We start from the raw sequence: 57671 nt of genomic DNA, 5'->3' as shown, positions 1-57671 counted from the left end.
GCACCTGGCTGGGCGGGATGCTGACGCGCAAGCCGCCGATGCTGGTGCGCGTGGCACTGGCGAACAAGATGGCGCGTATCGTCTGGGCGCTGATGGCCCGGGGCGGCATCTACCAGTCTCCGACCGCGGCGGCATAAGCCGACCGTCGGTCGAGAGGACGTCGGAGCGAAAGAGGACAACGAGCGGCTTGGCGCAACGGTCATGAGACGGGATCAGAGGAACCAGTCTGCAACAAAGTGCCATTGAGCACGCGGCGTTGATTTGGGACCTGATCCGCGAACTCCGTGCGGACCCGCGGCATGACGATGGCCGCATCTGAGGCCGGATACATGTCAGCACCCGACAGCGCGCCAAAACAGCTCAAAATCCCTCTTGCGCATGGGGCGGTTATACATGTTGCAGAACCCAACCGTTGAAGGATTCACATCGGGAAACCATGCGGTTAGAGGAGCTGGATGAGCAAGACCAAGCCCGCCCGCTCCCGCACGACGAACTGGTCCACCTACAACGATGCGCTCAGGAAGCGCGGGTCGCTGCTGATCTGGGGCGACAAAGAGATGGCCTGGCTCGCGCCGCGTGCCGGGCGGCCTGGACGGCCAGCGGTGTTTTCCGATGTCGCCATTCAATTCTGCCTGTCGATCAAGGCCTTGTTCAAGCTCCTCTCACGTCAGGCCGCCGGGATGGTGGCCCGCCTGCTCAAGATGGCGAACCTTCGGCTGGGCGGTGCCTGGCTACACCACCTTGTGCCGACGACAGAAGACGCTGGCCGTCCAGATCCCTTGTCGGCGCGCTGATGGCCCTCTGACTCTGCTGGTCGACATCGAGCCGGTAAGCGCCACCGGTTCGAGCGAACCGGCGAGGGACATCAAGTTTATCGGCGATGGCGAATGGCAGGCGCGCAAGCACGGCGCGCAACGACGACGCCAATGGCGCAAGGTCCATCTGGCCATGGACCCGGCCACCTCCGATATCCGAGCGGTGGAGTTCACCTCCAGCAGTGACGGCGACAGCCCCATTCTGCCGGACCTGCTCGACCAGATCCCAGAAGGCGAAGACATCGGCACGGTGACTGCCGACGGGGCCTATGACACCTGCCGCTGCCATACTGCCATCCTCGACCGCCCTGCTGCTCCGATCATCCCCATCCGCAAAAACGGGCGCCCCTGGAAAGAAGACTGCCCGGCAGCGATTGCCCGGGGCATTGTCGCAGAAAGGCGGCTTGAGGCGCGACAGCCCCTTTCCCCTACATGTTCAGGCGACGCGGACGATCTTGGCGGTGCCGAGGCGTTGAAGCGGTTCATTAGGGCGATGCGGATGTGGATCTCAGCGGTCTGGCGGTCGGGGGCTCTTGTGGCGATGCCTTCGCCGAAGGACTTCAGGCAGCGCATCTTCGCCTCAATCCGGCTGCGGGCGCGGTATCCGGTCCGGCGTTTCCAGAACACCCTACCGTAGCGCCTGGTGGCGGACAAAGTTTCGTTCCGGGCGATTGCAGCTGGGCAATCTTCTGTATCGACCCAGCGGAATCTGCTCAGGTTAAAGGCCGAAGGTGAAGGGGGATGGAATGCCCGCAAGCACGGCGGTGCGAAACGACGTATCTGGCCCAAGGTACACTTCGGGATCGACGAGGAAACGCTGGAGGTCCGGGCGGCCGAGATCACGGGCAGCAACATTGGTGCTGCGCCCGTGTTGCCAGAACTTCTGGACCAGATCCCGCCTGATCAGGAGATCGGTAGGGTCACCGCCGACGGCGCCTATGACACCCGAAAGGGCCACGAAGCAATTGCCACTCGAAACGCCGCCGCTGCCATCCCGCCCCGCAAAAACACCAAGCCATGGAAGCCGACGAGCCCGCGCGCCGTAGCACGCAACGAAGCTATGCGGACGCAAAGTACCTGGGCTGCGCTATCTGGCGACGATGGAGTGATTATCACCGCCGGAGCCGTGTCGAGTCCAAGATGAACTGCATCAAGCTGCTTGGTCGGTCATTGATGGCTCGAGAATTCGATCGCAAGGTCGCGGCGATGCAGGTTCGCACCGCCGTGTTGAACGGCTACACCGCGCTTGGCATACCCGTCACAGTGGCCGTAGGTTAAATCCGTCCGGGGGAAGGGGAAGCCCGGATCTTAGCCGATTTGTGCAACAAGGTCCGCTGGCGACGCTGCTTGCGCTCGCGCTCAATATCATCCTCAAAGCAGGGGTGGCCAACCACGCCTCCACTGGGCTCAAGATCGACGAGACGCTGAACGAATACGTGACGCGCTGCGTCTCCCGCCAAGGGGCGAGCTGGGGGGCGCGCGGCGATCGACCGGGCCGCGCGCAATAGTTCGCGGCGCTACGGCTGCAACGTCAAGCTGAACACGGTGCGGGAAATCGTCTTCGACTTCGAACACTGAGGTGAAGTCTCTGCGGGATGGGGAGTACCTGCCCGCGGCGACGGAAACATCCAGGAAGAGGATTTGCTCACGGGCAGGTACTTCGTGATCTCGTCCGGAGGCGGAAATGCCTTCGGGTCCGACCGCCGCGTCCGGCACGCAACCCAGCCGGCCGCGCCATCATCGACCGTTCCCGTCTAAGTGGTGATTCTAGCAGAATTGTTGTAAGCGGCCAAAACGCCCAGGCTCAGCGTTGCACCAGCAGCGCCATCAGGTCAGGACAGGCGCGGGCAACCTCGTCGGGGACGATCCCGGCGCCGAACCGCCGTATCAGCAGCTTGAGCAGTGAGTGCATCAGCCTGTCGCGGTGAACCGGGTTGCTGAACTGCCGTGCCGAAAGATAGTAGGTATACATCAATAGCCCCCGGGCCCGCGCCCGCGTCAGCGCCAACGTCGCGGCCTTCGCGCGAAAGGAGAGGTTCTCGGGGTCAGCGAGCACTGGTTCGAAGAACAGCGCGATAAGCGGCGACAGCGCGTAAAGTTCCTGCTTGGTGCTTTTCAGCCGGTCGTAATCCCCCGCCGCAACCAGGGCTTGGCATTTGATCGCCAGCTTGTAGCGGTGCGCGGCCGAACCGGGCTTGACGAGGTTGAGCGCCTGATCAAAGCAGGCCACGGCGGAGTCGAACTCTCCTCCAAAGGCGCGAAGCTGGCCGATCACTGTCAGCGACCCGGCGACGGACATGCATCTGCGATAGGCATCCTCCGCGATCTCGCGGGCAAGGCTCGAATAGCCCCGGCCCAGGAAATGCAGGAGCTTGGCCGCGGTGATCAAGTATTCCGGTTGATCGTAAATAGCCGGAAGCGCTTCGAGAACCAGAGCCTCGATCGCATCTTCGTCCTCCGCCCGCTCGTCCACGCCATCCGTGAAAAGCTGGTAGCTTGTAAGCACATATTTCGTATGGAGGTGGGTCGCGTACAAGAGCTTGAGCGTTGGGTCGTCCGGGTTCGCCGCGCGCAGGGCTTTCAGGTGCCCTTTGGTTTGCTTCCAGTAGGCAATGTTCCGGGCCTCCTGTATCGAGACGCTTCTTTGCAGCTTGTGATTGCTGTCGGTAGCCTGGCCAGGATCGACATCCCGGAACGAGGTCGCGTTGTACATCGCCAGGGCCAGCGGACCTTCCGCCTCAGGACGGATGGCCAGTGCGTGCCAGGATTCGCGCGCCAGAAAGGTTGCGAGGGCGGATGCGGCCGCCATGTTCGGGTCGCAGACCGTCTCGCTGTCCAGGGTGACGCGGCGCACGGCCAGAACCCGGCCCGTGCGAAACTCCCGCGAGGTGGCGACGCAGTTGATGGTCTGCGCCTCCAGAAAGAATGTAAGCTCGAGCGAACGCGAGGTCACGCGCCCGGAAAGGTTGGACGTAGCCGGGCAGTCGGGCGCGAAGACGGCAACCTGTTCGGGCAGCAGATCCGACTTGACCGCCCTGTAGAGGGCGTTCGCAAACTGTTCGGCCAGGCCACGAAACTGGCCGATCTGGTCGAGGCCGCGGAGCGGCCCGATAATGAAATCGGCATCCACGAGGTCGACCGCCGGCGCATCCGCCGGGGCGATCCAGACATAGCCCTCACCGTAGCGGGTCGCGATGTACTTGGGATCGCGGGCGTCGTCGCAAAGCTTGCGCCGCAACCGGTTGATCAGGAAATCGATCGCCCGGTCGTTGCTTTCAGATCCTTCGCCCGCCACCGCATCGAGCAGCCGGGCCCGCGTCAGAAGGCGATTGCCGTTCTGGGTAAGAATCTCAAGCGCGCGCGCCTCAGATCGGGTGAAGCTCACGACCTCGCCCTGGGCCAAGACGGCTGAGGAATAATCGGGCGCGAATGTGATTTTGCCGGATCTTGGAATGTCGTCTATCTTCATGTCCCCCCCGGGGGAATCGTCTGGTTCTATCCGCTGAGCTTACCGCCGCTTGGGGAACGGTCAAACGGAGGTGACACCTGTCCGGGAAGAACCGAACCGCGATGCGCGCATCCGCGCATCCGCGCTGCGAACGGCGGTGGGGCTGCCCGCTTCATCACCCGCCGACCGAACGGGCCATATGCGCCTCAGACATTCTCCGAGGTATAGATCTCGAGCCCCAGGGCGACGCGTTGGGCGCCGCTTTCGGGTCCGCCGCGCTTAGCGCGGCATCGACGTCAGCCACGAGGCGGTCAGTTTGTGGCGGCATCGGTTCGGTCCGATGCTTGCCGGCGATATCGGCGTCAGAAAAGTCCGGTTGACGCCGATATCGCGATGGATCGGGTGCCAGACTTGGACTAATAGAAAAATCAGGGCGCTCGGTGGCGGCGCTTCGTTGGATTAGCAACTCGGGATCATCCTACCGTGCGTCTCTTCTTCATTGTTATAGCGTTTTTTTCTCAGGTGAATGTCGCGATTGCAGCCGACACCTATGGTGAAATCAGGGCCACGCTGAACGGCGAGGACCGGGTCTGGTACATTCTGGGCAGCGAGGGCAGCAGCAACAGCGACTGGACCCAGCTGGTGCGCACGATGTTCGATGTCTCCCTCTGGGGATCCGCCGAAGAGGCCGATCCATATTACGTGCCCGGGGCCCTGCTTATTGATTTCAGCGCCCTCGGGTCCGAAGACGATTGGGACGCATCCGAAATCGAAGTTCAGTACCTCGAGAATGGCTACGTCAGCATGTATCTGGCGAATGACGACGAGGACTCGGCAGTCACGATCGACGACTTGCGTGTCGAAGACGGGACCATGTTCCTGAGCGGATCGTTCTATTCCAATGTCTATTACCGAGCGAACGCGATGTCCTTGGAGACCGATCGCTCTAAATCCATCGTGATCAAGGGGACTTTCCGGGTGGAGTTACCTGAACAGGAGTGAAGGTCTGCCGAGGTGCCCGGCATCCGCCGGATCTTTCGAGGCTCTGCCCGGGCGAAAAGCACCCAGCCACGAGTCCCCCCGCAGTCAGGTAAGGATCGGTCATGTTGAGAAAAGCTGCTGTCATTGAGGCGACTACGCCGGTCAGGGGATCTGCACAAGCGAACGCAAGACTGGACGCCAGAACCTCCGCGCGGCGTGGGTGGGGCTTGTGGATGGCTGTCTGCGCTGTTCTTTGCACGGCGCCATCCTTGCCGGTATCGGCGGGCACGGAAGAGGTCTGCGCCGATCTTGGGGCTCTTGTAACTTTGGCTGACAAGGTTCTGACCAAGGCCGACAGCGGGGCCGAAGTCGGCTCGGTCGATCTCGGGCGGGTGAGGGTGGCCGCGCTCAAGGCAGGAAAAATGCTGGGACTCGCGGCGGCCGACTTTGCCGATCCCGATATCTCCGAACCGCTCGCCGAGCTCGACCGTGTCTACGGGGAGCACGATGGTGTGCGGCTTTCGCCCACCGAGGCCACCGACCTTCTGCGCAAACAAGCGCCAGTGATTGCCGCCAGCCTTTCCGCCAACTGTCCGGGTGCGGTGATTCCTGCCCGGTTCGCAACGCTTCAATAGGATATGTGCATGACTTCCGTCGATCTGATCGATCCTCGCATCAGGGCACATCTCACGCCGGACGAGCGCGTCCTCTGGCAGGGGGCGCCGCGCCCCGACACCTTCTTTTCTCCGGCACAGACCGCTCCGGCGATTTTTCTCGCCTTCGGTGGCATCGCGCTCGGGCTCGGTCTTCTCGATGGCTTCATTCCGATGCTGGCAACGGTCACCGGCGCAGCGAAGGTCGTGCCGGCGCTGGCGGCAGTGGCGGCCGGCGGACTGAACCTCTGGACGAACTGGCAACGGCGCGGGGCGCTTTGGTCCTACGCGATCACTGATCGCAGGATCCTGTCGGTACTGGGCCACAAGCTGATCCGCTCGGTCCCCGCCGGCGCTTTCGCGCCCGAGGATGTGAAGGTGGATGGCACGGTCGTCTTTTGGGGCGAGATGCCGTGGGACAAGGACATGCAGCATTCGGTGCCCGAATGGATGCGGCGCGGTCCCGACCGTCCCAAGATCGGGTTCTACGGACAGAGCGATCCGCAGGCGGTCCGGCAGCGCATCCTGGACTGGTTGTCGGGCATGACGGATGCGGCGGTTGCGTCGGGCCAGGCCTATCTCGCGAAGGATGATGCCCCGGCAGCCGATGCGGTCGCGCCAGCGGGCGTCGCGGACGGTATGGCCGAGCGGGGAAGTCACGTTCACCGGGAAAGCGGCATTTCGGTGGACCTTCCCGAAGGCTGGGACGTTTCCGCCTGGACGAAGAATGACGGACCGCTGAAGGTGTTCGGTATCACCCTGCTACCCAGGTTCATCCGTGAGACGGAGCGCAAACCCTACTCCGTCGGAGCTTCGTGGAACGCGCTGCTGGCATCCGGCGCGCATGATGCTGGCTTCGCCCTGACGATCCAGCCAGGACCGCTGACCCTGACGCTCGACACGGTGCGGAACGACCCGTGGTCTGCCGCGGCCAATCTGGAACTGCTCGAAACCGTCCCGAACGACGCGCGCCCGGGCGGCTATCGCGGGTTTTCGATCCGTCGGCTGGTCAAGGGCGGCGGATCGCTCATGGATTTCGGAACGGTCATGGGCGATGTGGAGCTGCACCAGATATGGCTCTCGAACGGGAAGTACCGGATCGAGGCCACGGCCCTGTCGCCTCACGGGAACGCGACGCTTGCGGCCGTCGGCGACAGTATCGCGGCCTCGCTGCGCGGCTGATGCGGGCCGTCGGCCGGGTGGTCGCTATGGCTTTTCGGCCGTAAGGCCGCCGCAGCCCATGTAGGTCGGGTCGATGATCCCGCCCGGGCCGACCACGTCGTTCGGGTCTATGTCCTTCTCCATGGGATTGATGCGGCAGTTGTAGTGCTCTTCCTTCCGCTCCGGCTCGAAGAGCGCCTTCTTGGCGTCCCGCACAAGTTCGATTGACCCGCACATCCGGGCCGTTGCCCCCCCGAAAGCGCCGCCGACAATGCCGCCCATGGCCAGGCCACCGACGTTGTTCAGGTGCGCTTCGACCAGGCAGCAGGCCTTTTCCTCCGTGCTGCCCCATTGTTCGCAATCGGCGTATTGCTTGAGGGACTTCACGAGGCTGTAGGCGGTCAGGATCAGGTCGGTGACATACTCGGTCACCTCCGATCCGCGGCCGTCCGACAGCATCCCAAGGGTATTTCCGGTCTGTGGATCGACGCGCCACCACGCGGAATACTCCAGCCCCTCGGGCCGGGCGACTGGGAGCAAAGCCACGAAGCCCGCTTCCAGGTCTTGCGCGAGCGCGGCCTTGGCGGAGGGGTCAAGCGGTGCTGCCTCGGTCTCTTTGGCGGCCCGCAACCAGTCAAACCCGATCCCCTGCTGCTTCGCGGCGGCGAATACGGACATCGTGCCGGTGCCGGAGGCGGGATCGCCGGCAATGGGATCGACGAGGCGCTCCGCCATAGTGTCCCAAACGCCGGCCCGCAGCACGGCGGCGGGATTTGGCACAGGGACAGCCCCGGACAGGTCGAGAGCCATCCGGGGATTGGTCACCACATCGACCGAGTGGAACACCGTCGCGTCCCGGCTCAGACCGTTGCGGATGACGATGAGTGCGGGCGCGTTCCGATAGACGAGGTCCGCGCCGAGAGATCCCGTCGCCCGGTCGAAAAGCCGGAAAAGCTCGATATGCGCAAGGTCGGGCGCGCCCGGCCAGTCACGGGGCGAGATCGCGACCTGCCTGTCCTCGAAAGAGGCAAGAAAGACGTCCCAGAGCGGTTCGGTCTCGATCAGGCGGTCATAGGCCCGCAGCGCGGCGTAGTCGCCGGAGAAACGTCCCGTTGCGACCATGGCGCTGTGGTGTACCGTCAACTGCGCGATCAGCGCATTGCGGCGGGCGTCCGCATCCAGATCCTCGGGCAAGGGGTCCAGCAGGGATCGCCGCCAGATCTGGCGCTGGCCGCCGGGTGCGGTGAACGTATAGGCAATCCAAACTCCGGTCAGCTCTCGTAAGTCGCCATCGCCGGCGTCCGCCTTGCCGAAGCTGAGGTCGCTCAGCGCGTTTGCGGCCCTTTCGGTCGCATCGCCGATCGTCTTGAAGAACGCGCTGGCACCGAAAGCATCCATGCTGAGCGCGCCAGTGTCCACCGTGTTCCCCGTGAGGTCAAAGGACCTGACGCCGGGCACGCCGGCAAGCACCGGCGTGAAGATCGAGGCGCTTTCCAGCGCCGTAGCCATCGCGTCCGAAGAGCGGTCGAGCGTTACAGTATTCGGCGCGTTGTAGATCTCGATCAGCACGCCGTCGAGGTTCGCCGCGGGGCGCGTGTAGGGTCCGGCCACGGTCGTGACCGTGCGCTTTTCGCCGACACGTTGCTCGATCTGCATCTCGATCGTGACGGTGTGAACCTTGTCCTCGGGGACCGCGCCGCTGGAAAAGCCTTCCGACGCGACCGCGGGAGGGGTTTCGAAGAACGGATAGAAGGCCTGCCACTCGTCGTTCGGGGCCGTCCGGTATTCCACCCAGGCGTAGGCCGCAGCGTCCGCTTTCAGCGAAGCCACGGCATCGGGTCCTCCAATCTTGATGCCCGCCGCGTCCAGTTCGCCGACAAGCCAGCGGGCCTGTTCGGCCGCGTAGGCGAAGGGTGCGCTGTCGGCCACCGGCGGGGTGTCATCCTGGGGTAGCGCTGCGCGCGGGCGGGCCTGTGCCAGCAGCGCCTCCGCATCTGCGGCGGTGAGGCTGCCGTAGTGGATGCGCGTCTGGAAACCGGAATCACCCAGCAGCCGGGCCAGCAGAACCGCCGTGTCGAGCGCATTGCCCGCCCGCGACCTGAGCGTGCCGTCCGCCCCGCGCAGTGCGCCGGCATAGGGCTCGTAGGCGATCTCGCGCGAGACGAAGCCAATGATCTCATCGGCGTCCCAGACCGCCGCTTCGAGCACGGCGTCGAGGTCGAAGGCGATGCGGTCCAAAGCGTTGCGGTCTTCGCGGACGTCGTCGATCAATGCCCGAACCCGCGCCTCAAGGTCGGCAGCCGCGCTTTGCGCAAATGTTGCGCTGCCGGGCGACAGCACCGCCATGGCCGAGGCCAGCAGTCCGATTGCCAGTTTCTTGCCGACAGTTGATGTGCTCATGGGGCCTTCCTGTTTCAGCGGGTCGGCGGGACAAGCCCGCTTCCGTTTTGGTAAGTCAGATCGAGGACCTCGGCCGGTGCCAGCTTGACCGTTATCGGAGCGCCGCTGGCGACGGCACGGGGGATGATTTCCAGCTGTCCCGCGGGCACGATCACGTCTTCGCCCGGTGATATCCGGCCGACCAGTTCCTGCGTGCCGTCAATGTGGTGGCGCACGATGTCGAACCGGGGCGTGAGTGCACCCGAGATCGCCTCGGCCAGGGCTTCCGCGCTGCCGGCGTCGAAATAGCTCCCGCCACCGGCCTGCGCCCAGCCTGCGAAGGTCTGGGCCAATACGGCATCGTCGATGGCAAAGCCGACGATGTTCACCCGGATGTCGAGCCCCGAGGCGCGAAGCGCCTCGACGGCCGCAGCTGGGTCACCGTCGCAGGTCTCCTCCCCGTCGGTCACAAGCACGATGACGCGCGGTTCGCTGGCGTCCCGCAGGTCCTCGGCCGCCGACAGAAGGCTCGCTGCGATGGCCGTTTTCGCCAGGTTGATGGCTGGCACATTGCCGATGCTGCGCGCCGCCTTGGCGGGGTCGAGCGGCGCCAGCGGCAGTCGAAGTTCGTTGAGGCAGGCGTCTTCCTTCAGGCCGAAGGCGCGGAAGGCGAAGGGAATACCCGGCGGCAGGACGTCCGTCACCAGATGCTTCAGCGCATCATGGGCGACCTCGATCCTGCGCCTGCCGTCGATCCGGCCCAGCATCGACCCCGAAGCATCGAGGATCACCTCGACCGCGCCGGCCGGCGAGGCATCCGCGTCGAGCGCTTCGATCGAGAGCATGGCTTCGCCTTCCGGTTCGGAATACGGCTCCAGCATCGCGATCAGGCGATAGGGCTTGGGCGCGCGGAACAGGGCCGCTGCCATGTCCAGGCCATCCGCCAGCCCGGCCGGACCCGTCACCCGCAGGAAATGGCCGCGATTGACCGTCGCCCAGTCCATCATGATGGCCGCATTCTGCCGGTCGTTGCTGTCGATCGACAGGGAGACGACGCGGGGATGCGCAGCCAGCAGCGCGGGCCAGAGGTCGCGCTGATAGCCGGCCTCGGCATCGGTCAGCACGACGATACCGCGCGCGCCATCGCGCGTCTTGAGCGCGCGGGAGGCGATCATCATCGCGTCTTCGGCGGCGCTCGAGTCATCGGGGGTCATGTCGCGCAGGGCAGGGGCCACCTCTTCGGGCGACACCGCAAAGTCCGGGAGCATCGGCCCGGCCGCGCCGAAGGGCAGCAGGTTCAGGGCATCGCGCCCAGGGACCAGCGCCTTGGCCCAACTGCGGACCGCTGCGACGGTTTTGGGGATGTAGGGAGAAACGCTGCCCGACGTGTCCCAGGTGATCACCACGGACCGCGGCGGCTCGAACACGCGCAGCAGGTAGGCGCCGGGGACCAGCACCGCGGAATAGGTCCGTCCGCCGGTCTGTGACGCTGCCAGCGGCACGACGGTGCCTTCCGGTGTTTGAAGTTCGGGAACCACCTCGGGGACCGCCGCCGCGAAGGACAGGGTCAGTTGCTGCGGCGGTCCTTCGGGTACGAAGACCCGCCACCAATCCTCGTTCCGTTCTATTTGCGCCGAGGACGCGATCGCGACACCCGTCGGAAGGTCGACTGCGGCGGCTGGCGAAGCGCCCCCAACCGGCAGTGCGTGGGTTTTGGTCGCGGCACCGGACACCGCCTCGAAGGCGGCGCGCGGCACGTCGTCTTCCCAAAGCGCGAGGACAGAGGTGCCGCGCGCTTCCAGCGCCTCGATCGCATCCGGGCCTGTCGCCTTTGATGCCCGGTCGGTCGCGAAGGTCAGGCGCAGGAACCTCGCCCAGACCGGGGTCTTGAAACGCAGCTCGGCGCGCTCCTCGCCAATCGGCGGAGCGGGCAGCAGGCCGATGTCGGTCCACGGGCCGCCGGGGCTGTCGGTGCTGACCTCGACACGCGCGGTCTCTATCCGGGCCTCGTCGGCGGGGTGTCCGACCCACACAACGGCGTCGAGCAGCGCGGCCCGGTCCTGGTGGAAGCCCAGCACGACCGTTTGCGCCCCGTTCTCGGCCTTCCACGGCGGGTTCGACTGGCGGTCCCCGGCGACCAGAATGCCCTTGTTCCAGGCCCCGTCGAGGCTGGGGAGGGCGTAGATCACATGGCCGCCGAGGGCTTCGTTCGCAACATTCACAGGCGGCAGCCCTTCAGGGTGGGCGCCCGGCGTTGCGATGGCCTGAAGCTCCTGCACCTGGGTGTCGTTGCATTTCAGGTTGCAGCTGGGGAAGGTCGCGCGAAGATAGGCGGCCTGGCGCGGCCGGTCGAAGACCACATATTGCGGCGCGTGGATGGACTCGAGCGCCATGCTGGCCGCCATCTGCCAATCCGTGCCGTTCACCGAGATCTCGAAGACGGCCTCGGCCGGCCAGCGTTCCGTCCCCGCGGTGGCGCGCAGCTGAACCATCGCGCCGGCAAGTTCGGCCGGGGCCGCGAGGCGCAGCACCACCTGGTGGTCAATGGTCGGCGCCGCGGTGTGCGGCGCGAGACCATCGTGAAGCGGCGCGAGCCTTTCCTGTGCGCGGTCATCCAACGGCTTGCCTGCCGCTTCGACGACGCGCGCGCCCAGCCCGAAGTGAAGCATGTTGAGCCCGCCGCGAAGCGCGTCGGGTGCGTGCCAGTAAGGGCCCGGATTTACCGGGATCGCCCCGGCCACGACGGGGACCGCGGTCATCGCCGCTGCGAAGTCGTCTGCCGCATCGGCGCGCAAAATGATGTGCGGGTCCGTGACGGGGGTGGCCCAGGGGGGAAGCGTGACCTCTATCGTCGCTCTTGCCGATGCACCGGGCGCCAGAATGAGCGTTTCGGTCGTGATCGCCGCGTGCCAGCCCTCATCGGTCGCCCGCACCGAAAGGTCGAGGGCCTGTTCGGTTTCGCTGGTATTGGTCAAGGTCGCGGGAAAGGCCAGGCTCTGGCCCATGTCGTTGTAGGCCGCGAGATCGGGTGGCGCGTCGAAGGCGATCCCGATCGGAAGCGCGCCGGTCGGCTGGTGCGCGGGCGCCTCCCTTGCCAGGAGGTCCACGATCCCGGGCGCCGGGGGCGCCACCGGTTCGCCGGCTGGCGCGTCTTCTTCGTGGACGGTGAACGGCGCGGCTGGACCCATTTCCGCCGGGCGCCTCAGGTGCGCCGTGGTGAAGAGCGCGCAGGTGACAAGCTCCCCTTCGACGAGGGACGAAAATCGGCCGCGCAGCTCGGCCTTGCCCCGTGCTCTTAGCCACGCCATTCCGGCCGGTCTGATGTTTCGCACATATTCCGCGCCGCCGATCTGCACGAGGTTCTCGCCGAGAGCCGTGCCATCGGACGACCGGCAGCCGGCAAGCCCGGCGGTGCCGTCGGGCAGGTCGAGCGCGAGGGTTGGTTGCCTTGTGTCGGGGCCGATTGCGAATTGCACGGCCTGGCCCGGTTGCAGCATCGCAGGCGCTTCCGTCAGGCTGGCCGCGGGCCAGGCGTCCGGCGGGAAGCGGATCGCGCAGTCGTAGTGCGAAAGACCCCTGCCGCTTTCCATCGCCAGCCGCAGCGCACCGCCCGTCTCTGGCGTATAGGCGAAGCCCATGAGCCCCGCGCGCGCGTCGGTGACCAGATCACCGGTCAGCTCTCCCTTTCTCAACCGCCAATCGTAGACGCGGAATTGCATCGCCTCGCCGGTTGTGTCGCATACGACAATTCCGTCACCCGAACCTTCGGGAAGCGGCACGAGGTACTGGTCGTCGTGGTCGAAACCTCCGACCGACGAAGCGACGTCGCCCGTTCGTGGCAGCGCGCGGGCCGCCGCGGGGGCATCATCGGGTTCGGCATCCGCCAGCGCAGGCAGACGGCTGAGGTTCAGGATATAGGTGCTCCACGCGGAACCGCGCTGCGCTGCAACGCGAACCGTCCACTCGCCTCCCGGCAGCCGGGCGCGATAGCGGTATGTCGGATCCTCCGGGCCGAAGGCGATGTCGCCACCCCATTGGCGGCCGTCACGGAACAGCCTTGCATAGGTCGCGCCTTCTGGCGGCGGGGTTATTGCGATCTCCACATCCGCGGCCGCGGCAAGCGTGAAGAGATAAAGGTCTTCGTCGGTGGAATGGTGAAAGGTCCCGCGCGCCGGCGTATCGAAGCGCAACAGGCCGGCGGTCAACCGCGTGTCGTTCGGTTCGCTTTCCCAACCCGCGGGGCGCGGGCCAAGGTCCATTACCTTGAGGGCGTAGTCCCCATCAGCCTCGACTTGAACGCGGTAGGTTCCGGGGACAAGCGCCAGCCCGTCCGCCGTCGTGCGCCGGTCGTCGGCTGTGAGGCCGACGATCTGCTTGCCCTCATGGTCGCGAACTTCAAGCTTGCGCGCATCGAGGGCGATCACGCGCCAAAGATGGTCCTCGGTATCGTCGGGCACGGAGAAGGAAAAGACGTCCTGATCATCCGGCAAGGCGGTTCCGCGGACCGCGCCCGAGGCCGGCAAGGGCATCGCCACGAGGTCGGTATCGTTCGGCTCGACCTCGCGGCCGGCCGCCGGCGCGGCGGCGGTCCGCACGGCGATCCGGTAGGGCGCGGGATCCGGGGTCTGGTCTCGCCGCTGTATTTCAAGCCGGTAGTCGCCGGTCGCAAGCTCAAGCTCTGGCATCGTGATGGCGCCGCGACGCGACTCCCGCGTCAGAACCTTGACCGGTCGTCCATCGACGTCACGCGAAAGGACAGCAGTGAATTTTGGCCACAGGGCGTCGCCGCCAATGGATATCTCCAGCGACTGCGGGGCGCGAAGGGAGAACTTGAAGATATCCGTGTCGCCGCCCAGCAGAACCCCGGTCGCACCGGTATCCGGGTCGAGCTGGTTTGGATCGCGGTCATTCGGCTCGGCCTCGTCGAGGTTGCCGGCGAAGGCCGCGACGCGCAGCAGGACGAGCGGAGGCCTCGCCGCACCCGGATCGGGCAGCGTGACGCGAAGTTCGGCTTGTGCGCCACCTGTCCAGGGATACAGCCCCCCGGGCGGAAGCCGTTGGCCGTCGAGCCGGGCTGACAGGTCCAGACCGCCTTCGCCGACGACTTCGATGACCTGCGGCCCGTCCCCGATCGCAAGCTGCAGCTTCAGATCCTTGCTCTCCGGGGACAAGAGCCAGGTGCCGCCGCTTGCCGTTTGCCCGGGCGCGCCGCGCGTCGGCGCAGCGCTTTCGTAGGCCAAGGCAAGCTCGGCGGCTTCTGTCCCGCCGGGGGCGACGAGGTACCGCCGACCGGCGGCCAACAATACCGGGCCTATCCGGGCGGACCGGGCGTTGCTGGCGTCCTCGCTGAGGACGACGGGCCGGCTCCGGCCGTCGTAGCCCCCGTCCGAGGTGGGGAAATACATCAGGAACAAGCTGCCTGGGGTGGAGAGATCAAGCGAGTAGAACCCGTCCTCGGCCACGCTGATCCATGCGAAGGTGCCCTGCGCCATCGCGGCCGTGTCGAGCGCAAGCCGGTGGCCGGGTATCAGCGAAGGCGCGCTGTCGAGAACGGCCTTCTGCGCCTGTAAACGGTCGTCGATTCCGGCGGCAAAGGCCGGTAACCCGCAGGCCAGAATGGCCGCCACGAGCAAAGAACGTATGACCGCCATTTTCGATGTCACAGCCAAAGAAGTATCCCCCAACCACGATTGGTAACGTCGCAATGCGGGCAATTCCAACGGAATCGCCTTGCGCTTTGTTTCCCGGCTCTGTCAGAGGGACTCGGCTTGAGCCAGGCAGATGGCTTTTGCAGCCCCCAAGATGGCCCAGCTCTCGAGGGTATGAAAACGAGCCGCTGGCAATGGCATCTCGACGAGACCTTCGTGAGGATCAACGGCGAACGGCACTATCCGTGGCGGGCCGTGGATCACGAAGGTGAAGTGCTCGAAAGCTTCGCTGCTAAGAGCCGGGACTGAACACCTAGGTTCTCGAATACTTGTTTGGTGAACTTAGGAGCATTCGTTCGTGGCACCAGCATCGAGTCGACAACGCTCCGCATCTGCTCCCGTAGCACGCCGATGAGGTTTCCGCCGGTGTGCTGCTCCATAAGTCTCAAAGGTGCTGGCAGACAAATGCGAACCAGTCTCCACAAGGACAGCGGGCCTGTCCTTATGCCGCGCAAAGACCTCGCCTTCGTGATCGACCGCGCGCCACAGGTAGTGCCGTTCACCGTTGATCTTCACGAAAATCTCGTCGAGATGCCACTGCCAGCGGCTCGATTTCATGCCCTCGATCCGGCGTTTTCGGATCGCGGCCTCTCCGACCGGCCACTCTTCAAGCAGATCCGCGCCGCCGCCCTCGCCGAATAAGGGGCAGTGTCTCTGCCCTTGTGGAGACGGGTTCGAACATGTCTGACACCACCGGCCGGACTGATCAGGTCGCGCCCGGTGATGGGCGGTGGCCTCAGCAGGCCGCCGTCACGATGATCTCGACCTTGAGGTCCGGACGCGCCAGGCGTGCCTCGCCGCAGGCGCGCGCGGGGGCGTGGCCTTGGGGTACCCATGCGTCCCAGACACTGTTCATTTCCGCGAAGTCCGCCATGTCGGCCAGCCAGACTATGGCCTGAAGCATCTTTTCGGGCGAGGAACCGGCCTGCGCCAGCAGGGCTTCGACCCGCGACAGGCAATCGCGCGTCTGCTCCGCCACCGTGGCACCGTCGCCCACTTGGCCGCACAGATAGGCGACGCCGTTGTGCTTCACGATCTTGCTCATGCGGGCGCCGGTCCCGATCCGTTCAATCATCTCTTACTCCTGCTCCGTGGCGCGCTGCGCCGGGTTTTCCATCGCGGCCAGTTCCCCCAGGGTCACCGGCTTGAGGGGCGGTCTGATCCGGTAGTAGCCCGTCGCGTCGGGGCTGGTGCCGTGTGCCTCCGCCAAGAGCGCGGTGACCGTCAGCCCGCAGTAGCGGCCCTGGCAGGGGCCCATTCCGGGGCGACCGAAGGCCTTGGCCTGGTTCGGGCCGAGGCAGCCCAGTTTCGCATAGCCGCGGATGTCGCCGGCGGTGACCTCTTCGCAGCGGCAGACGATTGTGGCGTCGGCGGGGGTCATGGCCTCGCTGAGGGGCGGGTAGGCGGTATCAAGGAACGGCCGGACGGCCAGTTCGCGCGCGCGGGCGGCGAGAAGCGGGCGTGCCTGGGCATCGCGCTCGCCTTGGGTCAGTTTGCCATGCTCCTCCGCGACCTTCAGCGCCGCGATCCGGCCGGCGATCTCGGCCGCCTTCGCGCCGCCGATCCCCGCGCCGTCGCCCGCGATCAGCACGCCCGCGACATCGGTGGCGCCCCATGTGTCGAGTATTGGCGCGAAGCAGCGCTGCGCCTCATTCCAGCGATGGGCCACCCCGATGGAGCGCGCGGCCTGCGTGTTCGGCACGACACCGTGATGCAGCAGAACCGTGTCGCAGGCGATCCGGTGCGATCGGCCGCCCGCGCGAAAGCGAACCGCCTCGGCATGGGTGCCGCCTTCGACCGCGATTGCGCTTGCCCCCGTATGACGGGGCACGCGCGCGCGGATGATCTCGCGCAGAAGCTTCATGCCCTTGGCGAGATATGGCCAACCGCGAAGCGCGCCCGGCAGGTGCGGCATCGCGCCCAGAAGATCGCCGCGGGTCTGCGTTTCAACGAGCGCCAGCGGCGGGGTTCCCGCGCGGATCATCTGGGCGGCGATCAGGTAAAGCAGCGGGCCGGAACCGACGAGCGCGGCGCGGCGGGCCACCATGCCCGACTGTTTCAGCAGGATCTGCGCGGCGCCGGCGGTCATCACGCCCGGAAGCGTCCATCCCGGCACCGGCATGGGGCGTTCCAGCGCGCCGGTCGCAAGGATGATCCTGTCGCCCGCGACCTGTGCTGCGCAGCCGTCCTTGGTGTAGGAAACCCGGAAGCCTTCCTCGATCTCCCAGACCACGGCGCCGGAGATCTGCGCGATCGCCGGGTGGTTGAGGGACTGCGTCAGGGTGGCGCCATGGGTGTAGTCCGCCCCAAGGATGCGGCCGCGCTTCGCCGCCGCGCGGTCCACGTCGCGATAGATCTGGCCGCCGGGCCGGGGCTGTTCGTCCAGGAGTGTCACCGCGAGGCCCGTTTCGGCAGCCTTTGCGGCGGCGGCCATGCCCGCCGGGCCCGCGCCAATGACGATCAGGTCACTGCGTTTCATCGCTGTCCCTCCGCTGGTGCGGGGCGGCGATCCGCATCCCTTCGGTGACCTCAAGCATGCAGGCCTGCCGCACCACGCCATCGACCTCGACCAGGCAATCGAAACAGGCGCCCATCATGCAGAAGGGGCCGCGCGGCGCGCCTGACACCGGGGTCTGACGAAAGACGGTCACGCCAGCGGCCAGAAGCGCCGCGGCAAGGTTTGCGCCCTGCGGCAGATCGAGCGGCCGGCCGTCGAATTCGACACGGACCCGCGCGCTGTCCTCAAGCTCATGAAACGGCGAAGCGGTCTTCACTGAATACCTCCAGGTCGGGGGCGGCCGGGGTCCGCTCCAGCCACTCCGGCAGGAGGCGGGCGTGGGCCGCCGCGAGGGTAATGCCGCTATGGCAGGTCACGAGAAAGGCGCCGGGCATCTCGTGGCTTTCCTGATAGATCGGAAGCCCGTCGGGCGAGAGGACGCGAAGCGCGCCCCAGCTGCGGACGAGTTGGGCGCGGGCCAGCACAGGATAGGTCGCGATGGCCTCTGCGGCCAGACGCGACAGCCCCGGCTGCGTCACGCCGTCGTCATATCCGACCTCTTCGTTCGTTGCGCCGATCTGGATGCCGCCTTCGTCGACCTGCCGGGCGATCAGCGAGGGGCGCCGGATCAGCCCCTTGGGCAGCTTCTCGGTGATCAGGACCTGCCCGCGCTGCGGCCGGACCGGCGCGCGCAAGCCCAGCTGCGGGCCAAGCGCCGCCGCCCCGAGGCCCGCCGACAGGATGCATTTGGCCGCATCGACCGTCGTTCCGTCGACGCAACGGACGCGGAAGCCGTCGGGTTTTGTGATCTCGGTCACCGTCTTGCCGGTCAGGACCGTGCCGCCCATGCGCCGCACGTCATCGGCCAGCGCGGTCAGAAGTTTCAGGGGGTTCGTGTGCCCGTCCTGATGGTGCAGGATCGCGCCGACGACCTTCGGGCCGATCTGAGGCTCTTCCTTGCGCAGCGCGTTGTGGCCTAGGACCTCGAAAGGGTAGTCGCCGTCAAGCTTCGCCTTGAGCAGCTCGTATTGCGCGACGGTCTCTTCGAGGGTCTCTTCCGAGAAATGAAAGTCGAAGCCCCCCTGTTGCTGCAGATGCAGCGAACGGCCCGTCGCCTCCGACAGCTCCTGCGCGAAGTCGGCCCAGATCGCGGCGGATTGCTGGCTCCACCGCGCGTAGCGCGGCTGCTTCATGCCCTTGGACTGGACCCAGACAAGCCCGAAGTTCCCGCGGCTTGCCCGGAAGGCGCCGTCATCGCCGTCGAGGACAACGACCCTCTTGCCGCGTTTGAGGAGCCCCCAGGCCACCGAGAGCCCGACAACGCCGCCGCCGACGATCGCGTAGTCTGCTTCCATCGTTGCGCCTTTCTTGCCGTCGGGATGTTAACAGGGGGGTAGGCGGGGCGGCCACTTACCGGCCGTCCCCGGGGTCTTATCACTTGGCGATCTGGTCGAGAATGGCCTGGCCCCAGTCGGCGCCCACATCCTCCAGCACTTGCGGCCAGACGGTCTCGCGCACCTTGGCGGACATCGCGGCCAGTTCCTCGGGGCTCAGCGACACGATGGTCGCGCCAAGGTCGGCCAGCTTCTGCTCGTTGGCGCCCTGATCGGACTCGGCCACGGTCCAGCGCGTCGCCTCGAATTTCTCGGCCTCGGCCTTCAGCGCGGCCTGATCCTCGTCCGGAAGGCCCGACAGGCTTTCGTTCGAGATGATCATGTACCAGACCTCGAAGTGGGTGTTGGCGGGGATGTAGGTCTTGGTCACGTCACGGAAGCTGGCATAGTAGCCTTCCGCACCCGACCCGATCACGCCATCGACCACACCCGTCTGCACGGCGGTGAAGGCTTCCGCGAACGGGATCGGCGAGGGGATGTAGCCGAGCGCCTCGCCCGTCAGCTGGAACGACTTGATGCCGGGCACGCGCACCTTGATGCCGTTCGGCTCGGTCGAGCCGGGGGTGACGGCCTCCCGGTTCAGCGAGATGCCCCCGAAATAGACCGGATAGGCCGCCAGCATGGTGATGTCCTGCTCGGCGAAAAGGCCGGCCATGGTTTCACGGACAGCGCCGCCCGGGCCATAGATGTTGCGCGCCTGTTCCCAGTTCGCGGCAAGGTAGGGGAAGGACGAAATCTGCATCCGGCGATCGGCCGCGGTGGCCGCCGGCTGGACCGCCATGTCGACCGCGCCGACCGAGATGCGTTCCTGCACGGTGGTGTAGTCGCCAAGCGCGTTGGCCGGGAACAGCTCCAGTTCCACATCGCCGCCGGTTGCGGTCTTCACGGCCTCGGCAAAGGCGCGCAGTTCGACATCCACCGTGGCGTCCTGCGGGCGGACGTGGCTGATCTTGAGCGTCTCGGCCAGCGCGGGGCTGACGGTCAGCAGTGTCGCCAGCGCGGATGCGATGAACTTGGTCTTCATTTCAGTTTCCTCCGATGTTGGATGGGGTCAGTAGCCGAAGTAGCTAGGCAAAAAGAGCGACAGCTCGGGCCAGAATGAGGTCAGGAAGACCACGGGCACATAGCCGAGCAGGATGAGCGTCATTGCGGGCGGGATCACCTTGGTGACCTTCACCTTGCCGATCCGCGCGCCGAGATAGAGGATCGAGGCGTAGGGTGGCGTCACGCCCCCCATGGCCGTGTTGACCCCCATGATCGCGGCGAACTGCACCGGGCTGACGCCGATGGCGTTCATCAGCGGCAGCAGGAGCGGGGCGATCAGGATGATGGCGGTCACATCGTTCACGACCATGCCCACCAGAAAGAGCATGATGTTGATCATGATGAGCAGCAGGATCTTGTTCTCGGTGATCGCAAAGATCGCGCCGACGATCTGCTGCGGGACGTTTTCCAGGACGAACATCTGGCTGAGGATCATGGAGAAGAGGATCATCATCATGATCGCGCCGACGGCGGTGGCCGCTTCCTTGCCGGCGCCAAGGAAATTGTCCCAGCGCAGGCCCTTGTAGATCATGAAACCCACCGGCACCGCGTAGATGACGGACACGGCCGCGGCCTCGGTCGGCGTCATGATGCCGCCGTAGATGCCGCCGAGGATGATGATCGGCATCAAGAGGGCAGGAAGGGCATGGACGCCGCGGCGGGTCGCCTCTCCGGCCAGTTCGGCCATGGTCGGCTTGTCGTCCAGCACCAGCGGGAATTTCCGGGCCATCCAGAGGTTGATGAGCGAGAAGGCCACCATGATCAGAAGACCGGGCCCAAGCGTGGCGAGAAAACAGGCCAGGATCGAGGTGTCCGTGACCCAGCCGTAGACGATCATCGTGACCGAGGGCGGGATCAACAGGCCAAGGATCGAGGAATTGGCGATCAGCGCGGTGGCGTATTCGCGCGGATACCCGCGCTTTTCCATCTCGGGGATCAGGATCGGGCCGATGGCGGCGATCCCGGTCAGGCCAGAGCCGGAGATTGCGCCGATCACCGCGCAGGACACCGCCGCGACCACCCCCAGCCCGCCCCGGATGTGGCCGATGAAGGCTGAGACGAAGCGCAGAAGGCTTGCCGCGATCCCGCTTTCGGACATGATGGTTCCGGCGAGCACGAAAAGCGGGATGGCCAGCAACACGGGGTTTCCAAGCTGCTGGAAACCCCAGAGCATGTTGCCCTTCATGGTCACGTCGCCGACGAAATACATCACCATCAGCGCGCCGCCGAAGCAGTAGGGCAGCGGAACCCCAAGTGTCAGCAGGATAACAAGGACCGCGATAGCCAGAAGCGCGACTTCGATCATGCGAGTTTCTCCCCGGCGAGGTCGCGGACGTGGCGAACAAGGTGGTAAAGGGTGAAGACCATCATCAGGGCGAGCCCGATCACGAGCGCCACATCGGCGTAGAAGGTGGGGATGTAGAGCGTCGGGCTTTCACGCCAGGTGCGGATCGAATAGCGCGTGAAATCCCAGGCCCAGGTCAGCAGCCACAGCCCGACGATCAGGCTGACGAGCTCTCCGATGATCGCAAGGATCGTGTGGGCGCGGGCGGTCTTGAGAAAGATCTCCAGCACATTCGCGCGGATATGCGTGTTCTCGCGCGAGGCGTTGACCGAGCCGAGGATATAAAGCCAGAGCGTCGGGTAGGCCATCGTCTCCTCCAGTCCCATGACGGGCACCTGAAGGACGTAACGCGTGATCACCTGAACGAACTGGCCGAGCGCGACGATGCAGATCAGACCTGTCAGCAGGTATTTGGCGAATCTGTCCATGTCTCCTCCCCCGACGGTCGGACGATGTCGGCTGCGCGGCATATCACTGGACAGGGGTCATAAAATCAATTTGAATAATATTGTAAGTCCATCAACATGATTTATGGGGCGCGCGATGAACCTGTCGCTTCGGCAACTGACCGTCTTCCGCGAAGTCATGCGCAGCGGATCGATATCGCAGGCCGCGAAGACGGTGGCGCGAACCCAGCCGGCGGTCAGCACCATGATGGCGACGCTGGAGCAGGAGCTCGGCTTTCCCCTGTTCCTGCGCGAACATGGCAAGCTGACGCCGACACCGGAGGCCCGGTACTTCCTGGAAGAGGCCGAGGCGATCCTCGCCCGGCTTGAACGGACGAAGCAGGCTCTCAGCAAGATCAATGCATTGGAGACCGGCAGGCTTCGCATCGCCAGCCATCCAGCCGCATCGGGGCTCTTCATGCCGCGCTTGCTGACCGGGTTCCTGAAAGACAAGCGCGAGGTCGAGGTCTCGCTTATCATGCGCTCGTCGGGGGTCATCGAAGACCTTGTCGCCTCACAGCAGTTCGACATCGGCTTCGCCGAGACACCCAGGCCCAGGGCGTCGATCGACCAGGTGGATTTCGACCTCGAATGCGTCTGCGTCCTGAGGGCGGACGATCCGCTGGCCCGCAAGCCGTTGCTTTCGCCCGATGACCTGGACGGAAAGCCAATGGCCGTCCTGTTCGAGGATCACACGACGGCAACCCAAACGGAATTCGCGTTCGCCGCCCGGGGGCGAAGCTTCAACAAGCGGCTCGAACTGCGCACGTTCATGCCGGGGCTTCAGTTCGTGTCGGACGGCTTTTGCTACATGATCTGCGATATGATCACGGCTTATAGCCACATCCTTCAAGGGTCTCAGCCGTCGAGCCTGACCATGCGACGCTTCATCCCGCGCGTCGGGGGCAGCGTCTCGATCCTGACGCCCGCCTACGTCAGCCAGGCACGGCTGGCGCAGGCGTTCTCAGCCCACCTTGCGGAGGCAATCGCCAGAATGCGGGAAGAAACCGAGGCATATCTGGACGCTGCGGGCCGCGGTTGACGGCCGTGCGGGCGGGCTTACTTGGCCGCCAGCGGCTTGTAGGCGATCACGTCGACCTCCACCTTGGCATCGACCATAAGTTGCGAACGCACGGTCGAGCGGGCGGGGCCACCGTTCGGGAAGAACTCCGCATAGACGCGGTTGAAGGTCCAGAAGTCGCGGGTGTCGTCGAGCCAGCAGTTCGCCTTGACCACGTCGTCGAAGGTGCAGTCCGCCATGGCGAGGACCTTGCGGACGTTCTCCATCGTGCGGCGGGTCTGGGCCTCGATGCCGCCGGGCTCGATCTCGCCGCGCTCATTCATCGCGACCTGGCCGGAGACATAGACGAAATCCCCGGCGCGGACCGCCGGGGAGAAGGGCAGGGACTGCCCGCCCGCGCCGGTCCGCTCAACGCCGATACGTTCGATGGTCATTCATGTCTCCTTTACGTTCATGACTTCGGAATAGGTGGGGATGGGCGCGACGGCGCCATATCCGGTGGTCGATAGCGCGGCCCCGGTATTGGCAATCCGCGCCGCCACGAAGGGATCATCGGTGCGCAGCAGATGCGTCAGGAAGATCCCGTTGAAGCAATCGCCCGCGCCGGTCGCATCGACCGCGTTCACGCGGAAGGGCGGGATATGCGCGCTTTGGCGGCTGTCGGACACCAGCACGCCCTTCGCCCCCAGCGTCAGGGCGACGATCCTGGCCCCGAGATCGTGGTAGAAGGCGACGATCGCCTGCGGGTCGGAAAGGCCGGTCAACTGCCGTGCATCATCAAGGCCCGGCAGCGCGATGTCGCAATTCCGCATGAGGTCGTGCGACACCTTCCGCGCGGTTTCGAGCGGCCAGAGGCGCGTGCGAAGATTGGGGTCGAAAGCGACCGGCAGGCCGGCCGAGCGCGCCAGGTTGACAGCGGCGGTGGTCGCGGCCCGGAGGGTCTCGCTGACGCCAAGGCTGATGCCGGAGGTGTAGAGGATCCGCGCCGATGCGATGGTCTGCGCAGAGATCGCTCCGGCGCCCAGCTGGCTCGCGGCCGACCCCTTGCGGCGGTAGGTGAAATGATGCCCGTCCTCGTCGTGGGTCACGAAGTAGATCCCGGTATCCCCACCCTCCAGCACATTGACATGGGTCGTGTCGATGCCTTCGTCCGCCCACATCCGCCGGAGCGCGTCGCCGAACCGATCGTCACCGACCTGGCTGATCAGGCCGACCTTGCCGCCCTGCCGGGCGATCGCGACGGCGACGTTGGAAACATCGCCGCCAAAGCCGGGGCGAAAGCTGCCGTCGGCGGCCTGATTGAGCTCGAAAAGGGGCTCTCCGAGGCACAGGATCGAGGTGCGCGCCATAGTCACCAGACCCGGCCGCGGGCCATGACGGGGGCGGTGACTTCATGCCGGGCGCCGCGCACAAGTTCGATCCGATCCAGCATGTTGGTGACGACACAGGCGTGGTTGGGCACGATGCGCACCCGCTCGCCCACCGAAAGGCCAATCCTTTCGGCGTGGAGCGTGCCATGCTCCTCGGAGAGGGCGTCGATGCGAATGTCGGGGCGCCCGAGGACATGGCCATAGCCCTGAAGCCCCAGCAGGTCCGAGGTCAGCACCTTCGAGCCCGCGTCGATGATCGCGCGCGTCTCGGTCGGCACCGAAACGACGGTCGCCAGAACCGTCAGGGCGCAGTCGTCCCAGCCGCAAAGCCCGCGCGCCTGAAGCGAGCGGTCATTGTAGATATAGGTGCCGGCGCGGTATTCGGTCGCCGCCGGGACCTCATGTGCCTGCCACATGCCGGGTGTGCCGCCGTTCGAGATGGTCGTGACGGCCAGCCCTGCGGCCTCGATCAGGGTCTTGGCCTCTTGCAACCAGGACTGGACCGCTGCCTCGCGGCCGATGGGCGGGTAGGTCATCAGCCCGGCGAAGCGCAGCCCGCCAAGGCGCGCGATCTCCAGCGCCAGGTCCCGCGCGGCCGCGGGCGTCTGGACGCCACAGCGCCCCGCGCCTGTGTCGCATTCGACCAGCACGCCCAGCGGTCTGGCGGCACCTTGGAACGCGCCCGCCAGCCCCTTGGCCACGGTGGCGCTGTCGGCCACGACCGTAAGCGCGACCCTCTCGGCCAGGCGCCTCAGGCGGTCGGTCTTGTCTGCGCCAAGGATGTTGTAGGTGATCAGCACGTCGTCGATGCCGCCGTCGGCGATCATCGCTTCGGCCTCGGATACCTTCTGGCAGGTGATCCCGATGGCCCCCGCCGCGATCTGCCGCCGGGCGAGCATCGGCAGCTTGTGCGTCTTGATATGCGGCCTGAGGCCGAGCCCGTGGGCGTCGCAATAGGACTGGAAGCGGTCGATGTTCGCCTCGGCGATATCCAGGTCGACGAGGACGCTCGGGGTGTCGATCGTGGGAAAGATCATCGGACTGCCTCCTCTTCGAATGGGTTGTCCACGATGGGCCACAGCTTGCGCGTCAGCCGCGTATAGGCGTTGTTCCGGGGGTCGTTTGGATAGGGGCCGTCGACCGCCGCATAGATGATGTCCGCCGCAATCGGGGCGAAGGCGCCGTGGAAGTGGTTCGTCGATTTCACGACAAGGATCTGCTTCGCCGAGACATCGATGCCGAGGTTGGTGAAAAGATCCGGCGAGAAGCTTTGCGCGCGGTTCGAGTTCAGGACGATCTGGATGCCGCGCGCCTCGATCACCGCGCAATCGCCCAGGGGCACGACCGAGGCGCCGAAGCTTTGCACCGCGTTCTTCTGCACCCTCAGGACCGTCACGTCCGCGTCGATGGGCGCGCCCGCGCTGTCGCTGGTCTTCGCCCCGAAGCGCAGGCGCAGCGTCGCACCTTCCCCAGCCGCGTGGCAGAGCCGCACCGCCATCGGGTCCCAGATGGTGCCGAAGGCGATGTTGGCGATCCCGAGGGACAGCGCCTCTTGCAGGATGATCGTGGAATCGCCCGCGACGCCGCCGCCGGGGTTGTCCCAGACATCGGCGATGACGACCGGGTGACGGGGCGCGGCGCTGGCTTGCAGAAGCGCCGCGCGCGCGGACAGAAACTCGGGCTTTGTCCGGCCCCGGAAGGAAAACAGCTCTTGCCCCAGTTCGCGGGCGACCGCCGCGCCGCGCGCGGGATCGGCGTCGGTGATCACGATGATCTTGGCGCCAAGGTCGGGCGAGTCGCCCGCCATGAACCCGTGGATGGCCGATACCGACAGGATCGTCCCCTGTCCTTCAAGCGCGCTCATCTTGTCCACGAAGCCCCGCATCGGGGCCCGACTCGTTGGCAGCACGTCGATCATGCGCACGTCGAAAACCGAGATTGCCGGGGCGATTTCGCCGCGCGCGGCCCGCAGGGTCAGTTCGACGCAGGCCTCGCCGGTTTCGACGAAGTCGGTGTGCGGGAATTCCTTGAATACGGTGATGATGTCGGCGTTCTCGACCCGCCGCGCGCTCAGATGGCTGTGCGGATCGAAGGTGACACCGATCCTGGCGCCGGGGCCCGCGATCTCGCGCGCGGCGGCGATCAACTCGCCCTCCGGGTCGGTGCAGCCATCGGCGATCATCGCGCCGTGCAGGCCCAGGACCACGGCATCGACCGGCGCGGCCGCGCGCAACTGGTCGAGGACCTCGTCGCGCAGATGGCGCCAGGTGGCGGCATTGAGCAGCCCGCCCGGTTCCGCCCAGGTCGCCGTGCCCTCGATCAGCTCGATTTCGCCTGCTGACGCGCGTCTGCGCAGGGCGGGGAAGACGGCGCTGCAAAGGGTGGGTGTCTCGGGGTGTTCGCCCGGCGGCGCATAGAAGCTTTCGAGAAAGTCCGACATGTCCGTCCGCAGCGGAGAGAACGTGTTGGTTTCCGTCGCGAGGGACGCACAAAAGACGCGCATTGCGAGTGTCCTGTCAGATAGCCGTCGAGACCGGTCGCAAGGCTGCGCGGTCGTGAAAGGGGGCGGCGGGCAGGGCAGCCCGCCGGCCCGGATGCTCAGTTGAGGTACGAGTCCGCGTTCGCGCCTTGGACCGCGGTCTTGAACAGGGCCAGCAGTTCCGCGGCCTTGGCGTCCAGATCCTCGCTCACATGCGCCTCGAACACCGGCTGGGTCGCGGCGGCCATCGCGGCGCGCTGCTCGGCCGTGAGGGCGGTTACTTCGATCTTGTCCTTCAGCCCGGCAAGGCCGCGATCGGAGGCCTCGATGATGCGCGACAGTCCCCGGCTCGCGGTGACGCAGTTCTCGGCGGCGGAGCGGACGGTGGCGCGTTCGCTGTCCGACAGCCCCTCGTAGAAGGCGCGGTTGATCATGAACGTGTAGGGCGAGAACAGGTGGTTCGTCAGCGTCATATACTTCTGAACTTCGGCGAAGTTCGCAAACGAGATGATCGGAACCGGGTTCATTTGGCCGTCGATGACACCTGTTTGCAGGCCCGAGTAGACTTCGCCCCAGGCCAGCGGATAGGCCTCGGCGCCGAGCGCCTGCATGATCTTCTGGTGCGACGGCAGCGTCATGGTGCGGACGCGGATGCCGTCGAAGTCCTGCAGCTCGGAGATCTTGTGCTTCGAGTTCGTGACGGCGAAGAAACCGCCGGTGTCGGGGAAGCCCAGGACGACGACATCGCCGAGTGTGTCCTCAATGTCCTTCGCCAGCGTCTTGCCGAAGTCGCCGTCGAAGACCTTGTAGGTGGCCTCGTTGTTGGCGAAGGCGAAGGGCAGGTTCAGAACGTCGATGCGCGGGTAATAGCTCGCCAGGGCGCCGGTCGAGGTCAGCGTCGCCTGGAGGATGCCGTCGCGCACCTGCTGCACATGCTCGGCCGCCGTGCCCAGCTGGTTCGAACCGAAGACCTCGACCGTGACGGCGCCGTTGGTGCCGGCGCTGACCAGGTTCGAGAAGACCGCGGTGCAGGCGTGGGCCGGGTTCTCGAACGGGTCGGTCTTGTTGTCGTGGCCGAACTTTATGACGCCTCCGTCGGCGAAGGCGGCGCTTGCCGTGAGCGTGGCGGAAAGGGCCAGGCCGGTTGACAGATACTTCATGTTTCTCCTCCGTTAAGTATCATGGGTGGGTGTTGGATCGGGTTCAGCCTGCAAATCCGAGATAGCGCGGTAGCAGGAGGGCGGCGTCTTCCCAGAAGGCGAAGACAAAGAGGATGACGATCTCGGCGATCAGGAACGGGAAGAGCTTGATCGAGATGCGTTCAAGCTTTTCCCCCGTGACCGAGGAGAGGACGAAAAGACAGGCACCGACCGGCGGCGTCATCAGCGAGATGTTCAGCGCCAGCACGAAGATGATGCCGGCATGGATCGGCTCCAGCCCCACCTGCTCGGTCAACGGCACCAGAACCGGCCCGAGGATGATCAGGATCGCGGTGATATCCATCACCATGCCAACGACCAGCAGCAGGCAGATGATGATCGCGATGACGGCGTAGCGGTTGTCCGAGATGCCCAGAACGGCCGAGGCGATCGCCTGCGGGATCCGCTCGAAGCTCATCCACCAGCCGAGGATGCCGGCGAAGGCGATGATGACGAAGATCACGCCGGTGATCCGCGCGGTGCGCACCAGCATTCCGTAAAAGGAGCGCAGCGTCAGCGTCCGGTAGACGAAGATGCCGATGAACATGGCGTAGGCGACGGCGATGGAGGCCGCTTCGGTTGGCGTGACGATGCCGCCGAGGATGCCGCCCAGGATGATGACAGGCATGGTCAGCGCGGTCAGCGAGGAAACGAAAGTGTCCCAGATCTCGCGCGGGGTGGCGCCGCGCATCGACTTGGGCAGGTTCTCACGCTTGCCGCCGATGGCGATCACGGCCATGCAGATGACGCAGATCGCGAGACCGGGCAGCACCCCGGCCGAAAAGAGCCCGGCGATGGAGACGCCCATCAGCGAGCCGTAGACAACCATCAGGCCCGAGGGCGGAATGGTCGGCCCGATGATCGACCCGGCGGCGGTGACGGCGCAGGCATAGTCGCGCTTGTAGCCTTCCTTCACCATCGCGGGGACAAGCGTACGCCCGAAGGCCGCGGCATCGGCGGTCGCGGACCCGGTCAGACCCGCGAAGAAGACCGAGGCCAGCATGTTGGTATGCGCCAGCCCGCCCCGGAAGCGCCCGACCAGCACATTGGCGAGCTTCACCAGGCGATCGGTGATGCCGATGTCGTTCATGATCTCGCCCGCCAGGATGAAGAACGGCATGGCGAGGAAGGGGAAGATGTTCAGCCCGTTGAAGATCTTGCTCGGCCCGATGGCCAGGAACTGCGTCCCGCCCATCTCGATCAGGCCGACGACACCGGCCATGCCGATCGCGAAGCCAATGGGCATACCGAAAAGGATCAGGGCAACGAATGCGATGGCAACCAGCATCAGAGCAGTCCTTCTTCGGGGATTTCTTCGATATGCGTTCCAAGGTCGCGCAGAAGCACGAGGGCGATCTGCACCGAGGCGACCGCCGCGGCGGCCGGGATGGCGGCATAGAAGGGTCGCAGCGAAGCGCCGAAGATCATCGCCTGCCGGGTAGCGCCGCCGTTCGCGAAGGGGACGCCATACCAGAGCACATAGGCAAAGAGCGCGAGCGAGAGCAGATCCATCGCGATCAGCAGCGCGCGGCGGATCGGCTTCGGCAGCTTGTGCAGGAACGCGGTCAGGCCGATATGTTCGCGTCGGGAGATACCCGAGGACACCGCCAGCATGGCCGCCCAGATCATCAGGTACCGCGCGAGCTCCTCGGGCCAGGGCAGTTGCCAGTGGAAGAAATAGCGGTCCATGACCCCCAGCCAGACATCGAGGACCAGGAGGAGCATCAGCGCCGCGACGATCGCCTCGACGGCGGCGTTGATCCGTCCGCTTGCCTTGCCGGCCCAGTTCCGCATGATGCCCTCCCTCTGATGCATCATTTGTAATTAAGGTACATGTTTGCGACGAATTGAAGTTCGGTCAAGTGTTATTTGTTACTTAAGTACATTTAAATCGACCAATCCGCAAAAATATGTACCTCCATCTCTGGAAAAGTCGTCTATATGTACTTCACATACATATCAGTTGGGCAATCCAGTAGGGCCAAGATGAGCCAGGAATCGGTGCGGGACGCAGAAGAAACGACGATGATCGTCAAGGGGCGTGGCGCCGCGACCGATGTCATCTCTGCGCTTCAGCGTCTGGACGGAACCTTCGCGTCGCGTGAGCAGAAGGTCGCGGACTACGTCAAGGGACATCTGGAAGACATCAGCACGATGACCATCGCCGAACTTGCGGGGGCATCGGGGGTCAGCACGCCGACCGTCATCCGATTCTGCCGCACGCTGGGGTGCGACGGGTTCCGCGAATTCAAACTGCGCCTCGCCCAGAACCTCGCCGTCAGCCTGCAATATCTCAAGCCGGAGTCCGGTTCGGACAGCGGGGGGGCGGCATCGGTCCTGGACGAAGTCCTGGCGGGCGTCTACGCCTGCGCCAACGTGATGCGCCAGCAGCTTGACGAAACCCAGATCCAGCGCGCCTGCGATGCGATCGCGGGGTGCAGGCAGTTCCTTGCCGCGGGCATCGGCGGCGGTTCCTCGATGATGGCCCAGGAGGCGGCGAACCGGTTCTTCCGGCTGGGCATCCCGGCGGTCTCGACCAGTGACAGCTACGTTTTGCAGATGCGGGCGGCCACGCTGGGGCCTGAGGATGTGTTGCTGCTCTTTTCGACCAGCGGCGAGGCGGACGCGCTGGTCGCCGCCGCCAAGACCGCCGAGGGGTACGGGGCGCAGACGATCTGCGTGTCGCGTTCCGGAACGCGCCTGTTCCGCGCGGCCCGCATCCCGATCGGGGTGGATATGCCCGAGACGCAGGACATCTTCATGCCCACCTCCTCACGCTACGTACATCTGGCCATCCTCGATACGCTGGCGCTTTCGGTCGCGCGCAAGCGGCGGGAACAGTCCAAGGACAACCTTCGCAGGGTGAGGGCCTCGCTGACCGCCTACCACGGGCGCACCGGTCCCCAACCGCTCGGGGATTGAGCGTCCGGGCGTCTCAAGCGGCGAGGCGCGCGCGCAGTGCCGGGCCCAGGCGGTCGCGCACATCGGCGGCCGTCATGGCCCGCGCGCCCATCTTGTGCAGCAGGCCGACCGGATCCATCCGCGCGGGACTGCGTTGACCATCGCAAGGAAGGTGTTCAGGTCCTTTGGCGCGCCGCAGGGCGCGCTGGCGCCGTTGCACGCGTGTTGGGGCCCCGGGCCGCCTTGCTCGACCGGTTGCTTCGCGCACCAGAGGTGGCCGGTGTCAAAGACTTCGATTTCGGCCAGTACGCCCATTTCCTCGACCTGGCGCGGCAAGGCGCGCGACATGCCGGGCGTATTCGCCATCACGAACTCCGCCTCCGCGACCTTCGTGGCGCCGCAGTCGGGCGTGCAGATTTCGGGCGGGCAAAGTCTAAGCTGTTCATGCCGCGCGCGCGGCTGGCAGTCGCGGAGAGGATGCGCCAGCGCAAGGCGGCGCGGCGCTTTGGGATTTCGCGTGGCGGTGTAAGGAAGATCTTGAGCCTCCCGGTGCCGCCCGTGTTTCGCCGGGCGGCCCCCGCCGGCCAGCCCGGTCAGTTCTTCGGGCCGCTGAAGACGGGGTGTGGTATCGGTGACTTCAGGGCGGTAAGGTGCCGAGACAGGAACAAGGCCCAGGCCGTGCACCACAAGATCGGTGCGATGGGGGCCTCAGGGGCGGCGAGGGGGGCAAAGACCCGAAAGCCCGCCGCGAGCCACAGCAGGGTGAAGCCCGCGAGGTCAACTGTCGCGGGTCGAAGATGGCGCCCGCGCCGGGCGAGCGCGCGCGCAGCGACGGCATAGATCGAACAGGCGATAGCGCCGGCGGCCAGGGTGTGCAGGGCATCGCTTTCCGGCAACGCCACGCCCGCGAGCCGGGACCAAGCGACAAGTACCAGGCCGAACGGCAGCCAGAGGTACCCCAGATGCAAGATGGCCAGAACGGCGCTTTGCCAGACCCCGCGGGACTGCCAGAGTGCCAGGCGTGCGGCCTCGGCGGCCGAGGCAAGGATGAGCAGGCCGATGGCGAGCGCCCCTTGGTCACGGCCAAGCAGCCCCAGCACCAGCGTCAAGACCATCGCCGCGGCCGAGGACGCGCCCAGACCCCGCGCCAGGACGAAGCGGCGCGCCTGCGCCGGGCTCTGGGTCATCTGGTTCCAGGTGAAGGCCGCCACCATGCGCCCGCCGACGACCGACAGCAGAAGTCCGAAGGCGAGTACCGGGAAATGCGGTGAGGACACGCCGGACAGCGCCGCAACCTGCAAGCCCGTCAGAAGGGCCGCGAACAGGGCCTGCACGCCTCCGCGCGCCTGGCGGGAACGCAGGGCTGCGAGGCCGAGGATTGCGGTCACGAAGGCCATGAATGCGATCCCGGCCGGCAGGACCACGCGCGGGTCCTGCCCGAGGCTGCCCCAGGCCGACAGACGGGCAAGGACCCACGCCCCCGTCAGCATCGCCACGGCCAGGCGCGTCGGGCGGATTGCGGTCGACCAACTGCTCATCGCCGTCAGGGTGTAGCCCGCAAACCCGGCTGCCGCGAAGCCGAAGACCATCTCATGCGCGTGCCAGGCGGCGAGCGCACCCAAGGGTGAGGTCGCGGGTGCCAGGCTCTCGCCCCCGGTTGTCAGGGCGACGGCCACCGGCGCCCAAACCCCCGCCGCGATGAACATCGGGCGATGTGGTGAGGCCAGGACGCGGTCCAGCCACGGGGGCGCGACGGTCGTGGGGTCCGGCACCGCCGTTCCTCAGCCAGCGCGCCAGGGGCGCAGCAGCGCCGGGCCGTAGCTTAGCGCGAAGCCCGCGAAGGCCAGGACCCAGGCCAGCCCGGCCAGGGGGTGCAACCATGTCGCGGCCTCGGGCCAGAGGCTGGCTGAGAAACGGGCCAGCGTTGCCAAAGCCATGGCGGCATAGATCGCCACGGTCGCGGGGCCTGCCGACAACGCTTGCCCGGTATGCCCAAGCGTTGCCCGCGTCATCACGGCCAGGGTCATGAGCCCGATGGCGCCCGCCATCCACAGGTGCTGGGCGGCGGCACGGTCAATCAGGTCGGGCCAGAGAATACCGGTTCCGATCGCCAGCGCCCCGAGCGGCAGAAACAGATAGCCCAGATGCAGGACCAGAACCAGCGGCTCGGCGGCCGTCCGATGACCGCACCAGCGGGCCAAACGCACCAGATGCAGGAGCCCCGATGTCAGCAGCAGCGCGCCCGTCGCGGTCGCCTCTGGCGCCCCGACCCAGGCGAGGCCCGCCGCCAGAAGCACCAGCATTGCCGCTTTGTCGAAGCGCTGCATCGGCGGTGCGGGCAGCGCCCCGCCGCCCCGCTTGACCAGCCAGTTGCGGGTGAATGAGGGGACGATGCGCCCACCGATCATCGCAATCATCAGGATCGCGGCGCCAAGCCCCAGCCGGAGGCCCACCCCCTGCGCCGCTAGATCGCCCCGCGCCGCCTCCCAGTGAAAAAGCGCGTTGCCCAGCGTGAAGACCGAAAGCATCGCTAGGACGACGAGGTTGCGCCAGTTCCGCCCGGCGACGATTTCCCGTCCGATGGCGAGCGCGAAGAGCAGCGGGAAGGCAAGGTCGATCGCCGCGACCAGCCCCGCGGGCAGCAGGGCCGAGGTCGCGACCGCCAGCCGCCCCGCCAGCCAAAGCGCGGCCAGAAAACCCAGGCGCCAGCCCACGATCGGCAGCCGCCCGGTCCAGTTCGGTACCGCCGTCAGCAGAAAGCCCGCCGCGACCGCGCTCAGATAGCCGTAAAGGAATTCATGCGCATGCCAGCTGACCGGGGCGAAGTGCGTCGGCAAGGAAAGCCACCCCGTCAGCATCGGCACCCAGAGCAGCATCGCCAGCGCTGCGAAGACCGCGCCCCCGAAGAAGAACGGGCGGAACCCGTAGGTCAGGATGGCGGGGCCCTTCCAGGCGCGCATCTGTTCTGCTGTCGTCCCGGCCACGGTCCGGTCCCTCCGTTCCTATGCGGGCACGGCGTTCGCGATCCGCCTATAACCCGCGGCGCCGTGATAGAAGCCGTTGCTGAAGGCGACATTCCCGCAAAGCGCCCTTAGCCCTTCCTCGGCTGCCGCGACCGTTTGGCGGCCGTCCAGTGCCTCGCGGTAAAGGCCAGCGACCGCCACCATGTCGACGGCCTGCGGCATCAGCCGCAGGTGGGTCACGCCATCCGCGATGAGGCGCCCCATCTCGGGCAGAAGGTCGATGTAGCTTTCGGATTGGGTCTGGATGCCGTTCACGCGCAGGATCGGCCTGTCGTCGCTGGTTCTCAGCGGCATTCCGTCCGGGTCCTCCTCGCAGACGAACTGGCAGTTGTCCTTGGTGCGGTGATGCGCGCGGGCGTGGTAGCAGCGCGCCGACACCGCGAGCGAGGCGCGGCCAAACACCTGCACCTCGACGCCGAGCCCCAGTGCGCGCGCCGCCTGCGCGGCGACGTCGATCGAGGGCGCCGGCAACTCGCCCGGCAGGCAGACATGGGTGGCGCCCCGGCTGGCCATCCAGGCGATCGCGGCCTCGTTATAGGCGTTCATGAAGGGGCCCACCCGGTGGGGCCGGTCCCCCCGGGCGTAAAGACCGGCGGCGTTGTTGATCTCGATCTCGGGGGAGGCGAGTTCGGCCAGGTCCGCGGTTGCCTTGCGCTCGCGTTTCAGCATCACCTCGGCCAGCGACGACAGGATGACCGTCTTGCCGCCGCGTTCCAGCCGTTCGAGGGTCGCGGGAAGATCGGCCTCGAAGAAGGGCGCGCGCTTCGAGCAGATCACCTCGCCAAGATAGACCTCATCGATCGGAGCCTCATCGGCGATCCGGGCGTAGAAATCGCGCCGCCGCTCGGCGCTCCAGTGATAGGCGATCGGGCCCAGGGTCAGCTTGATCATCTCTCTCACCGCCATTTCTTCGTCTCGAAGGCGCCTTGGGTCTGCTTTTGCCCCTCGGTCAGCGCGACCAGGTCCGCCATGTTGGCGGGGCGTCCGGCGCGGATGTCATCGACCGCCTTGCGAAAGGCCGTCACCACGCCCCGAACGTAGGATTTCGACCTTTGGCGGCCCTCGATCTTGAAGGCGTGAACGCCCGCATCGATCAGCTCCGGCAGGAGCTGCGACAGGTTCAGGCTGATCGGCTCCTCGAAGGCGTAGTAACCCTTGGGCCGGTGCGGCGCGGTGTAGCGCCCCTTGCAGATGGTGGGATAGCCGGCCTTTTCCTCGGCGCCGAAGCAGTCGATCGTGAAACCCGCCAGTTGCGACGACATCGACCCGTCGGCATGGCGCGCGTATTCGACGTCGGAGGCGGGCGAGCACACCCCGTCCATGTTCGTGGATTGCCCGGTCAGGTAATTGGTCAGGCTGCACCGGCCTTCGACCATCAGCCCGTGGTTGCCGAAGATGAAGGTCTCGATCTCGCAGGGGATTTCCTTGCGGATCTGGCGGATCTCCGGGATCGTCAGGATGCGCGGCAGGACCACACGCTTCACGCCGAAGTTCTCGCAGTAGTAGCGGATCGCCTCGGGGCTGGAGGCCGCGGCCTGCACCGACAGATGCAGACGGATGCCCGGATGGGTGCGCGCGATGTAATCGGCCACGCCCATGTCCGCGACGATGAAAGCATCGACCCCAAGCCTGGCGCCCGTGTCGGCCGCCTGCCGCCAAAGGTCGACCTTGCCCGCCGGCGGGTAGGTATTGAGCGCGAGCAGCACTTTCGCGCCCTTCGCATGGGCATAGGCGACGGCCTCGGCCAGTTCCTCTGGGGTGAAGTTCAGCCCCGGGAAGTTGCGGGCGTTGGTGGCGTCCTGAAAGCCGCAATAGACGGCGTCGGCACCGGCATCGACCGCCGTGCGCAGGGCTGCGGGCGTGCCGGCGGGACAGATCAATTCGGCAAGGCTCATCTTCGTTCGCAGTCCTTTCAGGTCTCGGAATAGGCGCGGCGCAACCGCGCGAGGATCGCTTTGCCGGGGGGGCCGAACATCGCGGCTGCCTCCTCGGCGATCGAGCCGTCCACATCGTCAAGCGCGTTGCGCAGCCGCACCACCGCTTCGGTGTCGCCCGCAACCTCCAGATCGCGGGAGAAGAAGGCCGCGTCGCCGTCCTCCTCGGAGTCCATCAGCTCCAGGAGGAGCAGAAACCGCCCCCGGATTACCGCGCCCGCCTTCGGCGCCGCGTCGCGGGGCACCGCCCGAAAGACCAGCGCCTTCGGATCGGGGCGCAGGTGTAGCGCGAAGGGCAATTCGATCGGATCAATCAGGAAGTCCGTCGACTGGTGCGGCCCGAGACGCGCAAACAGCGACGGATGCCGCGCCGCGACCCGCCGCACGACGCGGGAGAGGATCGGCTGGACGGCAGCACAGGCCAGCCGCGATACGACCGCCCCCCCGATGGTCCGGTTGCGAGGGTTCGTATCGACTGTTGAGCTCATCACAGATGTTCCTGTTCTGCCGGCAAGCCGGTCTTCGAAGCCGCCACGACGCCCCGGCACCATGTCAGCACGGCGTGCTCCTCGGGTGGCAGGCTGGTGGCCATGCCTGCCGCGAAACGGTCGAAAGCCGCCCGATGGGGTTCGGACAGGCCGGTCAGGACCGGCACGCCGCGGTCCAGCGCCTCGGCGATCAGGGTGCGAAAACCGCGCCCCTCGGCCTCACGGAGGCCGAACTTGTTCAGCACGACCAAGTCCGCGCCTTGGGCCGCCAGGCGCGCGGTCGCGATCCCGACCGCCCCTTCCAGCGCCCCGGCATCCATCCGGCAGGCCGTGGAGCCGGCGCCCAGGTCCTGCGTGATCCGCACAATTGGTCCGTCGGGCAGCATCCAGAGGTCGCTGTCGCAGTGGCCCGTCGCCGCGCCTTGCCCTGTTGGGCGCAGCGCGCCCAGCACCCTGACACCCTCTCCGGTCAGCCGGGTGACCACCGCCGCCAGCAGCCGATCCGTTGCGCCGCGTCCGTTGGCCATGATGGATGCGATTGCCATGTTCTTACCCCCACGCGCCGCAGGGCAAGGGCGCGCCGCCCGCTACCGTGACCCGTGGCATCGCAGCCGATCCGTGGCGAGGGGTCGGACGCGGGCGGGGCAGGGTGTGTGCGCCCCCGGTTCCCGTGCTATGTCGGGTGTGTTGCTGGGGTGTGTCCTTCATCGCCGAATGGGCCCCGCTGCTCTGGTGACAGAGGTGATTTGGTATTTGATTTGCCGATTACACCCGCTTAATACGCATTGTAAATACCAAACCGGGAGATCGGCCTTGCGCCTCACGACATTCACCGACTTCGGGCTGCGTGTGCTCATGCGGCTGGCGGGCGATCCGGCCCGGCCGTTCACCACCGCCGAACTCGCGGACGAATTCCGCGTGTCGCGCAATCACCTGGCAAAGGTCATCTCTGCCCTGGCCGCCGCGGGATACCTCGAAACCCGGCGCGGGGGCGGCGGCGGGGCGGTGCTGGCGCGCCCGCCCGAAGACATCCGGCTTGGTGATGTCGTCGCGCGGCTTGAGGCCGATCAGGCGCTGGTCGAGTGTTTCCTGCCCGGCGGCGCCGCCTGCACGCTGACGCCCCGCTGCCGGCTGAAAGTGCGGCTCGCCGAGGCCGAAGCCGCCTTCATCGCCGACCTCAACCGCAGCTCATTGGCCGACTGCGTCTATCACCCCGCCAAGGTGTGACCGGCCGCCATCGCGAACGCGCCCGCCTTGACGGTCAAAGGATGACACGCGGTTCTTCGCGCCCCTTGACGGAAAGGTCGGTTGCATAGACGAGGCCCTGCGCTGCGTCGGGGCGTTCGAGCCCTTCTTGCGCGGTCGTGGCGAAGAGCGTCCGCATCTCGGCGCCCCCGAAGGCCGGGCAAGAGCAATGCAGGCCGGGAACCTCGATCGCGCGGTCGAAGGCCCCGTCCGGGCGGTACCGCGCGACGCGGCCAGCGCCCCATTGCGCGTTCCAAAGAAAGCCTTCGTCGTCGCAGACGGCGCCATCCGGGTTCAGGCCTTCCGCCCGCAGGTCCAGGAAGACCTCGGCCTCCGCCGCAGGCCATCCCTGCGTATCCAGCCGCTGGCGCCGGATCTTCCGCGACCGCGTGCAGGCGAAATAGGCATGTGTGCCGCCGGGTGCGAAGCAGATCGCGTTCGGGATCGTCAAGCCGGTGTGGAGGCGCCGCAATTCGCCCCTGTGGTAGCGATAGATCGACCCTTGGCCGGGCTCGGCATGCTTGCCCATCGTACCGATCCAGAACCCGCCAAACGGGTCCGCGCGGCCATCGTTCGAGCGTGTGTCCGCGCGCTCCGCCTCCAGCGGAACGAGACGGGCGCGGGTGCCCGTGGCGATGTCGAATCGCCACAGGCCCGTTTCAGACGCGATCAGAAGCGTCGCTTCGTCAATGATGCCGGCTGCGGAATGGTGCTCGTCGAACTGCCATTCGCGCGGCCCGCCCGGTCCTCGGGCAAGCAGTTTGCAGTTGAGGATGTCAAACCAGAAAAGCGTTTGGAGGGACGGGTGCCAAAGGGGGCCTTCGCCCAGGTGGCAGACGCGGTCATCGAAAACCCTTACCCCCATCTCACGCACCTTCGAAGGCAGCGTCATAGGCCGCGATGATCGCCGCTGCCTTTGCCCCCACGCCTTCGGGGGTGTCGCCGGGTGCATAGAGCGCCGTGCCGATTCCGAATCCGTTCGCGCCTGCAGCGCGCCATGCGCCGAAATTCGCGGGCGCCGCGCCGCCCACGGCCAGAACCTCGGCCCCCTTCGGCAGGACCGCGCGCAGCGCCTTCAGGCCCTCCGGCCCGATCAGCGATCCGGGAAAGAGCTTGAGCCCGCTTGCGCCGGCATCGAGGGCGGCGAAACACTCCGTAGGCGTCATCACGCCCGGGTAGGACAGCATGCCCGCCGCCCGCGTGACCCGGATCACCTCGGGGTTCATGTTGGGCGAGACCGCCAAGGCGGCGCCCGCATCGCCAAGGCGGCGCACATCCGCGACGCTCAGGACCGTGCCGCCGCCGATAAGCGCGCCCGCGCCGAAGCGCGCTGCGAGTCTCGCGATGGATGTGAAGGCGTCCGGGGAATTGAGCGGCACCTCGATCTTCGTGATCCCGCAGCGGATGAGCGTTTCAGCGATGGCCTCGACCTCGGCAGGCGTCACGCCCCGCAAGATGGCGACAATGTTGCGTGTCAAACTCCCGTCTCCTCCAACTCCGCGAAGGCCGTGCGTAATCCTTGAAGCACAAGGTCACCGCCGTCCAGCACCTCGGCCACGACGCCCGCATGGGCAAGGGCCGTTCGATAAAGCGCGGCAAGTGTTGGCTCGCCGATGATCGCGACCGAGTGTGCCGACCAAAGCGATGCCGTGGCGGCCAGTTCCTGTCCGATCAACAGGCCAGAGAGGGCAGAGCGCGTGGCGCCCGGCGGCTGAGACGCCAGGAGGCTTTCCGCGCGTAGCGCAAAAAGTGCGGCCGTCAGGGTTTCGGGCGCATGCATCGCGCGGCGTAGCGCCTGTTCGAAGGCGTCCCCCTGCCAGGGGTCGTCCCCGGAGATCGAATGCCGCAGAACGGACGCGCCGGAGAGAAGCGCGAACAGCTCACCCGTCATCACGGTACGGAAGTGGTCGATCCTTCCGCCGGTCACGCGCACCCATTTGGTATGGGTGCCCGGCAGGCAAAGCACCCCGTCAAAATCCGGCCGCCCGACGAGAAAACCGGCGATCTGGTTCTCCTCCCCCCGCATCACGTCGGGCGGATCGGCCTGCGAAAGCCCCGGTATGATCCTGACCGATAGGCGCGGGTCGCGCGTGGCCACGGTTGCCGCCCCCTTGCCGGACAACGTGCAGGGGACGGGGGCATAGGGGGTTTCTCTCCAGCCAGACCGCGCGCCGGCCATGCCGCAGATCAGCACCTCGGCAGCCCCTGCGGCCTCCACCAGATCGCCGGCGAGGTCGAGGAAGGCCGGCTCGAACGCATCGGGCGATAACCCTCCCATCCCCTTGTCGGACCGCCGTTCGGCCAGGACATGCCCGTCCGGGGCCAGCGCCCAGAGGCGCAGGGCCGTGGTCCCCCAGTCAACGGCGATCCGCACGCTCATGTCACACCAGGTCCAGGGGCAGGATGTCCTCGGGGATGTTCTGGTAGCACACCGGGCGGAGGAAGCGGCGGATCGACAGTGTGCCGACCGAGGTCGCGCCGAAATTGGTCGAGGCGGGGTAGGGGCCGCTATGCACCATGCTGTCGCAAACCTCGACCCCGGTGGGGAAGCCGTTGGCGAGGACCCGCCCGGCCTTGCGCTCAAGAACCGGCATCAGGCGCCGCGCAAGCATCGTGTCACCCGCATCCATGTGCAGCGTCGCCGTCAGTTGGCCCGCGAAGCTTCGCGCGACGGTCAGCAGCTGCTCCTCGTCCTCCGCGACCACGACCAGGCCGAGGGGGCCGAAGACCTCTTCGGACAGCGTGTGGTTTCCAAGCCAGTCGCGCGCGGCGACCCGGAACAGGAAGGGCTTCGCTTCGCGCCGGTCGCACATGGAGGTCAGCAGGTCCCGAACGCCCGCCTGCGCGCCGAGCCTTTCGGCGCCCGCGACATAGGCCCGCGCAATGCCATCGGTCAGCATGACCTGCGCGCCCTGTTCGGAAAGCGCCACCCGGGCGGCTTCGGTGAAGGCGTCTGCGCCAGGACCCTTGAGCACCACGGCAATGCCGGGGTTGGTGCAGAACTGGCCCGCGCCCATGGAGAGGGAGGCAGCCCAGCCCTTGCCCAGATCCGCACCGCGCTTGGCCAGCGCCCCCGGCAGCATGAACATCGGGTTGACCGAGCCAAGCTCGCCAAAGAACGGGATCGGCTCGGGCCGCGCCGCGCAAAGATCGAACAAGGCCCGCCCGCCCGCGAGGGACCCGGTGAAGCCCACGGCGCGGATCAACGGATGCTGTACCAGCGCCTGCCCGACAGCGCGGTCGCCGCCCTGAACGAGCGAGAAGACGCCCTTCGGCATGCCGGTCCTTGCGATGGCGGCGTGGATCGCTTCGGCGACGATCTCAGCCGTGCCCGGATGGGCGCCGTGGCCCTTGACCACGACCGGGCATCCTGCGGCCAGCGCGGCGGCGGTGTCGCCGCCCGCGGTCGAAAACGCGAGCGGGAAGTTCGAGGCGCCAAAAACCGCCACGGGCCCGATCGGGCGCTGCATCATCCGTAGCTCAGGCCGGGGCAGGGGCTGACGGTCCGGCAAGGCAGCGTCTTGGCGGCGGTCGAGGTAGTCGCCCTTCAGGATATGGGCGGCAAAGAGGCGCAATTGTCCGGTGGTGCGCCCGCGCTCGCCTTGAAGGCGGGCTTCGGGCAGGCCGGTTTCCTGGCTGCCGATCCGGGTGATCGCCTCACCCCTTGCCTCAACCTCATCGGCGATGGCGTTGAGGAAGGCCGCGCGGTCCGCGCGCGACGAATAGCCGTAGGACCAGAACGCCTCTTCCGCGGCCTCGCAGGCACGCGCGACGAGATCGGGGGTGCCCACGGAAAACGCATGAGCCGGGCCATGCGCGGGTTCTGAGGAAAAGGTCGTCTCGGTCGCGACCCATTCGCCGGCGATCAGGTGCCGCCCGTGCGGGGTGTAAGTCATAGTAGGCCTCACTTGCCCCATTTCAGGGCGATCACGTCAAGTTCCCGCGACAATTGCAACAGGCGCTCCTTCGTTCGCGGGCTCAGGGGCTGGAGCGGCGCGCGGACGTGGTCGGACTTGATAACGCCGCCCTCCATCATCACGGTCTTGGCCGCGCGCAGCCCGCACTGGCGGTTTTCGTGGTTGATGAGCGGTAGGCAAAGCCGCCATTGGTCCAGCGCGGCGGCCACATTGCCCGCGCGGTAGTTGACCAGGATCGGGCGGATCTTTTCCGGCTGAAGCGCCGAGGTCATGGTCCCCGTGCAGCCCGCGTCGAGGTCGGCCAGAAGCGTGACCGCCTCCTCCCCATCGAAGGGGCCGAGGATGTGCTCCCCGCCCTGCTCGATCAGGGCCGCGAGCTTGTCGGCGGCGAAGGGGGTTTCCATCTTGAAGTAGGAAACGTTCTCGATCTCCCGCGCCATGCGCACCAGCAGGGGCACCGAGAGCGTCACGCCCGACAGAGGCGCGTCCTGCACCATGATCGGAATGTCGATCGCGTCCGAAACGGCCTTGAACTGGCCGAAGACGGCATGTTCCGGCGGCACCAGCCCGACGCCGTGATAGGGCGGCATCATCATGACCATGGCGGCGCCCAGGGCCTGCGCCTCGACCGCGCGGGCAACAGTGATCTGGTTCGCGAAATGTGAAATCGTGACGATTACCGGGACGCGCCCCGCGACATGTTCCAGCGACAGCCGGGTCAGGGTCGCGCGCTCCTCATCCGACAGCACGAACTGTTCGGAGTAGTTGGCGAGGATGCAGATCGCATCGACGCCCTGGTCTATCATGCAGTCGAGGACGCGCTTCATGCCCTCTTCGTCCACGCGCCCGTCTTCGAAGAACGGGGTGGGGGCAACGGGCAGGATTCCGGTAAGCGGCTGTTTCATGTCTCTTCTTTCGGACTGTTCGATGAACGGTGCGACGCTGTTGCGCCGGCCAAGCGCCAGCGCGTCGCAGACGTGGATCATCGGGCGCAGGTCCATGTCGATCCCGCCCGTGGTCAGAAGCCGGGCCATTTTCGCGTAAAGGCGGGGGTATTCACCGGCCAGCGGATTGTCGTCCGCCAGCGCGTCCTCGACCCCGTCGATCTGGATACGGGCGCCGCCATCCAGAAGCGTCAGCGTTCCCGCATCGGTGACCGCCTCGATCGTCCAGGTCTGCTCGCCCTCCTGGCGCCAGTCGAAGACGGCGCGGACCTTGGCGCCCTCCGGGTGATAAAAGGTCAGGTCCGCGCCGATCGGCGTCTGCCGGTTGGCCGGAACATCGAGCGTGGCCGAGGTCAGGTGGATGTCCACCGGCAGGATCTCCGTCACGATGGACAGCGCGTTGATGCCGGGATCGAAGACGCCCATGCCGCCGGGTTCCCAGATCCAGTCCTGCCCGGGATGCCAGCGCCGCACGTCTTCCTTCCAGGTCACGCTTAGCGAGATCAGCCGCTTGTCGGCCAGCCAGGCCTTGGCGGCCGCGACCTTGTCCGCCTCGCGCGAGTGCCAGGTGGCGAAAAGGCAGACCTTCTGTTCCTTCGCGAGCCTCATCAGCGTGTGGCATTCCGCCAGCGTCGCCCCTGGCGGTTTTTCCAGCATCACATGACGGCCCGCGCGGATCGCCTTGGCCGCGGCCTCGAACCGGGGCACGGGTGGCAGGCACAGGGAGACCACGCGGATGTCGTCGCGCGCCGCAAGCAGGTCACCGATGTCGGTGAAGCTTTCGACGCCCGCAACCGTGCCGTGACGTGACGCCGTCGCCGCCAGCGCGAAGTCGGGCGAGGCCGCGATGGCCGGCACATGCTGGTCGATCGCGATCTTTCCGATACCGATGAGGGCGATGTCCATCAATGGCTGTCCTTCCCGACCGGGTTGCCCCGGCACCCCTTGAGGAAGTCAAGATCCGCGCCGGTGTCCGCGCCCTCGACATGCTGTTGGTGAAGCCAGGCGTAGCCGCTGGTCGGCTGATCCGGCAGGGGTGCCCACCTCGCCAGCCGCGCGGCCAGTTCCGCGTCGGAGATGTCGAGGTGCAGGCGGCGGTTCTTCACGTCCAACTCGATCACGTCGCCGTCCCGCACGACCGCAAGCGGACCGCCAGCGGCCGCCTCGGGCGAGGTGTGCAGGACCACCGTGCCATAGGCCGTGCCCGACATCCGCGCGTCCGAGATGCGGACCATGTCGGTGATGCCCTTTTGCAGGACCTTGGGCGGTAGGCCCATGTTCCCGACCTCGGCCATGCCCGGATAGCCCTTGGGCCCACAGTTCTTCATGACCATGACGCAGGTTTCGTCGATGTCGAGGTCCGGGTCCTCGATCTTGGCCTTGTAGTCGTCGATATCCTCGAACACGACGGCGCGGCCCCGGTGCTGAAGCAGCGAGGCCGTCGCCGCCGAGGGCTTCAGCACCGCGCCCTTGGGCGCAAGGTTGCCCTTCAGGACGACGATGCCGCCCGATTGCGTCAGGGCCTTGTCGGTGGGCAGGATCACGTCCTCATTGTGGTTGACGGCGTCCTTGACCTCCTCCCAGATCGAACGGCCCGACACGGTCAGCGCGTCCTTGTGCAGAAGCCCGCCTTCGCCCAACCGCTTCAGGACGACAGGAAGGCCGCCGGCATAGAAGAACTCCTCCATCAGGTATTTGCCGGAGGGCATGAGGTTCACGATCGTCGGCACGTCGCGGCCGCAGCGGTCCCAGTCCTCCAGCGTGAGGTCGATCCCGACGCGCCCGGCCAGCGCCAGGATATGGATCACCGCGTTGGTGGACCCGCCGATGGCCGCGTTGGTGCGGATCGCGTTTTCAAAGGCCTCCTTGGTCAGGATGTCGGAGGGCTTCATGTCGTCCTTGACCATCTGCACGATGCGGCGGCCCGAGAGTTGCGCCATCACGCGGCGGCGGCTGTCGACCGCCGGGATCGCGGCGTTGCCCGACAGCGCCATCCCAAGGCTTTCCGCCATCGACGCCATGGTCGAGGCGGTGCCCATCGTGTTGCAGGTCCCAGTCGAGCGCGACATCGAGGCCTCGGCCTCCAGGAACTCTTCCTGCGTCATCTCACCCGCCTTCACGGCTTCTGAGAACTTCCAAAGGTGGGTGCCCGATCCGACACGCTCGCCCCGGTAGTAGCCGTTCAGCATCGGCCCGCCGGTCACCACGATGGAGGGAATGTCGCAGGATGCCGCCGCCATCATAAGCGAGGGCGTGGTCTTGTCGCAGCCCACCATCAGCACCGCGCCGTCCATGGGCTGGCCGCGGATCGTCTCCTCGATCGCCAGCGCGGCGAGGTTGCGAAACATCATGGCCGAGGGCCGGAAGGTGTTTTCCGAGGCCGAGAACACGGGGACTTCCACCGGAAAGCCGCCCGCTTCCCAGATGCCGGCTTTGATCTTCTCGGCCAGTTCCTTCATGTGGAAGCCGTTGCAGGGCGACAGCTCCGAGAAGGTGTTCAGGATGCCGATGATCGGGCGCCCGTCGAACAGGTCGTGCGGGTAGCCCTGGTTCTTCAGCCAGCCGCGATGGTAGATCGTATCGCGGGAGGTGCCGCCGTACCATTCCTGGGATCGCAGCCTGCGGGGCCATTTCGCGGGTGTGAACGCCATGGGAGTATCCTTTCCCTGCCAGCCCTCAGGCCTGCTTGTTCTTGTTGTAGACGTCGAAGAAAACAGCGGCGAGCAGCACCAGGCCCTTGATGACCTGCTGGTAGTCGATGCCGATGCCCATGATGGACATGCCGTTGTTCATCACGCCCATGATGAAGGCGCCGACGACCGCGCCGATGATCTTGCCCGAACCGCCCGACATGGACGCCCCGCCGATGAAGACGGCCGCGATCACGTCAAGTTCCAGCGCGAACCCGGCCTTGGGCGTCGCGGTGTTGAGGCGGGCGGCGAAGATCAGGCCCGCCAGCGCTGCCAGAACGCCCATGTTGACGAAGGCGAGGAACGTCAGCCGCTCGGTCTTGATGCCCGAGAGTTTCGCCGCCTTCTCGTTCCCGCCAAGCGCGTAGACGCGGCGGCCGATCACGGTCTTTTCGGTGATGAAGGCGTAGATCAGGATCAGAACGCCCATCGTCACCACGACGTTCGGAAGGCCGCGGAAGGTCGAAAGCTTGAACATCAGGAAGATGATCGCGGCGGCGATGATCGCCGTGCGCGCCCAGAACAGTCCCGGCGGTTCGTCGGCGATGCCGTAAAGCGCGTTGCGCGCGCGTTTCTTGAGGCCCATGCGGATGACCGCCCCGGCCGCGATCAGGCCAAGCGCGAAGGACAGGACATTGAAGTTGCGCGCGCCGAAGAAGGCGGCAAGGTTGTCGCCGATCACGGCCGGGAAGATTTCCGGCACGAAGCCCGTTGAGAGAACCTGGAAGCTCTTGGGGAAAGGGCCGACGGACTGGCCCTCAAGCAGCCAGAGCGACAGGCCGCGAAAGACCAGCATCCCGGCCAGGGTCACGATGAAGGACGGGATGCGCCAGATCGCGACGAAGTAGCCCTGCGCCGCCCCGATGGAGGCGCCGACGGCCAGGCAGATGGCGACCGTGACGATGATTGGCACGCCGTGGTTCACGATCAGCACGGCCGCCAGCGCGCCGACGAAGCCCATGACCGAGCCGACCGACAGGTCGATGTGGCCTGAGACGATGACGATCAGCATCCCCAGCGCCATGATGATGATGTAGCTGTTCTGAAGGAACAGGTTGGTGATGTTCACCGGGCGCATCAGCGTGCCGGCCGTCACGATCTGGAAGAAGACCATGATGGCGATCAGCGCGAAGAGAAGCCCGAATTCGCGCATGTGGGACGCGAGGTAGGATTTCAGCCCCTTCGCCTCGGTGGCGCCGCCGTGCGGCGACATGTCGTTGGTGTCGGTCGTCATCCCCTTACCCCTTCTCGTCGACGATGAGCGACATGATGCGCTCCTGGCTGGCTTCGTCTGCGGCAAGTTCGCCGACGAAGGCGCCTTCGTTCATGACGTAAATGCGATCGCACATGCCCAGAAGCTCCGGCATTTCGGATGAGATCATGATGACCCCTTTGCCCTCGGCCGAAAGCTGGTTGATGATCGCGTAGATTTCGTATTTCGCGCCCACGTCGATGCCGCGCGTCGGCTCGTCCAGGATCAGAACCTCGGGCGCGGTGTTCAGCCACTTGGCGAGGACCACCTTCTGCTGGTTGCCGCCCGAGAGGTTGCCGACCTTCTGGAAGACGGAGGGCGTGCGAATGCGCAGCGCCTCGCGGTATTTCTCGGCGACGGTGGTTTCCTCGTTCCCGTCAAGCACCCCGTTCGAGGATACGCCCTGAAGGTTGGCGAGCGTCGTGTTGAAGCGGATGTTCTCGTCCAGGATCAGGCCCAGGCTCTTGCGATCCTCGGTCACGTAGGCGAGCCCCGCCGCGATCGCGCGGTCCACGCGGGACACGTCGGTGGGCTGACCGTGCAGCTTCACGGTGCCGCCGATCCGCCGTCCGTAGGACTTGCCGAAGATCGACATCGCAAGCTCGGTCCGGCCCGAGCCCATGAGCCCCGCGATGCCCACGACCTCGCCTGCGCGCACACTCATCGAGATGTTCTTGATGACCTGGCGCTCGGCATGTTCGGGGTGCCAGACGTTCCAGTCCTGCACCTCCATCAGGATATCGCCCGCGCGGCGGTCCCGTTCCGGGTAGCGGTCCGACATCTCTCGCCCGACCATGTCGCGGACGATGTCGTCCTCGGACAGCCCCTGCTTGGCATCGAGCGTCGACACCGACATGCCGTCGCGAATGACAGTCACCGTATCCGCAACGTAACGGACCTCGTTCAGCTTGTGCGAGATGATGATGCAGGTCACGCCCTGCGCCTTCAGGTCCAGCATCAGGTCAAGGAGCTTCTGGGAGTCGTTTTCCTGAAGCGCCGCCGTCGGTTCGTCGAGGATCAGGAGCTTTACGTCCTTGGACAGCGCCTTCGCGATCTCGACCAGTTGCTGCTTGCCGACGCCCAGGCTGTCCACGATCGTCATCGGGCTTTCCTTCAGCCCGACCTTCTTCAGAAGGGCCTCGGTGCGATGGTTCGCCTCGTGCCAGTCGATGACCCCGCCGCGCGCGGTTTCGTTGCCCAGGAAGATGTTCTCGGCGATGGAAAGCTGCGGCACCAGCGCCAGTTCCTGGTGGATGATGATGATCCCGCGGTGTTCGCTGTCGCGGATGCCCCGGAACTCGGCCACGGAACCTTCGTAATGGATTTCGCCGTCGTAGCTGCCGGCGGGGTAGACGCCGGACAGGACCTTCATCAGGGTTGACTTGCCGGCGCCGTTTTCGCCGCAGATCGCGTGGATTTCGCCCGCCTTCACCTGCAGGTTCACGCGGTCGAGTGCCTTGACCCCCGGGAACTCCTTGGTGATGGAACGCATTTCGAGAAGCATTGTCATGCTGACCTCGTTCCAAAGAGGAACCCGTCCGCCGAAACCGGAAGTCGCGGCGGACGGGCCGGGAGGAGTGGGCTACTGGATCTGGTCGGCCGTGTAGTAGCCGGAACCGATCAGGATCTCTTCCCAGTTCGACCCATCGACCGAGACGGGTTCAAGGAGGTAGGACGGCACGACCTTCACGCCGTTGTCATAGGTCGTCGTGTCGTTGATCTCGGGGTCGGTGCCTTCGAGAACCGCGTTGACCATGCCCACGGTGACCTTCGCCAGTTCGCGGGTGTCCTTGAAGACGGTCGAGTACTGCTCACCCGCGAGGATCGACTTGATCGAGGGGATCTCGGCGTCCTGGCCGGTCACGATCGGCATCTTCAGATCGCCCGAACCATAGCCCACGCCCTTGAGCGAGGACAGGATGCCGATCGAAAGCCCGTCATAGGGTGCCAGCACGCCATGCACGTCCTTGTCGGTGTAGTTGGCCGAAAGGATGTTATCCATGCGCGCCTGCGCCACCGCGCCGTCCCAGCGCAGCGTGCCGACCGTGTCCATGCCCATCTGACCGGACTGGATCACGATGGTGCCGTTGTCGATCAGCGGCTGAAGCACGCTCATCGCGCCATTGTAGAAGAAGTAGGCGTTGTTGTCGTCGGGCGAGCCGCCGAAGAGTTCGACATTGTAGGGGCCGTCGCCGAAGCGTTCCTTCAGGCCATCGACAAGGCTCGTCGCCTGCTGAACGCCGACCTTGAAGTTGTCGAAGGTGGCGTAATAGTCGACATCGCCGGAATCACGGATCAGGCGGTCGTAGGCGATGATCTTCACGCCGGCGGCGGCCGCGTTTTCGAGCGCGTTCGACAGCGTGGTGCCGTCGATGGCCGCGATCACGAGCACGTTCACGCCCTTGGTCACCATGTTCTCGATCTGGGCGAGCTGGTTCGGGATGTCGTCCTCGGCATATTGCAGATCGGTCTCGTAGCCCGCGGCTTGCAGTTCCTTGACCATGTTGTCGCCGTCGGCGATCCAGCGCGCCGAGGACTTCGTCGGCATGGCAATGCCCACCAGGCCGTCCGCATAGGCGGCGGACGTAAAGGCGATGGCCGCGGTGGCCGCGGTCAGAATCGTTCTGAGCTTCATTTCTTCCTCCCGAAAGATGCGCGGCACTCCCTGTCTCCGTGCGCGCGCCCCTCTGTTTTTCAACGGGCCCCAATCGGCCTTGGCAAGAGTTAGTCCCAAAACAATATCACTGTAAAATGAGATTAAACGCGGTATGTATACCGAGAATGATATGTTGAGGCTTCAATGCGTTTCGTCAGGCAGATCAGCCCCCGCCATCTTAAGCTGGTGCTGAAGGTGCATGAGGTCGGGCAATTGCAGGTGGCGGCCCGCGCGCTCAACATGTCGCAGCCGGCGGCCTCTCGTATCCTGAGCGAGGTCGAGGAACGGTGCGGCGCGCCCATCTTCAAGCGCACGGCCAAGGGGATGGAGGCGACCCCGGTCGGGGAGGCCTTTGCCCGCCATGCGCGCATGGTCCTGACAGGCCTGGAAAGCCTTGAGAAAGAGGTCCTCTCGCTGGTCGCGGGCGTGGCGGGGCATGTGCGCATCGGTTCGGTCACCGGCCCGGCCGTGGGGATCCTCTTGCCGTCGATGACCGCGATGCGGGAACTGGCGCCCGACATCTCCTTCGCGATCGATGTCGCCCCCTCGACCGAACTGGTGCGGGGGCTTGACGAAGGGCGCTTCGATTTCATCCTGGCCCGGGTTCCGGCGACACATGACAGCCGCGACCTGATCGTGCACCCCGCGCGCTCCGAGGTGGTGCGGCTCCTCGTGCGGGAGGAGCACCCTCTGGCGCTCAGGCAGGGCGTGGCGCTGGAGGATCTGCTGGCCTACGAATGGGTCATCCAGGAACGCGGATCGCCCATCCGGGAAGCGGTCGAACAGGCATTTTATGCCGAGGGTGTGCCGGTGCCCCACCGGGTGATCCACTCCTCGTCCCTGCTGATGGTCGAGGCGCTGCTGGCAACCTCGGACGTCATCGCGCCGCAATCGCGCGAGGTGGCCGAGCTGTTGACGGGCGCGGCCTTCGGCGCCCGGTTGAGGCTGATCGACACCGCCAGCGACATGACCGTGACCCCCTACTCGGTCGTGCGCAACCGGACGCGCGAGCTTCCGAGCGGCGCGCGGCTGTTCCTGGACCAGGTCCTGCGAAACCTTTGAGGGCAGGGCAGGGCATCTCGGCAAGCGGGAGGACGTTTCCAACGGGATGGGGGGCGCCCGGGTGGCAAGCCCCGGGCGCCACTTGCATTACGACAGGTGGTGCACCTGTTGCAGCCCGTAGACAGGCGTCGCGATACCTTCCATGCGTGCCTTGATCTGGAGGGAGAGGAACTGCGAGTAGTGCCGCGACTGGTGGAGATTGCCGCCATGCATCCAGAGGTTCGGCACCTGCGTCGGCTTCCACATGTTCCGCTCCTCGCCTTCCCACGGGCCCGGGTCCTTGGTCGTGTCAGATCCTAGCCCCCAGCACTTGCCAAGCTGGTCGGCCTTCTCCTGACCCATCAGGTCGGCCACCCAACCGTTCATCGAGTTGTAGCCGGTGGCGTAGACGATCAGGTCGGCATCAAGATGCTTGCCGCTGTCCAGGGTGACGCCGGTTTCATCCACTTCGACGACCTGGCCGCGCTCAAGCTTGATCTTGCCGTCGATGATCAGCTGGCTCGCGCCGATGTCGATGTAGTATCCCGACCCGCGGCGCAGGTACTTCATGAAAAGCCCGCTGTCGTCGTCGCCCCAGTCGAGCCAGAACCCCGCCTTTTCAAGCCCCGCGTAGAAGTCTGCATCGCGTTTTTTCATCTCGGCATAGGCCGGGATCTGGAACTCGTGCAGGATGCGGTAGGGCAGCGAGGCGAAGATCAGGTCCGCCTTCTCGGTCGTGACGCCCGCCTTGACGGCTTCCTCGGAATAAAGCGCGCCGAGGCCCACATCCATCAGCGTGTCCGATCGCACGATATGGGTCGAGGACCTCTGCACCATCGTCACATCGACGTCGTTTTCCCAAAGCGCGGCACAGATGTCATGCGCCGAGTTGTTCGAGCCGACGACAACCGCCTTCTTGCCCCGGTACTTCTCCGGGCCGGGGTGCTGGCTGGAATGGTGCTGGTCGCCCTTGAATCTCTCCATCCCGGGGAAGCTGGGCATCCGTGCCTTTCCGGACATGCCGGTGGCCATGACAAGCTGCTTCGGCTTCAGGACGACCTCTTCACCATCCCGGTCGACGACGATGGACCATTCCCCCGTGGCTTCATCGTAGCTTGCTGATTTGGCGGTGGATTTCGTCCAGTAGTTCAGCTCCATCACCTTGGTGTACATCTCGAGCCAGTCGCCGATCTTGTCCTTCGGGCTGAAGATCGGCCAGTTGTCCGGGAATTTGATGTAGGGCAGGTGATCGTACCAGACCGGGTCGTGCAGGCAGAGCGACTTGTAGCGCTTGCGCCAGCTGTCGCCCGGCCGGTCGTTGCGTTCGACGATGATCGTCGGTACGCCGAGTTGGCGCAGCCGCGCCCCGAGGGCGATGCCCCCCTGACCGCCGCCGATGATCACGCAATAGGGCTGACGGGTGTAGCCAAGCTCCCTCGCCTCGGTCTCGCGTTCTTCCTTCCAAGTCGTGCGGTGCTTGCCTGCGCCGTGCTTGGCGCCAAGCGGGCGGGCAAAGCCACGGGGCTCTTCATGGCCCTTCAGTTCGACCATCGTGGTGAGCAGCGTCCAGATCTTGCCGTCCTTGAGGCGCAAAAGGCCGTAGCCGCGCGCCACGGCGGTTTCAAAGGTGATCCAGGCCGTGACGACCCCGCCATCTTCACTGGGAATTTCACCTTCGGCCAGCGCCCAGCCCGTGGGCTTGGTCGTGGCAAGCTGGTGTTTCAGCATGTCCTCGACCTGATCGGGGCCTTCGACCGTCTTGATGTTCCACGTGAAGGTCACAAGGTCGCGCCAATAGCAGTCCGCGACGAACATCCCCTTCGCGCGCGCGATGTCGCCCGCTTCCAGCGCCGCCCCGAAGTCGTCAAGAAACGCCTGCGTCTGTTCGGATATCGTTGAGTCGAGCATTGATCCTCCCTTTCAAATCCTGTCGTCCTCCGGGAGAAATCGTGGCCGAGCGCGCTTTGCGCAGGCAATGGGTTTGGCACCAAACCGCGTGCTAATCGCGGCTTGCACGGTGCGCTTGTTGCGCGCGCAACAGAACGCAACGGATCAGTGCGGCGGCGCGATGCCCAGCTTGCGCGCGCGGCGCAGGATGGTTGAGCGGTTGACCCCAAGCCGCCGCGCGGCCTGCGACATGTTCCACCCGCAGGCGTGCAACACCAGCTCAAGGGCCTCATCCTCGCCGGTCTCTTCGGTCCGGACGCCCGTCGCCGCGGGCAGGTCGGTCAGGTCGATGACATTGCCCTCGGCCATCGCGACGGCCACGTCGATCACCCGCTCCAGCTCGCGGATGTTGCCGCGCCAGTCGCGCGATTTCAGTTCGATCCGTGCCGCAGGGGAAAGCCGCGTGTTGTCCGCCGTGCGCCGCCGCAGCAAGCGGTCGAGCAGCCAGTCGAAATCCGCGCGATGCCGGAGCGGCGGCAGGCTGAGTGTCATCCCGGCGATCCTGTAGAAAAGATCGGCGCGCAGACGCTCGGCAAGCGCGGCGGGGTCGATCCGCGTCGAGGCAATGACCCGAAGATCGGGCGCGCCATCGAGCAGCGCCAGAACGGCGCCTTGGGCCTCGGGCGAAAGATCCTCCACCCCCCGCAGGAAGAGCGTGCCGCGCGCGCCTTGCGGCATCTGAGACGCGGTGACCGTCACGGCGCAGCGCATCTCGTGAAATGCCCGGCCCTCCGGTCCGCAGACATGGATCGCGCGGGCCAGTTTTTCCTTGCCGGTACCCGTCTCTCCGGTGATGAGGAGGGGAACCTGGGTCCGGGCGACGCGCGCGGCCCCCTGCAGGAGGCGCGCAAGCCCGGGGTCCGGCCCCGCGAAGCTGCCAAGGGCGCCCGGCAGATCCGCCCCCATCCGGCGCGCGCCGGCAAGGCTGCGCGTCGCCTGCGGGGCGATCGCATGTCCGAAAAGCCCGCGCCCGTCCGTGAGGCGCAGAACGCGTTCCTCGGGCGGGCGGCCGCGCATCAGGTCGGGCAAGTCGTCCACGCCGATCTCGATCCAGTCATCGATCCGTGTCCCGATGAGCCGGCCCTCGCCATCGGGATCGAGCGCCTTGCGCGCGCCCATGGTCATGCCGACGATACGGCCGGACCCGTCGAGGGCCACTGCCGCTTCGGGATCGACCTCCAGAAACTCTGGACTCGTCGATAAACGCAAGACCCAGTCGCGGCGCGTCATCGCCATCAGGTTCGCCATCTCGACACGCCGGGTCGAGGCGGTCACGAGGCTCATTGCGAGGTTCTGCGACGATTTGGGCGAGGGCGAGCGCAAAAGCGAGATGTCCAGCACCGCCGAAAGCTCACCCTTGGTGTCATGGATCGGTGCCGCGGTACAGGAGAGCGGCACATGCGACAGGCCGAAATGGTCGCCCTGGTGGATGGTGAGCGCCTTGCCGTTGACGATGCAGGAGCCGACGCCGCAGGTCCCGGCCAGATCCTCGGACCAGTGCGACCCGAGATAGAGGCCAGCTGTGCGCAGTTCGTCCTCAAAGCGCGGATCGCCGAAAAAGTCGACACAAACGCCCTGCGCATCGGCCAGAAGCAGGACGTAGTTCTGCCCCGCCACCTGCCGGAAGAGCGCCTGAAGTCCCGAGCGCGCCGTCGCGATCAGGCGCTCCGACTGTTCGCGGTGCTCGCGCAGTTCCATCTCCGTGACGATAAACGCGGGATCGGGGCGTGTCGGGTCCATGCCGTAGGTTTCGACACAGCGCCGCCAGCTTTCCGAGACGGTACGGTCCCGCCCGGTCTCGTAGCCGCGCAGAACACGGTCGATCTCGGCTACATGCTCGGTATCGCGCATCCCATCCTCCTGGTCTGCCCCGATCGGTTGGTCCGGTCCAGGTCTCGGTTCAAGACGGGGCGCGACCTCACCCTGTTTCTGGTCTTGGCTTCCTGCGCCCCCTCGGGTTGGTTGAGGTTGGGCAGCAAAGGCGCTTGGCGTCAAGCTTCCGAACGCCGAACGAGGCCGGTATTCGTTGTGGCCCATCGGCAATGTCCGGGCGCAGCGACAGATAGTGGATCGGTTGGCCCTCTTTCAGCATTGCATGCGAAAAACCGGCTGAATGGGCCGGCATTCTTGCCGAAGGCCCGCCGCTGCCAAGAAATCGAGACTGTGCCCATTCAAGGCAGAGGCGGGCCGCTTTCCACTAACAAGGCCCGTGCTACTCGGCCGCAACCTGCGTCGGCAGGGGAAGCGCTGCGTGCGTCGCAGTGATCTGGATCGCGGCGTCGGCGGCCTCCCGGCCCTTCTTGACGAAGTGGTCGAAGAAGAAGCCCTGATGGTCTTTCGACGGCTGGAAATGGTGCGGTGTCAGAGACACAGACAGCACCGGCACGCCCGTTCTCAAGCTGGCCTCCATGAGGCCCGAGACGACGGCCTGCGCTACGAAATCATGCCGGTATATCCCGCCGTCGACGACCAGTGCGGCCGCGGCGATGGCATCATAGAGCCCGCTTTCGGCAAGCTTCTGAGCAAGCAATGGCATCTCGAACGCGCCTGGCACGTCGAAGGTATCGACCTCTGCCGCGATGCCGAGTTCGGCCAGCCTTGCCGTGAACCCCACCAGCGCCTGATCAACGATCTCGGCATGCCAACGGGCCTTGATGAATGCGAATTTGGGGGATTTTGTCATAGCTCCAGATCCTTTCTAGCAGACAAGATCCCAGAGCGCACAAGCTGCCCGGGCCAGCAGCCCGAACACCCCATTCTCTCCCATCCGGACTATGACCGTCGGCCCCGGAGTTCCACCGGATCTGCTGACCCGTTCCGAAGAACGGCGCTCGCGGGCTATGACCGCCGGTGGGGAATTTCACCCCGCCCTGAGTGTTTCACCGACTACCGGAAGAAACGCCCGCGGCCAAGTCCAAATCACCGGGCGAGGTCCGTCGTCGAACGTAGAACCCCTCCTGGCGCCGCGAACGCGCCGTCTTCGAGTGTCTTGCCGGCACTCGCAGCCCCTCTCGTGATCACAGGCTCCGGGTGCGTCCCAATATCGACTCGATTGCCCGTTTCGCGGCCTTGCGCGGCGCATGCTTGGGTGGATTCGGGTCGCGCTTTCATGAGCGGGCACGCGGGGTGGCGAGGGTCGATCAAGGAGTTATATCAAGCAAATATCTATTTTATATAACAAAAACCTCGTTTTCGAGAACTCCCATCTGGTGCGTTCAACATGTTGACACGCCGCCTCATGAGTGCAAATAATTACACAAGCTGTAAAAAATTACAGAAATGAAGACGACCTTTGTCAGGGTGTCTTGGGAGGAGCCATGGCAAGACCTGCGATCAGACGCGATAGCGACGACAGTCTCGCGATACGCGCGGCATGGCTGCATTACGCTGGTGGCCTGACCCAGGCCGAGGTGGCGACCCGTCTGGGCGTGACGGGCGTCAAGGCGCATCGTCTGATCGCGCGCGCCAACGAAAAAGGCGCGATCAAGGTGACCATTGATGGCACGGTGGCCGATTGCATCCTTCTGGAGCAGAAGCTCGCCGAGACCTACGGGCTCAGCTATTGCGAGGTCGTTCCCGACCTGCACGAAGAGGGGCTCCCGATCCGCGCGCTTGGTGTCGCCGGGGCCGGGTTTCTGCAGCGCGAGATCGAAAACCAGCAGACCAGCGTCATCGGGATCGGCCACGGGCGGACGCTGGCCGCCGCTGTCGCCGACATGCACCGGCTCCAGGCGGGAAGCACCCGCTTCGTATCCCTGCTTGGCGGCCTGACGCGCAACTATGCGGCCAACCCGCATGACGTGATGCATCGCCTGGCCGAGAAGACCGGTGCGACGGCTTATGTCATGCCGGTTCCCTTCTTCGCCAACTCGGTCGAAGACCGTGAAGTGCTTCTGGCACAGCGCGGCGTTTCGGACGTGTTCCAGTTGGCGGGGAAAGCGGACCTGATGATCGTCGGCATCGGCAATGTCGAGCCTGACGCGCAGCTCGTGTCTTCGCAGATGATCGAACCCTCCGAGATCAGCGAAGTGAAGGAAATGGGCGGCGTCGGCGAAATACTTGGACACTTCTTCGACATCGACGGCAATTCGGTCGAAACCTCGATTGCCGCGCGCACGCTGTCCCTGGGGCTGGATGTCCTTAGGGAGCGCAGAATTGTCGCCATCGCAGGCGGCCCGGAAAAGACCTGTGCGATCAGGTCTGTACTGATGAGCGGCTATCTCAGCGGCCTCATCACCGATGAGCGCACGGCTCTTGCGCTTGCAAACTACCATCGTCCCTAGACCGGGACACAAGGGAGGAACGTTAATGTACGAAAAAGAAAAAGGGTTGGTCGACGCGTACCTGCGCGGACAAATGAGCCGCCGCAGCCTGATCCGCGGCTTGGGTTCGCTGGGTGTGACCGCCGCGACGGCTGGTACGCTGCTGAACCTCGGCGCCACGCGTGCGCTGGCCGCCGATTTCGACTGGAAGAAGCATTCCGGCACGACCGTGAAGCTTCTTCTCAACAAGCACCCCTATGCCGACGCGCTGATCGCAAACCTCGACAACTTCAAGGAGTTGACGGGAATGGACGTCCAGTATGACGTCTTCCCCGAAGACGTGTACTTCGACAAGGTCACCGCCGCGCTTTCCTCGGGGTCGTCCGAATACGACGCGTTCATGACCGGCGCCTACATGACCTGGACCTACGGTCCTGCGGGCTGGGTCGACGACCTGAGCGAATACATCAACGATCCGGAAAAGACGAACCCGCTTTATGCGTTCGACGACTTCCTTCCCGGCGTGATCAAGTCCTGCGCCTGGAACGGCCAGCCCGGCGGCGCCTTGGGCTCGGACGACGCCAAGCAATGGTGCATTCCGCTCGCCTACGAGCAGAACAACCTGACCTACAACAAGCGTATCTTCGACGCGAACGGCCTCAAGGTTCCGACCAATATCGACGAACTGCTTGACACCGCCAAGGCTGCGAAAGCGGTCATGAACGGCGGCTACGGCATCGGCGTGCGCGGCTCGCGCTCCTGGGCGACGATCCACCCGGGCTTCCTGTCGGGCTACGCGAACTTCGACCAGAAGGACCTGAACATCGACGCCGACGGCAAGCTGACGGCCGCGATGAACACCGACGTGTCGAAGGAATACCACAAGAAATGGGTCCAGATGATCCAGGAAAGCGGCGCGCCTGACTGGTCGACGCACACCTGGTATCAGGTCGGCACCGACGTGGGCGCCGGCAAGTCGGCCATGATGTTTGACGCCGACATCCTCGGCTACTTCATGAACGGTGGCACCGCCGAGGCCGGCAACCTCGCGTTCTCGGCCTTTGCGGCGAACCCGGCTGCTTCGGGCCCGACCCCGAACATCTGGATCTGGGCGATGGCGATGTCCTCGTTCTCGAAGAACAAGGACGCGACCTGGTACTTCCTGCAGTGGGTCACCGGCCCCGAGCATGATCTGTTCGGCGCGCAGAAGATGGACCTCGTCAACCCGGCGCGGTCGAGCGTCTGGGCGGACGGCGCCTTCCGCGACAAGCTGTCGGGCAGCTACCCGGGCTACGTCGAGATGCACGACACCTCGGCCCCCGGCGCCTCGATCAAGTTTACGGCCCAGCCGCTGTTCTTCGATCTGACCACCGAATGGGCCGCAACGCTCCAGAAGATGGTCGCGAACGAAGTGCCGGTCGACGAAGGCCT

46 protein-coding genes, 7 pseudogenes and 1 riboswitch (2 of these 54 cut by a window edge) are annotated in these 57671 nt (G+C 65.8%); of the genes and pseudogenes, 14 read left to right on the top strand and 39 right to left on the bottom strand.

Annotated elements, in window-relative coordinates; translation table 11 throughout:
* Together OE647_RS10435 and OE647_RS10430 are read left to right on the top strand one after the other, a co-directional pair.
* Nucleotides 1-137: pseudogene (locus OE647_RS10435) on the top strand (IS110 family RNA-guided transposase); it begins 894 nt to the left of the window's first position.
* Nucleotides 138-455: 318 nt separating this feature from the next.
* Nucleotides 456-1197 (top strand): annotated as a pseudogene (locus tag OE647_RS10430) (IS5 family transposase); the annotation flags it as partial.
* 54 nt (nt 1198-1251) lie between these two features.
* On the opposite strand, the pseudogene OE647_RS10425 reads toward OE647_RS10430, so the two are convergent.
* A pseudogene (locus OE647_RS10425) lies at nt 1252-1505 on the bottom strand (IS5/IS1182 family transposase); the annotation flags it as partial.
* A gap of 28 nt (nt 1506-1533) precedes the next feature.
* On the opposite strand from OE647_RS10425, the pseudogene OE647_RS10420 reads away from it, so the two are divergent.
* A pseudogene (locus OE647_RS10420) lies at nt 1534-2093 on the top strand (IS5 family transposase); the annotation flags it as partial.
* 41 nt (nt 2094-2134) lie between these two features.
* Nucleotides 2135-2323 (top strand): hypothetical protein, encoded by a 189-nt coding sequence (locus tag OE647_RS10415; RefSeq protein WP_263721661.1) that lies wholly within the window; start codon nt 2135-2137, stop codon nt 2321-2323.
* Between the two features lie 296 nt (nt 2324-2619).
* Here OE647_RS10415 and OE647_RS10410 read toward each other — a convergent pair whose 3' ends face one another.
* Nucleotides 2620-4284: a winged helix-turn-helix domain-containing protein gene (locus OE647_RS10410; protein ID WP_263721660.1), complete on the bottom strand. Its 1665-nt coding sequence runs from the start codon at nt 4282-4284 to the stop codon at nt 2620-2622.
* A 462-nt stretch (nt 4285-4746) separates the two neighbouring features.
* On the opposite strand from OE647_RS10410, the gene OE647_RS10405 reads away from it, so the two are divergent.
* The 3 genes from OE647_RS10405 (at nt 4747) to OE647_RS10395 (ending at nt 7079) form a co-directional block, all read left to right on the top strand.
* Entirely contained in the window at nt 4747-5265 is a 519-nt protein-coding gene (locus OE647_RS10405) for a hypothetical protein (RefSeq protein WP_263721659.1), read from the top strand.
* A gap of 212 nt (nt 5266-5477) precedes the next feature.
* Nucleotides 5478-5879, top strand: a complete 402-nt coding sequence (locus tag OE647_RS10400; RefSeq protein ID WP_263721658.1) for a hypothetical protein — start codon at nt 5478-5480, stop codon at nt 5877-5879.
* A 9-nt stretch (nt 5880-5888) separates the two neighbouring features.
* Complete coding sequence (locus OE647_RS10395) at nt 5889-7079, top strand: hypothetical protein (RefSeq protein WP_263721657.1); 1191 nt, start codon at nt 5889-5891, stop codon at nt 7077-7079.
* Between the two features lie 24 nt (nt 7080-7103).
* Here the strand turns inward: OE647_RS10395 and OE647_RS10390 are convergent, their stop codons facing one another.
* Together OE647_RS10390 and OE647_RS10385 are read right to left on the bottom strand one after the other, a co-directional pair.
* Complete coding sequence (locus OE647_RS10390) at nt 7104-9458, bottom strand: transglutaminase domain-containing protein (RefSeq protein WP_263721656.1); 2355 nt, start codon at nt 9456-9458, stop codon at nt 7104-7106.
* Between the two features lie 14 nt (nt 9459-9472).
* Complete coding sequence (locus OE647_RS10385) at nt 9473-15088, bottom strand: VWA domain-containing protein (protein WP_263721655.1); 5616 nt, start codon at nt 15086-15088, stop codon at nt 9473-9475.
* 180 nt (nt 15089-15268) lie between these two features.
* Here OE647_RS10385 and OE647_RS10380 point away from each other — a divergent pair.
* Nucleotides 15269-15391, top strand: a pseudogene (locus OE647_RS10380) (DDE-type integrase/transposase/recombinase); the annotation flags it as partial.
* Nucleotides 15392-15568: 177 nt separating this feature from the next.
* Here the strand turns inward: OE647_RS10380 and OE647_RS20195 are convergent.
* From OE647_RS20195 to OE647_RS10340, 8 genes and pseudogenes are all read right to left on the bottom strand, one after another.
* Nucleotides 15569-15745, bottom strand: a pseudogene (locus OE647_RS20195) (DDE-type integrase/transposase/recombinase); the annotation flags it as partial.
* 136 nt (nt 15746-15881) lie between these two features.
* Entirely contained in the window at nt 15882-16220 is a 339-nt protein-coding gene (locus tag OE647_RS10370) for a RidA family protein (RefSeq protein ID WP_263721654.1), read from the bottom strand.
* A 3-nt stretch (nt 16221-16223) separates the two neighbouring features.
* The gene (locus OE647_RS10365) at nt 16224-17624 is read right to left on the bottom strand and encodes an FAD/NAD(P)-dependent oxidoreductase (RefSeq protein WP_263721653.1); all 1401 of its coding nucleotides are present in this window, start codon (nt 17622-17624) and stop codon (nt 16224-16226) included.
* Complete coding sequence (locus tag OE647_RS10360; RefSeq protein WP_263721652.1) at nt 17611-17919, bottom strand: (2Fe-2S)-binding protein; 309 nt, start codon at nt 17917-17919, stop codon at nt 17611-17613. The genes OE647_RS10365 and OE647_RS10360 overlap by 14 nt, the downstream gene beginning before the upstream one ends.
* Complete coding sequence (locus OE647_RS10355) at nt 17894-18997, bottom strand: NAD(P)/FAD-dependent oxidoreductase (protein ID WP_263721651.1); 1104 nt, start codon at nt 18995-18997, stop codon at nt 17894-17896. The genes OE647_RS10360 and OE647_RS10355 overlap by 26 nt, the downstream gene beginning before the upstream one ends.
* Before the next feature lie 79 nt (nt 18998-19076).
* Entirely contained in the window at nt 19077-20060 is a 984-nt protein-coding gene (gene dctP, locus OE647_RS10350) for a TRAP transporter substrate-binding protein DctP (protein WP_263721650.1), read from the bottom strand.
* A gap of 27 nt (nt 20061-20087) precedes the next feature.
* The gene (locus OE647_RS10345) at nt 20088-21386 is read right to left on the bottom strand and encodes a TRAP transporter large permease (protein ID WP_263721649.1); all 1299 of its coding nucleotides are present in this window, start codon (nt 21384-21386) and stop codon (nt 20088-20090) included.
* Complete coding sequence (locus OE647_RS10340) at nt 21383-21853, bottom strand: TRAP transporter small permease (RefSeq protein WP_263721648.1); 471 nt, start codon at nt 21851-21853, stop codon at nt 21383-21385. Before OE647_RS10340 ends, OE647_RS10345 begins: the two co-directional genes overlap by 4 nt.
* A 115-nt stretch (nt 21854-21968) precedes the next feature.
* Between OE647_RS10340 and OE647_RS10335 the strand changes: the two genes are divergently transcribed.
* Nucleotides 21969-22913, top strand: coding sequence for a LysR family transcriptional regulator (locus OE647_RS10335; protein WP_263721647.1), 945 nt, complete (start codon nt 21969-21971; stop codon nt 22911-22913).
* A gap of 17 nt (nt 22914-22930) precedes the next feature.
* Here the strand turns inward: OE647_RS10335 and OE647_RS10330 are convergent, their stop codons facing one another.
* The 7 genes from OE647_RS10330 to OE647_RS10300 all read right to left on the bottom strand — a co-directional run bounded on the left by OE647_RS10330 (nt 22931) and on the right by OE647_RS10300 (nt 29734).
* Nucleotides 22931-23326 (bottom strand): RidA family protein, encoded by a 396-nt coding sequence (locus OE647_RS10330; protein ID WP_263721646.1) that lies wholly within the window; start codon nt 23324-23326, stop codon nt 22931-22933.
* A complete protein-coding gene (locus OE647_RS10325) occupies nt 23327-24241 on the bottom strand; it encodes a sugar kinase (RefSeq protein ID WP_263721684.1) in 915 nt (304 codons plus the stop codon).
* Nucleotides 24242-24243: 2 nt separating this feature from the next.
* Nucleotides 24244-25299: a D-TA family PLP-dependent enzyme gene (locus tag OE647_RS10320; protein ID WP_263721645.1), complete on the bottom strand. Its 1056-nt coding sequence runs from the start codon at nt 25297-25299 to the stop codon at nt 24244-24246.
* Entirely contained in the window at nt 25296-26765 is a 1470-nt protein-coding gene (locus tag OE647_RS10315; RefSeq protein WP_263721644.1) for a M81 family metallopeptidase, read from the bottom strand. The genes OE647_RS10320 and OE647_RS10315 overlap by 4 nt, the downstream gene beginning before the upstream one ends.
* Nucleotides 26766-26860: 95 nt before the next feature.
* A complete protein-coding gene (locus OE647_RS10310) occupies nt 26861-27901 on the bottom strand; it encodes a TRAP transporter substrate-binding protein (protein WP_263721643.1) in 1041 nt (346 codons plus the stop codon).
* A gap of 43 nt (nt 27902-27944) precedes the next feature.
* Nucleotides 27945-29228, bottom strand: a complete 1284-nt coding sequence (locus OE647_RS10305) for a TRAP transporter large permease (protein WP_263721642.1) — start codon at nt 29226-29228, stop codon at nt 27945-27947.
* A complete protein-coding gene (locus tag OE647_RS10300) occupies nt 29228-29734 on the bottom strand; it encodes a TRAP transporter small permease (protein WP_263721641.1) in 507 nt (168 codons plus the stop codon). Before OE647_RS10300 ends, OE647_RS10305 begins: the two co-directional genes overlap by 1 nt.
* A gap of 192 nt (nt 29735-29926) precedes the next feature.
* Here OE647_RS10300 and OE647_RS10295 point away from each other — a divergent pair, with 192 nt between their 5' ends.
* Nucleotides 29927-30862, top strand: coding sequence for a MurR/RpiR family transcriptional regulator (locus OE647_RS10295; RefSeq protein ID WP_263721640.1), 936 nt, complete (start codon nt 29927-29929; stop codon nt 30860-30862).
* Between the two features lie 72 nt (nt 30863-30934).
* On the opposite strand, the gene OE647_RS10290 is transcribed toward OE647_RS10295, so the two are convergent.
* The 7 genes from OE647_RS10290 to OE647_RS10260 are packed head-to-tail and all read right to left on the bottom strand — an operon-like array spanning nt 30935 to nt 36831.
* Complete coding sequence (locus OE647_RS10290) at nt 30935-31525, bottom strand: 3-keto-5-aminohexanoate cleavage protein (protein ID WP_263721639.1); 591 nt, start codon at nt 31523-31525, stop codon at nt 30935-30937.
* The gene (locus OE647_RS10285) at nt 31435-32613 is read right to left on the bottom strand and encodes an NnrS family protein (RefSeq protein ID WP_263721638.1); all 1179 of its coding nucleotides are present in this window, start codon (nt 32611-32613) and stop codon (nt 31435-31437) included. Before OE647_RS10285 ends, OE647_RS10290 begins: the two co-directional genes overlap by 91 nt.
* Before the next feature lie 9 nt (nt 32614-32622).
* Complete coding sequence (locus tag OE647_RS10280) at nt 32623-33801, bottom strand: NnrS family protein (protein WP_263721637.1); 1179 nt, start codon at nt 33799-33801, stop codon at nt 32623-32625.
* Between the two features lie 42 nt (nt 33802-33843).
* Nucleotides 33844-34755, bottom strand: coding sequence for a ubiquinone anaerobic biosynthesis protein UbiV (ubiV, locus tag OE647_RS10275; RefSeq protein ID WP_263721636.1), 912 nt, complete (start codon nt 34753-34755; stop codon nt 33844-33846).
* A gap of 5 nt (nt 34756-34760) precedes the next feature.
* On the bottom strand, nt 34761-35759 hold the full coding sequence (gene ubiU / locus OE647_RS10270) for a ubiquinone anaerobic biosynthesis protein UbiU (protein WP_263721635.1): 999 nt from the start codon (nt 35757-35759) through the stop codon (nt 34761-34763).
* A 17-nt stretch (nt 35760-35776) separates the two neighbouring features.
* Nucleotides 35777-36286, bottom strand: coding sequence for a ubiquinone anaerobic biosynthesis accessory factor UbiT (ubiT, locus tag OE647_RS10265; RefSeq protein ID WP_263721634.1), 510 nt, complete (start codon nt 36284-36286; stop codon nt 35777-35779).
* The gene (locus OE647_RS10260) at nt 36286-36831 is read right to left on the bottom strand and encodes a DUF2478 domain-containing protein (RefSeq protein WP_263721633.1); all 546 of its coding nucleotides are present in this window, start codon (nt 36829-36831) and stop codon (nt 36286-36288) included. Before OE647_RS10260 ends, ubiT begins: the two co-directional genes overlap by 1 nt.
* A gap of 268 nt (nt 36832-37099) precedes the next feature.
* On the opposite strand from OE647_RS10260, the gene OE647_RS10255 reads away from it, so the two are divergent.
* Nucleotides 37100-37513 (top strand): RrF2 family transcriptional regulator, encoded by a 414-nt coding sequence (locus OE647_RS10255; protein ID WP_263721632.1) that lies wholly within the window; start codon nt 37100-37102, stop codon nt 37511-37513.
* A 34-nt stretch (nt 37514-37547) separates the two neighbouring features.
* Here OE647_RS10255 and OE647_RS10250 read toward each other — a convergent pair whose 3' ends face one another.
* The 10 genes and pseudogenes from OE647_RS10250 to chvE form a co-directional block, all read right to left on the bottom strand.
* Nucleotides 37548-38396, bottom strand: coding sequence for an SMP-30/gluconolactonase/LRE family protein (locus OE647_RS10250; RefSeq protein WP_263721631.1), 849 nt, complete (start codon nt 38394-38396; stop codon nt 37548-37550).
* Nucleotide 38397: 1 nt separating this feature from the next.
* Entirely contained in the window at nt 38398-39009 is a 612-nt protein-coding gene (locus OE647_RS10245) for a 2-dehydro-3-deoxy-6-phosphogalactonate aldolase (protein WP_263721630.1), read from the bottom strand.
* On the bottom strand, nt 39006-39911 hold the full coding sequence (locus tag OE647_RS10240; RefSeq protein WP_263721629.1) for a 2-dehydro-3-deoxygalactonokinase: 906 nt from the start codon (nt 39909-39911) through the stop codon (nt 39006-39008). Before OE647_RS10240 ends, OE647_RS10245 begins: the two co-directional genes overlap by 4 nt.
* A 1-nt stretch (nt 39912) precedes the next feature.
* Nucleotides 39913-41427 (bottom strand): aldehyde dehydrogenase (NADP(+)), encoded by a 1515-nt coding sequence (locus tag OE647_RS10235; protein ID WP_263721628.1) that lies wholly within the window; start codon nt 41425-41427, stop codon nt 39913-39915.
* A gap of 8 nt (nt 41428-41435) precedes the next feature.
* Complete coding sequence (locus OE647_RS10230) at nt 41436-42353, bottom strand: dihydrodipicolinate synthase family protein (RefSeq protein WP_263721683.1); 918 nt, start codon at nt 42351-42353, stop codon at nt 41436-41438.
* Between the two features lie 24 nt (nt 42354-42377).
* Nucleotides 42378-43298: pseudogene (locus tag OE647_RS10225) on the bottom strand (Gfo/Idh/MocA family protein); the annotation flags it as partial.
* Nucleotides 43298-45043 (bottom strand): L-arabinonate dehydratase, encoded by a 1746-nt coding sequence (araD, locus tag OE647_RS10220; RefSeq protein WP_263721627.1) that lies wholly within the window; start codon nt 45041-45043, stop codon nt 43298-43300. The pseudogene OE647_RS10225 and the gene araD, both read right to left, overlap by 1 nt.
* Before the next feature lie 25 nt (nt 45044-45068).
* Nucleotides 45069-46316, bottom strand: coding sequence for a multiple monosaccharide ABC transporter permease (gene mmsB, locus OE647_RS10215; protein WP_412174942.1), 1248 nt, complete (start codon nt 46314-46316; stop codon nt 45069-45071).
* Between the two features lie 4 nt (nt 46317-46320).
* Nucleotides 46321-47844, bottom strand: a complete 1524-nt coding sequence (gene mmsA, locus OE647_RS10210) for a multiple monosaccharide ABC transporter ATP-binding protein (RefSeq protein ID WP_263721626.1) — start codon at nt 47842-47844, stop codon at nt 46321-46323.
* 72 nt (nt 47845-47916) lie between these two features.
* Nucleotides 47917-48969 (bottom strand): multiple monosaccharide ABC transporter substrate-binding protein, encoded by a 1053-nt coding sequence (gene chvE / locus OE647_RS10205; protein ID WP_263721625.1) that lies wholly within the window; start codon nt 48967-48969, stop codon nt 47917-47919.
* Nucleotides 48970-49134: 165 nt separating this feature from the next.
* Here chvE and OE647_RS10200 point away from each other — a divergent pair, with 165 nt between their 5' ends.
* Complete coding sequence (locus tag OE647_RS10200; RefSeq protein WP_263721624.1) at nt 49135-50052, top strand: LysR family transcriptional regulator; 918 nt, start codon at nt 49135-49137, stop codon at nt 50050-50052.
* 87 nt (nt 50053-50139) lie between these two features.
* Here OE647_RS10200 and OE647_RS10195 read toward each other — a convergent pair whose 3' ends face one another.
* The 3 genes from OE647_RS10195 to OE647_RS10185 form a co-directional block, all read right to left on the bottom strand.
* Nucleotides 50140-51939: an NAD(P)/FAD-dependent oxidoreductase gene (locus tag OE647_RS10195; protein WP_263721623.1), complete on the bottom strand. Its 1800-nt coding sequence runs from the start codon at nt 51937-51939 to the stop codon at nt 50140-50142.
* A gap of 144 nt (nt 51940-52083) precedes the next feature.
* Nucleotides 52084-53829, bottom strand: coding sequence for a sigma-54-dependent Fis family transcriptional regulator (locus OE647_RS10190; RefSeq protein WP_263721622.1), 1746 nt, complete (start codon nt 53827-53829; stop codon nt 52084-52086).
* A gap of 361 nt (nt 53830-54190) precedes the next feature.
* Nucleotides 54191-54661: a 6,7-dimethyl-8-ribityllumazine synthase gene (locus OE647_RS10185; RefSeq protein WP_263721621.1), complete on the bottom strand. Its 471-nt coding sequence runs from the start codon at nt 54659-54661 to the stop codon at nt 54191-54193.
* Nucleotides 54662-54729: 68 nt separating this feature from the next.
* Nucleotides 54730-54860: riboswitch (FMN riboswitch) on the bottom strand.
* 435 nt (nt 54861-55295) lie between these two features.
* Here OE647_RS10185 and OE647_RS10180 point away from each other — a divergent pair.
* Nucleotides 55296-56261, top strand: a complete 966-nt coding sequence (locus tag OE647_RS10180; RefSeq protein WP_263721620.1) for a sugar-binding transcriptional regulator — start codon at nt 55296-55298, stop codon at nt 56259-56261.
* Between the two features lie 73 nt (nt 56262-56334).
* Nucleotides 56335-57671: the 5' portion of an ABC transporter substrate-binding protein gene (locus OE647_RS10175; protein WP_263721619.1), read on the top strand. 52 nt of this gene lie beyond the right edge of the window; the window shows 1337 of its 1389 coding nt (coding positions 1-1337); the start codon lies at nt 56335-56337; its stop codon lies beyond the right edge, outside the window.

Source organism: Albidovulum sediminicola (assembly GCF_025751575.1).
GTDB lineage: Bacteria > Pseudomonadota > Alphaproteobacteria > Rhodobacterales > Rhodobacteraceae > Albidovulum > Albidovulum sediminicola.
This window is presented reverse-complemented; position numbering and strand designations above follow the sequence as displayed.

Bases quoted from the DNA above. Each gene is read 5' to 3' on its own strand.
- OE647_RS10410 (WP_263721660.1), bottom strand. From the start codon at position 4,284: ATGAAGATAGACGACATTCCAAGATCCGGCAAAATCACATTCGCGCCC.
- OE647_RS10400 (WP_263721658.1), top strand. From the start codon at position 5,478: ATGGCTGTCTGCGCTGTTCTTTGCACGGCGCCATCCTTGCCGGTATCG.
- OE647_RS10395 (WP_263721657.1), top strand. From the start codon at position 5,889: ATGACTTCCGTCGATCTGATCGATCCTCGCATCAGGGCACATCTCACG.
- OE647_RS10390 (WP_263721656.1), bottom strand. From the start codon at position 9,458: ATGAGCACATCAACTGTCGGCAAGAAACTGGCAATCGGACTGCTGGCC.
- OE647_RS10385 (WP_263721655.1), bottom strand. From the start codon at position 15,088: ATGGCGGTCATACGTTCTTTGCTCGTGGCGGCCATTCTGGCCTGCGGG.
- OE647_RS10370 (WP_263721654.1), bottom strand. From the start codon at position 16,220: ATGATTGAACGGATCGGGACCGGCGCCCGCATGAGCAAGATCGTGAAG.
- OE647_RS10365 (WP_263721653.1), bottom strand. From the start codon at position 17,624: ATGAAACGCAGTGACCTGATCGTCATTGGCGCGGGCCCGGCGGGCATG.
- OE647_RS10355 (WP_263721651.1), bottom strand. From the start codon at position 18,997: ATGGAAGCAGACTACGCGATCGTCGGCGGCGGCGTTGTCGGGCTCTCG.
- dctP (WP_263721650.1), bottom strand. From the start codon at position 20,060: ATGAAGACCAAGTTCATCGCATCCGCGCTGGCGACACTGCTGACCGTC.
- OE647_RS10345 (WP_263721649.1), bottom strand. From the start codon at position 21,386: ATGATCGAAGTCGCGCTTCTGGCTATCGCGGTCCTTGTTATCCTGCTG.
- OE647_RS10340 (WP_263721648.1), bottom strand. From the start codon at position 21,853: ATGGACAGATTCGCCAAATACCTGCTGACAGGTCTGATCTGCATCGTC.
- OE647_RS10335 (WP_263721647.1), top strand. From the start codon at position 21,969: ATGAACCTGTCGCTTCGGCAACTGACCGTCTTCCGCGAAGTCATGCGC.
- OE647_RS10330 (WP_263721646.1), bottom strand. From the start codon at position 23,326: ATGACCATCGAACGTATCGGCGTTGAGCGGACCGGCGCGGGCGGGCAG.
- OE647_RS10325 (WP_263721684.1), bottom strand. From the start codon at position 24,241: ATGGCGCGCACCTCGATCCTGTGCCTCGGAGAGCCCCTTTTCGAGCTC.
- OE647_RS10320 (WP_263721645.1), bottom strand. From the start codon at position 25,299: ATGATCTTTCCCACGATCGACACCCCGAGCGTCCTCGTCGACCTGGAT.
- OE647_RS10315 (WP_263721644.1), bottom strand. From the start codon at position 26,765: ATGCGCGTCTTTTGTGCGTCCCTCGCGACGGAAACCAACACGTTCTCT.
- OE647_RS10310 (WP_263721643.1), bottom strand. From the start codon at position 27,901: ATGAAGTATCTGTCAACCGGCCTGGCCCTTTCCGCCACGCTCACGGCA.
- OE647_RS10305 (WP_263721642.1), bottom strand. From the start codon at position 29,228: ATGCTGGTTGCCATCGCATTCGTTGCCCTGATCCTTTTCGGTATGCCC.
- OE647_RS10300 (WP_263721641.1), bottom strand. From the start codon at position 29,734: ATGCGGAACTGGGCCGGCAAGGCAAGCGGACGGATCAACGCCGCCGTC.
- OE647_RS10295 (WP_263721640.1), top strand. From the start codon at position 29,927: ATGAGCCAGGAATCGGTGCGGGACGCAGAAGAAACGACGATGATCGTC.
- OE647_RS10280 (WP_263721637.1), bottom strand. From the start codon at position 33,801: ATGCGCGCCTGGAAGGGCCCCGCCATCCTGACCTACGGGTTCCGCCCG.
- ubiV (WP_263721636.1), bottom strand. From the start codon at position 34,755: ATGATCAAGCTGACCCTGGGCCCGATCGCCTATCACTGGAGCGCCGAG.
- ubiU (WP_263721635.1), bottom strand. From the start codon at position 35,759: ATGAGCCTTGCCGAATTGATCTGTCCCGCCGGCACGCCCGCAGCCCTG.
- ubiT (WP_263721634.1), bottom strand. From the start codon at position 36,286: ATGAGCTCAACAGTCGATACGAACCCTCGCAACCGGACCATCGGGGGG.
- OE647_RS10260 (WP_263721633.1), bottom strand. From the start codon at position 36,831: ATGGCAATCGCATCCATCATGGCCAACGGACGCGGCGCAACGGATCGG.
- OE647_RS10250 (WP_263721631.1), bottom strand. From the start codon at position 38,396: ATGGGGGTAAGGGTTTTCGATGACCGCGTCTGCCACCTGGGCGAAGGC.
- OE647_RS10240 (WP_263721629.1), bottom strand. From the start codon at position 39,911: ATGAGCGTGCGGATCGCCGTTGACTGGGGGACCACGGCCCTGCGCCTC.
- OE647_RS10235 (WP_263721628.1), bottom strand. From the start codon at position 41,427: ATGACTTACACCCCGCACGGGCGGCACCTGATCGCCGGCGAATGGGTC.
- OE647_RS10230 (WP_263721683.1), bottom strand. From the start codon at position 42,353: ATGAAACAGCCGCTTACCGGAATCCTGCCCGTTGCCCCCACCCCGTTC.
- araD (WP_263721627.1), bottom strand. From the start codon at position 45,043: ATGGCGTTCACACCCGCGAAATGGCCCCGCAGGCTGCGATCCCAGGAA.
- mmsB (WP_412174942.1), bottom strand. From the start codon at position 46,316: ATGACGACCGACACCAACGACATGTCGCCGCACGGCGGCGCCACCGAG.
- mmsA (WP_263721626.1), bottom strand. From the start codon at position 47,844: ATGACAATGCTTCTCGAAATGCGTTCCATCACCAAGGAGTTCCCGGGG.
- chvE (WP_263721625.1), bottom strand. From the start codon at position 48,969: ATGAAGCTCAGAACGATTCTGACCGCGGCCACCGCGGCCATCGCCTTT.
- OE647_RS10200 (WP_263721624.1), top strand. From the start codon at position 49,135: ATGCGTTTCGTCAGGCAGATCAGCCCCCGCCATCTTAAGCTGGTGCTG.
- OE647_RS10195 (WP_263721623.1), bottom strand. From the start codon at position 51,939: ATGCTCGACTCAACGATATCCGAACAGACGCAGGCGTTTCTTGACGAC.
- OE647_RS10190 (WP_263721622.1), bottom strand. From the start codon at position 53,829: ATGCGCGATACCGAGCATGTAGCCGAGATCGACCGTGTTCTGCGCGGC.
- OE647_RS10185 (WP_263721621.1), bottom strand. From the start codon at position 54,661: ATGACAAAATCCCCCAAATTCGCATTCATCAAGGCCCGTTGGCATGCC.
- OE647_RS10180 (WP_263721620.1), top strand. From the start codon at position 55,296: ATGGCAAGACCTGCGATCAGACGCGATAGCGACGACAGTCTCGCGATA.